General features: G+C 65.7%; 50 protein-coding genes and 1 pseudogene (1 of these 51 running past the window's edge). 16 read left to right on the top strand and 35 right to left on the bottom strand.

The window, feature by feature from the left end:
* The 3 genes in view from F2P44_RS25710 to F2P44_RS25700 are tightly spaced (at most 9 nt apart) and all read right to left on the bottom strand, a layout consistent with a single transcriptional unit that may run on beyond the window.
* Positions 1-2,206: the 5' portion of an ATP-binding protein gene (locus tag F2P44_RS25710; protein ID WP_167090723.1), read on the bottom strand. The gene continues 620 nt to the left of window position 1, outside the view; 2,206 of the gene's 2,826 nt are visible here — the first part of the coding sequence; it begins with the start codon at positions 2,204-2,206; its stop codon lies off the left edge, out of view.
* 9 nt (positions 2,207-2,215) lie between these two features.
* Positions 2,216-2,998, bottom strand: coding sequence for a hypothetical protein (locus F2P44_RS25705; protein ID WP_370662750.1), 783 nt, complete (start codon positions 2,996-2,998; stop codon positions 2,216-2,218).
* A complete protein-coding gene (locus tag F2P44_RS25700; protein ID WP_167090720.1) occupies positions 2,991-4,358 on the bottom strand; it encodes a hypothetical protein in 1,368 nt (455 codons plus the stop codon). Before F2P44_RS25700 ends, F2P44_RS25705 begins: the two co-directional genes overlap by 8 nt.
* A gap of 176 nt (positions 4,359-4,534) precedes the next feature.
* Between F2P44_RS25700 and F2P44_RS25695 the strand changes: the two genes are divergently transcribed.
* The gene (locus tag F2P44_RS25695) at positions 4,535-4,975 is read left to right on the top strand and encodes a hypothetical protein (RefSeq protein WP_167090717.1); all 441 of its coding nucleotides are present in this window, start codon (positions 4,535-4,537) and stop codon (positions 4,973-4,975) included.
* A gap of 35 nt (positions 4,976-5,010) precedes the next feature.
* Here the strand turns inward: F2P44_RS25695 and F2P44_RS25690 are convergent, their stop codons facing one another.
* Both F2P44_RS25690 and F2P44_RS25685 read right to left on the bottom strand, forming a co-directional pair.
* On the bottom strand, positions 5,011-5,766 hold the full coding sequence (locus tag F2P44_RS25690; protein ID WP_167090712.1) for a DUF3108 domain-containing protein: 756 nt from the start codon (positions 5,764-5,766) through the stop codon (positions 5,011-5,013).
* 9 nt (positions 5,767-5,775) lie between these two features.
* A complete protein-coding gene (locus F2P44_RS25685; protein WP_167090709.1) occupies positions 5,776-6,885 on the bottom strand; it encodes a DUF3108 domain-containing protein in 1,110 nt (369 codons plus the stop codon).
* A 131-nt stretch (positions 6,886-7,016) separates the two neighbouring features.
* Between F2P44_RS25685 and F2P44_RS25680 the strand changes: the two genes are divergently transcribed.
* Positions 7,017-7,682 (top strand): PhaM family polyhydroxyalkanoate granule multifunctional regulatory protein, encoded by a 666-nt coding sequence (locus F2P44_RS25680; RefSeq protein WP_229423755.1) that lies wholly within the window; start codon positions 7,017-7,019, stop codon positions 7,680-7,682.
* 52 nt (positions 7,683-7,734) lie between these two features.
* Here the strand turns inward: F2P44_RS25680 and F2P44_RS25675 are convergent, their stop codons facing one another.
* The 6 genes from F2P44_RS25675 to pdxR form a co-directional block, all read right to left on the bottom strand.
* Positions 7,735-7,950 carry a hypothetical protein gene (locus F2P44_RS25675; protein ID WP_099874024.1) on the bottom strand — a complete coding sequence of 72 codons (216 nt, stop codon included), beginning with the start codon at positions 7,948-7,950 and terminating at the stop codon, positions 7,735-7,737.
* 92 nt (positions 7,951-8,042) lie between these two features.
* The gene (locus tag F2P44_RS25670) at positions 8,043-9,728 is read right to left on the bottom strand and encodes a response regulator (RefSeq protein ID WP_167090707.1); all 1,686 of its coding nucleotides are present in this window, start codon (positions 9,726-9,728) and stop codon (positions 8,043-8,045) included.
* On the bottom strand, positions 9,725-10,372 hold the full coding sequence (locus F2P44_RS25665; protein WP_229423754.1) for a sensor histidine kinase: 648 nt from the start codon (positions 10,370-10,372) through the stop codon (positions 9,725-9,727). The genes F2P44_RS25670 and F2P44_RS25665 overlap by 4 nt, the downstream gene beginning before the upstream one ends.
* Before the next feature lie 152 nt (positions 10,373-10,524).
* Positions 10,525-12,165, bottom strand: a complete 1,641-nt coding sequence (gene mnmC1 / locus F2P44_RS25660; RefSeq protein ID WP_370662749.1) for an FAD-dependent 5-carboxymethylaminomethyl-2-thiouridine(34) oxidoreductase MnmC1 — start codon at positions 12,163-12,165, stop codon at positions 10,525-10,527.
* 4 nt (positions 12,166-12,169) lie between these two features.
* Positions 12,170-12,736: a DNA-3-methyladenine glycosylase I gene (locus F2P44_RS25655; protein ID WP_167090698.1), complete on the bottom strand. Its 567-nt coding sequence runs from the start codon at positions 12,734-12,736 to the stop codon at positions 12,170-12,172.
* A 14-nt stretch (positions 12,737-12,750) separates the two neighbouring features.
* Entirely contained in the window at positions 12,751-14,226 is a 1,476-nt protein-coding gene (pdxR, locus tag F2P44_RS25650; RefSeq protein ID WP_167090695.1) for a MocR-like pyridoxine biosynthesis transcription factor PdxR, read from the bottom strand.
* Positions 14,227-14,335: 109 nt separating this feature from the next.
* Between pdxR and F2P44_RS25645 the strand changes: the two genes are divergently transcribed.
* Together F2P44_RS25645 and F2P44_RS25640 are read left to right on the top strand one after the other, a co-directional pair.
* Positions 14,336-14,800, top strand: a complete 465-nt coding sequence (locus F2P44_RS25645) for an OsmC family protein (protein WP_167090692.1) — start codon at positions 14,336-14,338, stop codon at positions 14,798-14,800.
* A 1-nt stretch (position 14,801) separates the two neighbouring features.
* Entirely contained in the window at positions 14,802-15,413 is a 612-nt protein-coding gene (locus F2P44_RS25640) for an FMN-binding negative transcriptional regulator (protein ID WP_167090689.1), read from the top strand.
* Here the strand turns inward: F2P44_RS25640 and F2P44_RS25635 are convergent.
* The 15 genes and pseudogenes from F2P44_RS25635 to F2P44_RS25570 all read right to left on the bottom strand — a co-directional run bounded on the left by F2P44_RS25635 (position 15,410) and on the right by F2P44_RS25570 (position 34,143).
* Positions 15,410-18,256, bottom strand: a complete 2,847-nt coding sequence (locus F2P44_RS25635; RefSeq protein WP_167090772.1) for a sensor domain-containing diguanylate cyclase — start codon at positions 18,254-18,256, stop codon at positions 15,410-15,412. The two genes, F2P44_RS25640 and F2P44_RS25635, sit on opposite strands and share 4 nt — an antisense overlap.
* Positions 18,257-18,351: 95 nt before the next feature.
* Positions 18,352-19,302, bottom strand: a complete 951-nt coding sequence (locus F2P44_RS25630) for an AEC family transporter (RefSeq protein ID WP_167090686.1) — start codon at positions 19,300-19,302, stop codon at positions 18,352-18,354.
* Between the two features lie 96 nt (positions 19,303-19,398).
* Positions 19,399-20,103: a DUF4142 domain-containing protein gene (locus tag F2P44_RS25625; RefSeq protein ID WP_167090683.1), complete on the bottom strand. Its 705-nt coding sequence runs from the start codon at positions 20,101-20,103 to the stop codon at positions 19,399-19,401.
* Between the two features lie 134 nt (positions 20,104-20,237).
* Positions 20,238-20,363 (bottom strand): hypothetical protein, encoded by a 126-nt coding sequence (locus tag F2P44_RS36225; protein WP_267877631.1) that lies wholly within the window; start codon positions 20,361-20,363, stop codon positions 20,238-20,240.
* Positions 20,360-22,846 (bottom strand): glycoside hydrolase family 3 protein, encoded by a 2,487-nt coding sequence (locus F2P44_RS25620; protein ID WP_167090680.1) that lies wholly within the window; start codon positions 22,844-22,846, stop codon positions 20,360-20,362. Before F2P44_RS25620 ends, F2P44_RS36225 begins: the two co-directional genes overlap by 4 nt.
* Before the next feature lie 170 nt (positions 22,847-23,016).
* Positions 23,017-24,039: a LacI family DNA-binding transcriptional regulator gene (locus tag F2P44_RS25615; RefSeq protein WP_167090677.1), complete on the bottom strand. Its 1,023-nt coding sequence runs from the start codon at positions 24,037-24,039 to the stop codon at positions 23,017-23,019.
* A 93-nt stretch (positions 24,040-24,132) separates the two neighbouring features.
* Complete coding sequence (locus F2P44_RS25610; RefSeq protein ID WP_167090674.1) at positions 24,133-25,185, bottom strand: ABC transporter ATP-binding protein; 1,053 nt, start codon at positions 25,183-25,185, stop codon at positions 24,133-24,135.
* A gap of 3 nt (positions 25,186-25,188) precedes the next feature.
* Positions 25,189-26,052, bottom strand: a complete 864-nt coding sequence (locus F2P44_RS25605; protein WP_167090671.1) for a carbohydrate ABC transporter permease — start codon at positions 26,050-26,052, stop codon at positions 25,189-25,191.
* The gene (locus F2P44_RS25600) at positions 26,049-26,927 is read right to left on the bottom strand and encodes a carbohydrate ABC transporter permease (protein WP_167090668.1); all 879 of its coding nucleotides are present in this window, start codon (positions 26,925-26,927) and stop codon (positions 26,049-26,051) included. The genes F2P44_RS25605 and F2P44_RS25600 overlap by 4 nt, the downstream gene beginning before the upstream one ends.
* 3 nt (positions 26,928-26,930) lie before the next feature.
* Entirely contained in the window at positions 26,931-28,181 is a 1,251-nt protein-coding gene (locus tag F2P44_RS25595; RefSeq protein WP_167090665.1) for an ABC transporter substrate-binding protein, read from the bottom strand.
* 277 nt (positions 28,182-28,458) lie between these two features.
* Positions 28,459-28,902: a hypothetical protein gene (locus F2P44_RS34940; protein WP_187363425.1), complete on the bottom strand. Its 444-nt coding sequence runs from the start codon at positions 28,900-28,902 to the stop codon at positions 28,459-28,461.
* A 111-nt stretch (positions 28,903-29,013) separates the two neighbouring features.
* Positions 29,014-29,649 (bottom strand): glutathione transferase, encoded by a 636-nt coding sequence (gene yfcF, locus F2P44_RS25585; protein WP_167090662.1) that lies wholly within the window; start codon positions 29,647-29,649, stop codon positions 29,014-29,016.
* 76 nt (positions 29,650-29,725) lie between these two features.
* Positions 29,726-30,598, bottom strand: a pseudogene (locus tag F2P44_RS25580) (outer envelope protein).
* Between the two features lie 41 nt (positions 30,599-30,639).
* Positions 30,640-32,694 (bottom strand): methyl-accepting chemotaxis protein, encoded by a 2,055-nt coding sequence (locus F2P44_RS25575; protein ID WP_167090659.1) that lies wholly within the window; start codon positions 32,692-32,694, stop codon positions 30,640-30,642.
* A 147-nt stretch (positions 32,695-32,841) separates the two neighbouring features.
* Positions 32,842-34,143, bottom strand: a complete 1,302-nt coding sequence (locus tag F2P44_RS25570; protein ID WP_167090656.1) for an NCS2 family permease — start codon at positions 34,141-34,143, stop codon at positions 32,842-32,844.
* Positions 34,144-34,406: 263 nt separating this feature from the next.
* Here F2P44_RS25570 and F2P44_RS25565 point away from each other — a divergent pair, with 263 nt between their 5' ends.
* A complete protein-coding gene (locus F2P44_RS25565) occupies positions 34,407-35,555 on the top strand; it encodes an ABC transporter substrate-binding protein (protein ID WP_167090653.1) in 1,149 nt (382 codons plus the stop codon).
* Between the two features lie 81 nt (positions 35,556-35,636).
* Here F2P44_RS25565 and F2P44_RS25560 read toward each other — a convergent pair whose 3' ends face one another.
* The 9 genes from F2P44_RS25560 to F2P44_RS25520 all read right to left on the bottom strand — a co-directional run bounded on the left by F2P44_RS25560 (position 35,637) and on the right by F2P44_RS25520 (position 46,487).
* Entirely contained in the window at positions 35,637-36,263 is a 627-nt protein-coding gene (locus F2P44_RS25560; protein WP_167090650.1) for a glycoside hydrolase family 25 protein, read from the bottom strand.
* Positions 36,264-36,338: 75 nt separating this feature from the next.
* Positions 36,339-36,866: a hypothetical protein gene (locus F2P44_RS25555; RefSeq protein ID WP_167090647.1), complete on the bottom strand. Its 528-nt coding sequence runs from the start codon at positions 36,864-36,866 to the stop codon at positions 36,339-36,341.
* Complete coding sequence (locus F2P44_RS25550) at positions 36,863-38,191, bottom strand: peptidylprolyl isomerase (RefSeq protein WP_167090644.1); 1,329 nt, start codon at positions 38,189-38,191, stop codon at positions 36,863-36,865. Before F2P44_RS25550 ends, F2P44_RS25555 begins: the two co-directional genes overlap by 4 nt.
* Positions 38,188-39,216 (bottom strand): phospholipase C/P1 nuclease family protein, encoded by a 1,029-nt coding sequence (locus F2P44_RS25545; protein ID WP_167090641.1) that lies wholly within the window; start codon positions 39,214-39,216, stop codon positions 38,188-38,190. The genes F2P44_RS25550 and F2P44_RS25545 overlap by 4 nt, the downstream gene beginning before the upstream one ends.
* Before the next feature lie 305 nt (positions 39,217-39,521).
* Positions 39,522-40,508 (bottom strand): Rpn family recombination-promoting nuclease/putative transposase, encoded by a 987-nt coding sequence (locus tag F2P44_RS25540; RefSeq protein WP_167090639.1) that lies wholly within the window; start codon positions 40,506-40,508, stop codon positions 39,522-39,524.
* Positions 40,442-41,017 (bottom strand): hypothetical protein, encoded by a 576-nt coding sequence (locus F2P44_RS25535; RefSeq protein ID WP_167090637.1) that lies wholly within the window; start codon positions 41,015-41,017, stop codon positions 40,442-40,444. The genes F2P44_RS25540 and F2P44_RS25535 overlap by 67 nt, the downstream gene beginning before the upstream one ends.
* Before the next feature lie 169 nt (positions 41,018-41,186).
* On the bottom strand, positions 41,187-41,504 hold the full coding sequence (locus F2P44_RS25530; RefSeq protein ID WP_167090635.1) for a hypothetical protein: 318 nt from the start codon (positions 41,502-41,504) through the stop codon (positions 41,187-41,189).
* A gap of 52 nt (positions 41,505-41,556) precedes the next feature.
* Positions 41,557-41,970: a VOC family protein gene (locus F2P44_RS25525; protein WP_167090633.1), complete on the bottom strand. Its 414-nt coding sequence runs from the start codon at positions 41,968-41,970 to the stop codon at positions 41,557-41,559.
* 20 nt (positions 41,971-41,990) lie between these two features.
* On the bottom strand, positions 41,991-46,487 hold the full coding sequence (locus F2P44_RS25520; RefSeq protein WP_167090631.1) for a DUF6861 domain-containing protein: 4,497 nt from the start codon (positions 46,485-46,487) through the stop codon (positions 41,991-41,993).
* A gap of 249 nt (positions 46,488-46,736) precedes the next feature.
* Between F2P44_RS25520 and tssI the strand changes: the two genes are divergently transcribed.
* From tssI to F2P44_RS25465, 11 genes are all read left to right on the top strand, one after another.
* A complete protein-coding gene (gene tssI, locus F2P44_RS25515; protein WP_167090629.1) occupies positions 46,737-49,244 on the top strand; it encodes a type VI secretion system tip protein TssI/VgrG in 2,508 nt (835 codons plus the stop codon).
* A gap of 81 nt (positions 49,245-49,325) precedes the next feature.
* Positions 49,326-49,499, top strand: coding sequence for a hypothetical protein (locus F2P44_RS25510; RefSeq protein WP_167090627.1), 174 nt, complete (start codon positions 49,326-49,328; stop codon positions 49,497-49,499).
* A gap of 266 nt (positions 49,500-49,765) precedes the next feature.
* Positions 49,766-50,227, top strand: a complete 462-nt coding sequence (locus tag F2P44_RS25505) for a cache domain-containing protein (RefSeq protein WP_167090625.1) — start codon at positions 49,766-49,768, stop codon at positions 50,225-50,227.
* 264 nt (positions 50,228-50,491) lie between these two features.
* Positions 50,492-52,831: a TonB-dependent receptor gene (locus F2P44_RS25500; protein WP_229423753.1), complete on the top strand. Its 2,340-nt coding sequence runs from the start codon at positions 50,492-50,494 to the stop codon at positions 52,829-52,831.
* A gap of 92 nt (positions 52,832-52,923) precedes the next feature.
* The gene (locus tag F2P44_RS25495; protein ID WP_167090623.1) at positions 52,924-54,057 is read left to right on the top strand and encodes an alpha-hydroxy acid oxidase; all 1,134 of its coding nucleotides are present in this window, start codon (positions 52,924-52,926) and stop codon (positions 54,055-54,057) included.
* Positions 54,051-54,734, top strand: coding sequence for a Fe2+-dependent dioxygenase (locus tag F2P44_RS25490; RefSeq protein WP_167090621.1), 684 nt, complete (start codon positions 54,051-54,053; stop codon positions 54,732-54,734). Before F2P44_RS25495 ends, F2P44_RS25490 begins: the two co-directional genes overlap by 7 nt.
* A gap of 24 nt (positions 54,735-54,758) precedes the next feature.
* The gene (locus tag F2P44_RS25485) at positions 54,759-55,031 is read left to right on the top strand and encodes a PepSY domain-containing protein (protein WP_167090619.1); all 273 of its coding nucleotides are present in this window, start codon (positions 54,759-54,761) and stop codon (positions 55,029-55,031) included.
* Complete coding sequence (locus F2P44_RS25480) at positions 55,018-55,560, top strand: cytochrome b/b6 domain-containing protein (RefSeq protein WP_229423752.1); 543 nt, start codon at positions 55,018-55,020, stop codon at positions 55,558-55,560. The genes F2P44_RS25485 and F2P44_RS25480 overlap by 14 nt, the downstream gene beginning before the upstream one ends.
* A gap of 56 nt (positions 55,561-55,616) precedes the next feature.
* Complete coding sequence (locus F2P44_RS25475; protein WP_167090617.1) at positions 55,617-56,084, top strand: hypothetical protein; 468 nt, start codon at positions 55,617-55,619, stop codon at positions 56,082-56,084.
* 9 nt (positions 56,085-56,093) lie between these two features.
* Complete coding sequence (locus F2P44_RS25470) at positions 56,094-56,462, top strand: J517_1871 family lipoprotein (protein ID WP_167090615.1); 369 nt, start codon at positions 56,094-56,096, stop codon at positions 56,460-56,462.
* A gap of 164 nt (positions 56,463-56,626) precedes the next feature.
* On the top strand, positions 56,627-57,550 hold the full coding sequence (locus F2P44_RS25465) for a hypothetical protein (protein WP_167090613.1): 924 nt from the start codon (positions 56,627-56,629) through the stop codon (positions 57,548-57,550).
* Positions 57,551-57,671: the final 121 nt, after the last annotated feature.

Here is a 57,671-nt window from a genome sequence, read left to right as displayed (position 1 = left end):
TGACGGTGGCGTCGAGCTCCCAGTCGTCGCGCGCGAGACTATGTTCCAGCGACGCGACGCGCAGGTCGACCTGATGCGCGTTCTGGTGTTCGGCCACCAGCGAGGCACGCCGCGCCGGACGGCGCCAGCCTTGCGGCAGATGGCGCCACGCGCGGCGCAGTTCGAGCAAGGCGCGCGCATGGTCGGCGCGCTGCTCGATCTGGCGCTTGTGGCCGAGCCGCAGCCCGGCTTCGGCTTCCGACAGGGCCATGCGCGCGTTCTGCCACGTGGTGTCGGCACGCGTGCGCGTCACCGTGGCCGCTTTGGTCAGTGCCTGCAAGTCGCCCAGGCGCGCGCCGACTTCCAGGCGCTCGGCCTTGAGCGGCACCGTGCCGCGCAAGGCTTCGTCGAATTCGGCCTGGCGCGCGGCCAGCTCCTTGGCCGCGTCGACACCGGCGATGCGGGCCTTGAGCGCGCCGACTTCATAGGCCAGCTTGCTGATGGCGAGCGTGAGCGCGTCTTCCTGCGCTTCCAGCGCCGGCAATGACTTTTGCAGCGCTTCCATGCGCTGGGTGCGGCCGGCAGTGCCGAAGCGGTAGCGCGACACTTCGACGAACAGCGAGCGCCCACCGCGCCGTTCGCGGTGATACGCGTCCGGCGTGATCCACTCGGCATCCTTGTGCAGCTTGAAGCCCTTCTCCACCGAGTCGACCCGCTCGATGCGCGCCAGCTGGTCGATCAGCCATGGCGGCGCGGCGGCCGAAAAACGCACCACCGACAGCAGACTGTCATCCTTCACCGCGGGGGCCTTGACGCATTCGGGGACGATGAAGTGGCGATAGCGCTCCTTCTCGGCCAGCCGGTACGCGGCCGCGGCATCCTTGGCGCGTTCGAGCAGCACCACCGAGGCGTACCCGCCCAACACACCTTCCACCGCACCCTGCCACTTCGGATCGGTCACTTCGACGATATCGGACAGCATCGCGTGCGGGATGCCGTCGTCGCGCAGCGCGCGGCGCATGCCGCGCACGGCGTCCGGCTCGGGCATGGCGCTCTTGCCCTGCAAGGCCGAGATGGTCGACTTTTCGGTCAGGATGCGGCTGGCCAGCGCGTCGCGCAACTGGCGCTGGCGTGCCAGTTCGGCTTCTTTCTGGTCCAGCTGGGCCGCCACTTCGGCGATATCCGCGCCCGAATCGGCGGCCAGCTTTTGCAGGCGCTGCTTCTGTTCGAGCAGGCTGTCGAGCGGTTTCAATTTGGCGTTGACCTGGTTCAAACGGCTGCCCAGCACCGTCGCTTCCTGCTCCAGCAGCGTTTCCTGCTGCTGCGCGTCCGACAGCGCCTTGGCCTGCGCCGCCAGCGCGTTGCGCTTTTCGGTCAGCTGCGTGTCGGCCTGCGCCATCGGTTTACGGGCGTCGCGCAGCGCGCGGCTGCCCGCCGCCGCCTTTTCGCGCGCCTCGTGGTATTCCAGGCTCGGAAGCACCTCTTCCAGCAGGTTGCGCCGTTCCTTGTGCAAGTCTTCCCACTGGTGATAATTGACCACGCGCAGGCGCAAGCCTTCCAGGTTGGTGCGCGAGGCTTCCAGTTCGCTCTCGAAGCGCTTCAGTTCCGTCTCGGTGTCGCGCTGGTGGCGCTTGGCTTCGTCGTAGGCGTCCAGCACTTCCTTGTCGCCGAACACCTGGAACACCAGGTCGAGCAACTGGCGCGGCGCGTATTCGCACAGCTTGTCGGTTTCGCCCTGCTCCAGCGCCAGCACCTTGGCCATGGCCGGCGACAGGCCGGCATTGTGCAGGCGCTTGCGGTAATTTTCGACGCCGAGCCAGTCGGTGGCGTCGTCGACTTCCTCGATCTGGATATTCCCCGGACGCATAAGGTACTGGCGCTTCCAGTCGCCGCCATTCTTTTCGATCTTGCAGAACAGCGTGACTTCATCGTCGCTGAAAAAGCCCGAGCTGCGGAACGGCCGGTTCGACAGCTGGCGTCCCACCGCCTTGTTGTCGACCACGGAGCGGATCCACGCGGTCTGCTGCCCCGAGTGGCGCGCATAGTGCTTGTAGGTACGGCCCATCGAGCAATCGAGCCCGAACAGGGTGCGCAGCGCGTCGAGCAAGGTGGTCTTGCCGGAGCCGTTCTGGCCGGCGATGGTGATGATCTTGGCGTCGAGCGGGATGTTCTTGATCCGTTGCCAGTAATCCCAGTGGACCAGTTCGAGCGATTTAATGTGGAACATGGGCTAGCCTCAGGTTGGGGTATCGGCGTCGGCGGCGCCAGGATCGGGCTCGATGGCGGCCAGCGCAATGGCGTCCGCCTCGGCGTCGCGGATGGCGCTGGCGTCGCGCATGGCGGTGGCGTCGTTGGCCGCCTCGCTGGCGGCCGGCCTGGGCACCACCACCGCCACCGGCGCTCGCTTGAAGACGTCGGCCAGGGCGCCGTTGATGATGCGTTCCTTGAGCACGTCGGTATCCATCAGCAGGTCGAGCAGCGGGCCTTCGAGGATCACGTCGCCGCGCCGCTCGATGAAGCCCATGCGCGAGAGCGCGCCCAGGTTCATGTCCATGCGCGTCTTTTTCCCGAGCTTGTCGCCGAAGTCCGACAGCAGCGCGGTGTACGAGATGCCGATCGAGGTGTCTTCGGCGCGCGGCATCGGCTTGTCCTTGTCGAACAGGTCGTTCTGGTCGTCGGAGGCGTTCTGGTGGGTCTCCTGGCGTTCGCGCTTGGGCAGGATGATCTGCGCCCACAGCACCACCAGCAGCGCCACGCCGTCGCGCGTGAGGCCGAAGTTATTGTTTTGCCAGATATCCTTGGCCCCGAAAATCTTCGGCTCCACGGCGCGGTGCAGCGCCAGCGTGACGTGGTCGGCGTAGACGTTGTCGAGCAGCTTCAGCCCCGATTCGAGCAGGCGCTTGTCGACTTCGGCGCGGAACAGTTCATCGGACAGCACGCGCTTGACCAGCTTGTCGTCGCGGCGCAGGGTCTGGTGCGTCAGCAGGCGCGCAATCAGGATTTGGGAGTCGTCATTTATCATCGGCCGGGCCGCTTTCCAGATCAAGTGAGAGGGTGGCGATCGACATCGCGAACACGTGCGGGTCGTTCAGCTGCACCATCTCGTCGGTGGGCGTGAAGGTGATCGGCAGGCGCGCCAGTTGCGCCGTGGCGCCTTGCAGGCTGGCCTCGGCGGCGTCGCCCAAGAGCGGCAGCATCGAGGCGCGGTAGGAGGCCACCGCAAAGCTGGCCGGCAGCAGCGAATCCTGGATCGGCACCGTTTTCGGGCCGTGCTCCGAGAAGCTGGGGAAGTTGCCGAGGTTGGCAAAATCGGCCAGGCGCGCCAGCCAGTCATCGAGTTCGGCCTGGATGGCGGGACCGTCGTTGATGGTCAGCGGGGCGTCCTCGCCCTGCGGCAGGCCGCTCGGGCCCATGCTGGCGCTGCGTTCGGCCAGCAGTTCGGTTTCGGCCACGTCGATCATTTCGGCCGGGGTGACGAACAGCGGCATCACCGGGCGGTCGATGGCGCCCTGCGCCAGGCTCGATAAATCGTCGTGCGCCAGCAGCCAGCGCTTGACATCGGTGGTCGACAGGCCGGACTGGCCGAGGTGCACGCGCTGGCGCTCGATCTGGTTTAACGCGCGCGAGAACATGCCCTGCATGTTCAGCAGCGCGCTCTGGGCGCGGCCGATGGCTTGCGCGGCCTTGTGGGTGGCCGAATCGGCCCGCTCGTCGCTGGTGATCGCGCGCAGGATCTCGGATCCCTTCTCGACCCAGTCGCAGGCCATGTGCCACTTCGCTTGCGAGGTGCGCAGGCGGAATTCGGAACCGGAGGCGATCGCGTCGCGGAATTCCTCGGTCAGTTCGACCAGGCGTCCCAGCAAGTGCTTGAGCTGTTCCACGGTGACCCCGCCCACGGCCTGGGCGCCGGCCACTTGCGAGAGCAGGAAGCCCATTTCGGCGTCGTCGTCGGCCTGGCCCATCGAGAGCAGGGTGTCGAGCGAAGACAGCACATTGCGCGCCATCGGCGTGACGCGGTACACGGCGGCCTGGGCATCCCAGGCCAGCAGGCTGTGCGAGCGCAGGCGGGTGAGCACCGTTTCCAGGCTTTCGGGAATCAGGTAAGCCAGTTTCTGGTTGATGTCGGCGCGCGAAAACGCGGTGGTGCTGGTATCGGCCGCCAGTTCGCGCAGCACCAGCAGGCGGATCAGCACGCCGTCGGCGCCGCCGTGGAACAGCGCGGTAAAGGCTTGCAGGGTCGGTTGCGCCCGCTTCAAATGGAAGACTTGCTCGATCTCGTCAGCCGAAATGCCGGCGTGAAAATGCGCCTGCAAGGAATCGTGGTCGTCTTGCCCTAAAGTCAGTGGTTCTGCAGCCACGCCTGCCGTTGTTTCCATCATCGTGTTCCGGTACCAGTTTCTTGCTCTGGGCAAAAGGTCTTGCCCTTGGGGGCGTCAGTATATCAGTTAAGCCAAGGCAATCCGACCAAATGGTCCCACCTTGCTTGCAATCTTGTTTCATTATTGCAAGAACTATTGAATCTAAAGTAATATCACATCATTAAGAGGAGAGATGCGTGGATCAAGACGAGTTGCAAAGGATTACAGCCTTGCCCGATTATTTGCCATCTCCGCAGGTGGAGAAGGAACTCGCCTCCCTGCTGCGCTCGTTCCGGAATGGGGTACCGACCGCGGCGGAAAAGTGGATGATGATGCAAGCGCTGTCGCAATTGGCCGACAGGCAATGGCAAACCTATGAAATCCTGCCGCACGCGGCCAGGAAGCGCCTGAGCGCGTTTGCAATCGGCGTGTGGGACCGGTGCGACCTCGATTCGACGGCCCTGATGCTGGCCACCATCCGCACGCTGGGGCTGGCCGATGCCCTGGCCTACGCCACCTCGGTCGATCCGGCCACCCTGGAGACCATTATCGCCGCACGCATCCGGCACGCCCACGCCTCGTTCGGAGATACCGTGGGCAATCCGTATGCGCTGATCAAACAACGCCAGCAACGCTAACGCCGTCCGCTCCCGGGCGCGGCACGCAGGCGCGCTTACTTCTTGCTGATCTTGTCGACCGTCTGTTCGATGAACTCGCCTTCTTCATCGCTATAGCGCAATTGCACCGGATACCAGTCGTGCGCCGGCGCCAGCCACAAGTCGATCACCTGGTCCTTGTCGCCCGGCGGCGGCGCCTTGACCAGGTGCAGCGCCTCGACCTCGCCCAATCCGGTCGTGATCTTTTCGCGGTTGACGACCTTGAACGACCACGGCTGCGCACTGCTGCGCCCGGCGACGAACAGGCGCCACTCCGAGCCCGGGGTGAATTTGTCGGGCTGGGCGCGCGCCAGCGCCGCCAGTTGCCATTGCGCGCTGCTGCGGTCCTGCTCGCCGCCAAGCAAGGGATAGGTGTCCTTGCCCGCGTTGAAACTCAAGGTCTTGGCGGCGCGGTCGAAGGTGGCCGTGGTGGCTTCCTTGCGCATGCGTTTCTCCACGAACAGATCCGGCGCGATGCCATAGTTGTCAATCTTGCCTTCGCTGCGGCTGTCGAGGATCTTGCCGAACAGCTGGGCCTTGGTTTCGGCAACCAGGCTGTACTTGCCCTCGCCCACGCGCCAGCTGACCAGGGCTTCGCCGCTCAGGGACAAGCCTTTCTGGCGCGCCTTGAGCGTGTAGTGCAAGTCGGCCGAAGGCGGCATGTTGACCGGACGCAGCTGCGCCTCGTGTTCGCCGGCAAACGCGCTGGCGCCGGAAACAGCGCCGCACAGGACGGTCGCGCCCAACAGATGGGTCAAAAGTAATGGTCGCATAGCGGTTCCTTAATCAGTGATGAGAATCTTGCGGATGGTCTGGGTCGTGACCGAGCCGTTCGACTCGGTATTGCGGATCTGTACCGGATACCAGTTGTGAGCCGGCGCCAGCCAGATGTCCAGGCGCGAGTTGTACGCCCCCGGGCGCGGCGGGCGCGCGACGTGCCAGGTCGCCATGCGCCCCATGCGGGTATCGATGTCTTCCTTCGCGACCAGCACGAAGCCGAAGGGATTGGCATCTTTTTCCTCCCCCACGAACAGTTCCACGCCACTGGCCAGCTGGGCGCTGTCGGCGCGCCCGATGGCGGCCAGCTGGATCAAAAAGCTGGCCTTGTCCTGGGTTCCGGCCAGCATCGGATAGCTGCGCTCGGACGCGGAAAAGGTAATCTTGCCATCCGGCCCGCCGAAGTGGGTGGCGGTCTGGGTCTTGCCGCGCCGCTTTTCGGTGGACAGGCGCGGCACGATGCCGTCCGCACCGACCGTGCCTTCGCTGTTGAGCAGCACCAGGTTCACGCGCGCCACCAGCAGGCTCACGCTCGCCTCCATCGACAGCTTGTAGGCGCCGCCGGCTTGCTTCCAGGCGATGGTCGACAGCCCGGACCAGGTGCCGCCATCGCGGTCGGTGCGCGCCACGTCGAAGTTCAGCTCGGCCGATGGCGGCAGGCTGACCTTGAGCGCCGGCTTGACCGGTTCCGCCGGGGCCGCTTCCGGCGGCGGCTCGGGCGCCGGCTCCACGGCGGGCGCCACCTCGGCCACGCTCGCTTGTACGGGCGCCGCTGCCGCATCGCTGGCCACGGCCGGGCTGGCCTCGGCCGGGGCCTCGGGCTGCTCCTGGGCCGCGGCGACCGGTGCAGCCGCTGCCGGCGCGCTCCTGGCAGGCGCACGCGGCCGCGCGGCGGCCGGCTTCGGCGTGGGCTTCGGTGGCGGCACGGGCGCGGCCGGCGGCGCCGGCGCGTGCAGCGCGGCGATGATGGTGACCGGTTCCGGGTCCGGGGCAGTGAGCGGCGCCAGCCCGATGCGCGCGCCGACGAAGCTGATCGCGAGATAATGCAGCAGGACGGTCGCCGTGCCGATCACCAGGGCGCGGCGCCGTCGGGAAAGAAAGGAAGCGATCGTCATGGCCACAGTTTAACGTGTCTGGCGCTTTTCCCGCTGATGCTGCTCAGCGTACGGTTTGCTGCTCGCACATCATACTTTGATAGGATGATAATTATCTGCTACGCTCAGGCTTCTACTTTACGGAGACTTCCATGCTGAAACCACCCATGCCCAACATCCCCGGTGTCGGCGCCGTGACCGACACGCTGGACTTCGTCAAGAACTTGTGGGGGAGCATGGCCGTGCCGGGGATGTCCTTCCCCAACCTGGCCATGCCGCCCGTCTCGCTCGATGAGCTGGACAAGAAAATCGCCGACCTGAAAGCCGTCGAAGCCTGGCTCAACATCAATGTGTCCATGTTGCGCGGCACCATCCAAACCATGGAAGTACAGCGCGGCACGATCGCCACCCTGAAATCGATGGGCGCGACCCTGGCGGCGGCAGTCAAGCAACCTGGTGCGGATGAGAAATCGGTGCTGGCGGCGGCGCCGTTCGCGTCGGCGTTTTTCAGCCAGCCAGCCCCCGCGCCCGCCAAGGCGCCAGCGCCCGAGCCGGCCAAGGAACACAAGGAACCGCCGCCGGCGAACGCGATGAACAATCCCGTGGCGTGGTGGAATATGCTGCAAGAACAATTTAACCAGGCGGTGACCACCGCGATGACGCCCGAAGCGGGCACGGACAAGACAGACGCTGCCGCGAAAACAGCGCCACCGGCGCCGCAGGCATCGACAGCGGAACCGGCCGATGCCAGCCCGGGCGAGCCGGACAGTGCAGCCAAGGCCGCATCCCGGCGCGCCAAGCCGAAAACCGGCGCCTGACAAGGCATGCCGCCCGAGGGGGCGGCAGCGCTTGCCCTGTTACGGGAATGACCTACGCCAGCCGCTGGATCCGGATCGCGTCGATCAAGCCGTCTTCCTGGCGTTTGATGGTCGAGATGGTAATCAAACCATCTTCCGCCATCTGTTTGACTTGCTCATGCACAGCCTGGAACGAGGGCACGGTATCGCCCTTGGCGGCCACTGGCCGTATCCATGCACTGCTGCCTACACGCATTTTTTCATAGACTTCATTTGCGATGTCGCGCATGTACGTCCCTTTCCTGTTGAATGCGGAATCTTCCGCGCAGTGATCAGTTTATCACCAGCAAGCGTTGGGACAAGGGCAAACGTGCAAACGGCTCAGCCTGGGGCATCGCCATCGGTCCCTTCGCCCGCTCCCGGCGCCAGTGCGGCCAGCTGTTCCATGAGCTGGGCGAAGCGCTGTTGCCCGGGCAGGATTTTGTCCACGTGCAGCAACACCTCGGTCGCTTCGGCCGCCAGCGCGGGGTCATGGCCGAGCTGCTGCATGTGCGAAATGTTGATTTGCGCCGAGTTGAACAGGATGCGCAAGTTGTTAGGCAAGCTCATGCGCGCGCTGCGCATCCAGGCCACCGCCTCGGGCAGCTTGCCGGTTTTCCATAGCGACACGCCCTGGTTCATCAGGTCGCTCGCTTCCTTGCGCGAGGAGCGGATCAGCGCCAGGCCCTCATCGCTCATGTGGGCGCGGTCGAAGATGGTTTGCACGTCGTCGAGCAGTTGCAGGTTGTCGTGATTGTTCTTGATCACGTAGCACAGCAGCTCGACCGGCGAATCGCGGTGCCCGACCGAAAACAGCAAGGTCGCCAATTCCAGGCAGGTGGGCGTATCCGGGCGCTCCGGATTGCCGAACAGCAGCTCGTCAAGCTCGTCGCCCGCCTTGCGCGCGCGCTGGAAGTCGCCGCTCTCGTGGTAGACCATGCCCTCGGTAATCTTGCTGCGCAGTTGAACTTGTTCGCCGCTGAACTCGCGCTGGGCCAGCACCAGCAATTGCATCGCTTCCTTGGTTTCGTGCTTGAGCCCGCAAACGCGCGCCAGGCCAAAGTAGGCATCGACCGTTTTCATCACCGAATATTCACCGATCGAAATGCATTTGCGGAAGGCTTTTTCAGCCATGCCGACATTGCCGAGCTTGAGCGATACCTGCCCCAGCGAGCGCTGCCGCATCACCGAATTGGGCGACAGCTTGGCGGCGCGCTCCAGCACGGCGCAGGCTTCCTCGTTCTGCCCCATGCTCTGGTAAGTCAGCGCCAGCTGGTCGTAGGCATCGATGTAATAGCGGTTCTCGGAAATCACGCCCTGGAACATCTGGCGAGCCTGCTCATATTCGCCATTGGCCATGCGGATCCTGGCCAGGCCCGCCTTGGCCCATTGATAGTCGCGCTCTTGCAGCACGCGCTCGTAGGTTTCGCGCGCCTTTTCCGGTTCGCCGCTTTTCAGCATCAGGCGCGCCTTCATGCGCAGCAATTCCATTTCGTGCAGCTTGTTGGTCAGGATCTGGCTGTCGCACATCTTGGCCGCGCGCAGGTAATCCTTTTCGGCAAAGGCCTGGTCGATCTGCTTGAACACCTGCTTCTTTTGCCACACGCGGTTCAGGCGGGTCAGCAGCACGCCCTCGGTGATCGGCTTGATCAGGTAAGCGTCGGGCTGGTGCTCGGCCGCGCCCATCACCGACTCGACGCTTTTTTCGGCCGACACCATCAGCCAGACGCTGCTCGGCAGCAGCAAATTGCGCACGCGCGCCTCTTCCAGCACTTGCTGGCCATTCTTGCCCTCGCCCAGGTTGTAGTCGCACAGCACCACGTCGTAGCGGATGCGCGCCAGCATGGCGATGGCTTCGCCGCCGCTCGATGCCTGGTCGATATTCTTGGCGCCCAGGTTGCGCAAGCTTTCGCGCAGCAACTGGCGGATGCCGATGAAATCATCCACCACCAGGTAATTCTTGGCGGCCCAGTCGACCAGGGCGATGCTGGCGGCCGGCTTGGCGCCTGGCTTGGGATCGACGATCATGGCAGGCTCAGCACGAAGCAAGCGCCGCCGTATGCGCCACCGTTTTCCAGGCGCAGGCGGCCCGCGCGCTGGCGGTGCTTGTGCATCTTGGCTACTTCGCTGGAGAAATACAAGCCCAGGCCGGTGCTATTCGTCAGAAAATTCACGCCCGCGCTGGCGCCGTGCATGGCCGATATCCCGGCCTCCAGCATGGCGTCCGAATAGCCGGCGCCATTGTCTTCGATCCGGATTTCCAGGTCGCCGTCGACCACGGCGATGGCCAGGCGGATCGTGTCCTTGGTGTAATGGATGGCATTGTTGATCGCATGCCCGAGCACGCCGGCGATCAAGTCTTCGTCCAGATGCCAGACCAGCTCCGGATCGGCATGCGTTTCCAGCTTGATATGGCGCGAGTCGAGCAGGATGCGGCTGGCACCGGCCACCTGCGCCACCAGGTCGCCCATCGCCAGCGGCTGCATGTCGAAGGGATAGGCGGGTTTGCCGACCTGCTTGTACAGGGCCAGCAGCTGGATCAGGTTATCGTTCAGGCGCTTGGTCTGGTACAGCATGTGCGCCATCTGCGGATAGGCCGTTCCGGTGCCGGGCGCGGCGTTCGCGAGCAAGGTTTCCAGCGTGCCGCTCAGCACGCTGACAGAGTTTTTCATATCGTGCGCGGTGGACGCAAGAAACAAAAACAGCTCGTTCGACTCGGGCGCATCGTCCATCGTGATCGGCTCCCGCCACGCTGGGCGCGGCGATCGGTTGCAAGGATGTTGCTACAAACCAATTATAACCGGATGACACGCGGCCCGGTTCGCTATCCTACCTCGCCACGGCGCCGTTCGCGCAGCAAAAAGCGGGCCGGATCGAGCGCCGCGACCAGCTCGGCTTCCAGCGGCAGCGGCTCGCCGTTCAACTGTGCGGCCAGCAGTTCGGCCGCCAGCGGCGCCCAGGTCAGGCCGCGCGAAGCGTAGCCCAGCAGCCCGTACACGCCGGCATGGCGCGGCACGTCGCGCAGGCGCTCGATGCGGCCCGCCGCGTCCGGGTCCGGCAAGGCGCCCACCAGCGGCATGCGGTCCGGCGCCACGCAGCGAAAGCCGACCCGTCCCTGCAGCGGCGCAGCGCGCCCGAGGGCCGCGTCGCCCAGCATGGCGCCGATCTTGGCCAGGTTCTCGTCCTGGCTGCCCTGGCGCAGGGCCGGATCGGCATCCTCGTCGTAGCTCGCGCCCAGGCTGTGCCAGCCGCCCACGGCCGGGGTCAGATAGGCTTCGCGGCACAGCACGAAGGGCAGCGCCGGCGCGGCGCCCTGGGCCAGATGGGTGACCTGGCCGCGCACCGCGGACAGCGGCAGGCCGGCAGCGAGCGGCACGGCGCAAGCGCCAGTGCCGTTGGCCAGCACCACCACCGGCGCTTGCGCCAGCAGCACGCCGGCCGCGTCGATGGCGCACCAGTCGGCGCCGCGCTGCTCCAGCGTCACGGTGCCGGTCCCGAAGCGGCGCACCAGCGCCTCGCCGCAGGCGGTGAGCATGGCGCCGCAGGCGCTGGCGGGCCGTATCCAGCCGCCCTGGCGGAACAGCCAGGCGCCATCCGGCGCGGGTGCGCCCAGCAGTTCGGTCGCCGCCGGTGCTTCCAGCCATTCGGCGAAATCGGCGGGGTAGGCGCGGCTTGCCGCGATGGCGCGCTGCACGTCGGCGTGGGCCGCGTCGCGCGCCAGTTGCAGCACGCCGCAACGGGCACTGTCGATGGCATTCTCGCCGATGCGCTCCCAGTAGGCTTGCGCATACAGAAAGGCCGCGCGCGACAGGCGCGTCATGAGGTTGTCGTCTTTCGAGAGCAGCGGCATGGTGATGCCGGCCAGGTTGCCGGATGCTTCGCGCGCCGGCTGCGCATGGCGTTCGATCAGCGTGACCTTCCAGCCGCGCGCGCACAGGCGCTCGCAGGCGGCGGCGCCGGCCAGGCCGGCACCGATCACGATGGCGTGGCGCGCGCGCGGCGCCGCCGGCGCGGCTTGCGGACGGCGGCTGGCAAAAACAGCGCGCTGCACCCCGGGCTCCCAGGCAAAGCCGGCGCGCGCCAGGGTCGCCATCTGCGCGTGCGTGAGGCCGTCGGCATCGAGCAGCGCGCCGGGTTCGGCCAGCTTGCCCAGCGCGTGCGCGAAGCGGGTACCGGCGTCACCGGCGCCGCGCAGCCAGATCGCGTCCAGGCGCGCACTCAGTTGTTCGAGCGCGCTGTCGAGCGGTGCGCTGAGCAGGTCGAGCGTGACCGCGTCGTCCGCTTGCGGAACACGCCGATAGCCAGGCAGCGCGTCATTGGCCAGCGCAATGTAATGCAGGCGCGCGGGCCGCTGCGGATCGTGGCGCCAGGCGTCGACCGTCGCGCGGAACGCCGCGCCGTCGCCGTAGGCGGCATCGAATATGACGAAATGGGTGCGTCCGCCCCAGATGGCTTGCCAGTTCACGGCATCAGCGCTGCTTGTTGCGGAAGCATTGCGCGCCATGGTCGTCGATCATGCCGATGCCCTGCATGTAGGCGTACACGATGGTCGAGCCGACAAATTTGAAGCCGCGCTTGAGCAGGTCTTTCGACAGCTGGTCCGACAGCGCAGTCTTGGCCGGCAAACTTTCGCCAAGCTGGTAGTGGTTGACGATCGGCTTGCCGTCCACGTACGCCCACAGGTAGTCGTCGAGCGAGCTGCCCTCGGCCCGCAGGCGCAGGTAGGCCTGGGCATTGGTGATGGCGGCGGCCACCTTGAGCTTGTTGCGCACGATGCCGGGATCGGCCAGCAGCTCGGCCACCTTGGCGGCGTCGTAGCGCGCGATTTTTTCGGCGTCCCAGTTGTCAAAAGCGAGCCGGTAGGTAGCGCGCTTGTTCAAGATGGTTTCCCAGCTCAGGCCCGCCTGCGCGCCTTCGAGGTTGAGCATTTCAAACAGCGTGTTCTCGTCGTGGCAAGGCACGCCCCACTCGTGATCGTGGTAGTCGAGGTAGCGTTGATTGGCCGATCTGGCCCAGGAGCAGCGTTCAATGGTCATGCAGCCAGTATAGTTCAATGCGCCGCTTTCAGCACCTTCGCCAGCACATCGACGCCATCGACGATCTGCGCCGGCGTCAGCGACGAAAAACCCAGCAACAGGCCCGGTGCGAACGCGCACGCCGGCGTGGCCATGCGGTTGGCATAGTAGGCCAGCGCGCGCGTTTCGATGCCCTGTTCGAGCGCCCTGGCCACCACGGCGGCTTCCTGGTGGCCGCGCCGGAAATGCACGGCCAGATCGAGGCCGGCGTCGGACGGCCCGACCGTCAGCTGCTCGCCCAGGCGCGCCCCGAGCGCGGCCAGCAGCGCGGCGCGCCGTTCGGCGTAGGCGTCGCGGGTGCGCCGGATATGGCGGCCGAAATGACCGTCCGCCATGAAGTCGGCCAGCACCATCTGCGGCACGATGGCGGTATGGCGGTCCATCACCGCCTTGGCGCGCACCACCGGTTCGACCAGCGCCGGCGGCGCCACGATGTACCCGAGGCGCAGGCCGGGAAACAGCACCTTGGACAGGGTGCCGACGTACAGCACGCAGCCGGCGCGGTCCAGGCTTTGCAGGGACGCCAGCGGCGGGCCGGTGTAGCGGTACTCGCTGTCGTAGTCGTCCTCGATGATCCAGGCGCGCCTGGCGCTGGCCCAGCGCAGCAGCTCCAGGCGGCGCTGCAAGCTCATGGTCACGCCCAGCGGCAACTGGTGCGAGGGCGTGGCCAGCACCATTTTCGCGTCCGGATAGTGCGCGATGCCGTAGGCGATGTCCATGCCGTCGGCGCTCACCGGTACCGTGCACACGTCGGCGCCGGCGGCGAACAGCGGTGCGCTGGCGCCCTGGTAGCCGGGCGACTCCACCCACACCTGGTCGCCCGGCGCGAGCAGCAGTTGCGACAGCAAAAACAAGCCCTGTTGCGAGCCGGAGGTGATGATCACCTGTTCCGGCGTGCAGCTCACGCCGCGCGAGGCACGCAGGTAGACGCACAGCAGCTCGCGCAGCGGCGCGTAGCCGGCCGGGTCGCTGTAGCCCATGTGGTGGTCGGGATGGCGCCAGCGCCGCCCCTCCAGCCGGCTCCAGACATCGAACGGGAACAGGTCGAGCGACGGCATGCTGACGCGGAAAGGGCGCAGCTTCCCTCGATGGAAGCCGACGCTTTCCATGGCCGAGGCGTAGGCCTCGCCGCGCGCGGACAGGGGGCGCATCGGCGCGTGCGTGGCGTCCGCCGCGGGCGCGGGCTGCGCCAGGTGGTCGCTGATGAAGGTGCCCTTGCCGACCGCGCCATGGAGGTAGCCTTCGGCACTGAGCTGGTCGTAGGCGTTGAGCACCGTCTGGCGCGAGACCGCGAGCAGGCGCGCCAGGTCGCGCGTGGGCGGCAGCTGCATGCCGGCGCTGAGCGTGCCGCGCAGGATGGCATCCTTGATCTGCGCGTAGAGCTGGCGGAACAAAGGGTCGGGCGTGCCGCGCGCAAGAGGCAAGGCGGCCAGGATATCGGTAACGAGCATGGGAGTCCGGTGATTGGTCTTCACATAATCGCGTGAATTGGATATTTGAGCAAGCCAAAGCGGCGCATAAGATAAACGCATCGCCAATCACCATCGGGAACCAAGCAAGATGCAGCAATTCGAAGCAGAATTATCCTGGCAGCGCGGCGCGCAGCCTTTCCTGGACAACCGCTACAGCCGCGCGCATGCCTGGTCGTTCGACGGCGGCCTGCGCGTGCCGGCTTCCTCGTCGCCGCTGTCGGTGCCGCTGCCGATGTCCGACCCGGCCGCCCTCGACCCCGAGGAAGCGCTGGTCGCGTCGGTATCGAGCTGCCACATGCTGTTCTTCCTCTCGCTGGCGGCGCGCGCCGGGCATGTGGTGGACGACTACCGTGACCGCGCCGTCGGCACCCTGGACAAGAACGCCGACGGCAAGATGGCGATGACCAGCATCGTGCTGCGTCCCGCGATCAGCTTCGCCGACGGCACCCGCCCCGACGCCGCCCAGCTCGACGCCCTGCACCACGCCGCCCACGCGCAGTGCTACATCGCCAACTCGATCAAGGCCGATGTGGTCATCGAAAGGAGTGCATGACATGTATCGGCCTTCCTGCTTCGACGAGATCCGTCCATCGCTGCTGCTCGGCCTGATCGACGCGCACCCGCTGGGCACCGTCATCACGCACGGCGACGGCGGTCTGGACGCCACGCACATTCCGTTCGAGATCGATGGCGGCGATGAGAGCGCGCCGTACGGCATCCTGCGCGCCCACGTCGCGCGCGCCAATCCGCTCTGGCGCCACGACGGCGACACGCTGGTGGTGTTCCAGGGGCCATCGGCCTACATCACGCCTGCGCTGTACGAAGACAAGAAGATCAACGGCAAAGTGGTCCCGACCTATAACTATGCGGTGGTGCACGCGCACGGCAAGCTGCGCGCCATCGAAGAGCCGGCCTGGATCCTCGCGCTGCTCGGCCGCCTCACGGCGCGCCACGAAGCGGCGCAGGCGGCGCCATGGGCGGTGGACGATGCGCCGCCCGGGTTCATCGACCGGCTGCTGACGATGATCGTCGGGATCGAGATCCCGATCGAGCGCATGCAGGGCACGTGGAAGGTGAGCCAGAACCGCTCGCAGAACGACCAGCGCACGATCATGGCGGCCATGGATGCGCCGATGGCGCAGGAAATGGCGCGGCGCTCGGCCTAGCGCGGCGTCACCTTGTCGGCGGCCAGCACCAGGCGCCGCGTCTTGGCGCCGGCGGCGACCTGCACCTCGTCGATATTGGTCACCAACCGGGCCTCGCCGTCGGCCAGCGCCTGCTCGAGATAATGAATCAGGCGCGCGAAAACAGCGTCGTGGCGCGTCTCGGGCGTGCTATAGATGCCGGCCCAGGCATTGCGCCCCGAGCGCTTGACCAGGTACAGGCCCTGGTCGGCCAGTTCCACCACTTCGGACCACGACAACAAACGCGGTTCTTCCTGCACGAACGGAAAGCAGGCAAACCCGATCGAGCAAGTCTTGCGCAGCGCCGTCCCGTCGGGCAGCACGAAGTCGCGGTCGGCGACAGCCTGGCGGATACGCTCCGCCACCACTTTGGCGTCGTCGCGGTGGGTGGCGCGCGCCAGCACCAGGAATTCCTCGCCGCCCCAGCGGATCAGGTAATCGGACTCGCGGAACACTTCGCGCAGGCGCTCCTGCATCTGCACCAGGACCGCGTCGCCGGCGGCGTGGCCATGCGCGTCGTTGACTTCCTTGAAGTGATCCAGGTCGACCATGAAGAACACCAGGTCCTTGCCCGGCGCATTCTCGCGTTCCGGCGCGACGTGGCGCAAGGGGTCGTCGTAGCCGCGCAGGCTCATGACCACGTCGGCGTCGACATGCTGCAGGAAGAAGCGGCGGTTGCGCAGGCCGGTCAGCTGGTCGGTCAGGCTGACCTCTTCCAGCGCCTTGTAGGCCTGTTCCAGTTCGACGTTCTTGTCCAGCAGCTGGGCCTGGGTCGCGCTCAGGGCCTTGAGCGTGGCCGCCACCTGCAAATAGGCGCCGGCGTTATCGAGGGCGATGGCGCCGTACGCGCACAGGGTGCGGAAAATCAGCCGCTCCCGTTCGTGATAGGCGCTGGGCTGGAGCGACTGCACCGTCATCACGCCCAGCACCCGCTCGCCGATCAGCAGCGGCGCAAACAGCAGGCTCAGTGTCGGCAGGGTACCCGGGATCAGGTTCGGCATGTCGTCGCCGGCATTGAGGTGGAGCAGGATTTCGCGCCGCTCGCGCACGCAGCGCGCCGAATTGGCATGCTCGTCGGTGAGGCAATAGCGCGTGGCCGGCAGCGGCTTGCCCGCTTCCACCCCGAACGCGCAGCGCAGCGAACTGCCGTCCGGATCGATCAGGAAGATGGAAAAGTGGGTGGCGTCGAGCAGCCCGTGCACGTGGCGGTCGAGCGCGCGGAACACGGCGGCGGCGTCGAGATGGGTGGTGATCTCCTGCCCGATGGCCGACAGGTGTTCGAGCGTGGCGCTGGTCTGCTGCAGCACCTCGGCGCGCTTGGCTTCGGCCGCGGCCAGCTGGCGGTGATGCTCGCCTTCGGTCTTGGCGCGCTCGGTCTGGTACTGCACCTGCATGGCGACGGCGCGGTTGGTCGCTTCCTGGCTGTGGGTCTTGTCGCGCGCGGCGCCGGCGCGCAGTGCGATGTTGTAGGCTTGCGGGTAGTCGCCGACGCTGGCGTACTCGCGCGCCACCGCGTCGTACAGGTCGCCCGGCACCGTGTAGCCGTCGATGGTGGCCGCCACCGCCATGGCCTGCTGAAGGTAATGCAGTGCGGGACTGGGCGCATCCGGCGTCGTGGGACCGGGCAGGCTGTGGCGCGCGTGGATCTCGGCCAGCACCTTGAGCGCGGCGATCTGGTTGTAGGCGTCGCCGTGTTCGCGCGCCAGCGCCAGCGCCGCCGCGGCCTTGTCGAGCGCATCGTGCGGGCGGTTCATGTGCGAGAGCGCATGCGCCTGGCCGCGCCGCGCGCCGCTCCGGAAATCAGCCTGGTGCAGCGCTTCGCCGCGCGCTTCCAGGCGCGCGAAGCTGGCCAGGGCCGCCGCATAGTCGCCGCCGTCGAGCGCCAGGTCGCCCTCGTATTCGAGCGCGATGGCATAGGCGCGCGATCCGGACATGGGCGCCAGCGTCGCCAGCGCTTCGTGCAGCAGTTCGACCGCCGCCTCGCGCTGGCCCAGCTGGCGCAAGGTTTCGGCGGTCTGCATCAGCGCCAGGCCAATGCTCATCGGCCAGCCGGTCGGACGCGCCAGGTCCAGCCCGCGCTGCATCCATTCGAGCGCGGCGTGGTGCGCATTGAGGCTGGTGAAGGCGTTGCCGATATTGGTGGCGACGTTGATCGCGCGCCGCACCTGGCCGGTGGCCAGCGCCGCCTCGAAGGTGTTCATCAACAGGCCGATGGCGCGCCCGAAGTCGCTGGCCTGGAAGGCCGAGGTGCCGAGGTAATCGTTGATCCAGCCGGCGGCGGCCGGGTGCAAGCCTTTTTCGGCGGGATCGAAGCGCTTGCCCCAGCGTTCATTGGCCGAGTGCAGGTTGCGGAACACCGCGAACAGGGCGGCGGCGGCGTCGATCACGTCGGCGCGCAGGCGGTCGCCGGCGCGCCAGACATCGTGCGCGGCCGCCAGCAGTTCGGCGTCGCTGGCGGCGGCATTGCCGCGGTCGACCTCGATCCAGGCGCGCAGCCAGCGCGCGTCGGCGCTGCCGATGGAATCGTCCTGGCTGTGAAATTCGGCCCAGGCAGCGTCGGCCAGGACGCGCGCGGCGTCCAGCTGGCCGGCCAGCCAGGCCGCTTCGCCATCGATCAACTGGCAGCGCGCCTGCTCCAGGCGGCGCTCGGGCTCGGAAAGCAGCATCAACAGCGGCGCCGCATCGACCGACAGGGAACGCGCACGCGCCGGATCGCGCTGGCGCAGATGCCAGGCCAGCGCCAGCATCGGCTTCAGGCGCGCCACGCCGTACTGGGAAGAAAGCTCCTCTTCCAGCTGCGTCAGATCCTGCTCCACTGCAAACATTTCTAGCAATCGACACTCCCGCATTCGCCGCCACACCGTCGATGGGACATGCTCCTTATTATTTCACAAACAGGCGGGCAAAAGTCGGAAATGTTTCATGTCAGCAATGATACAGCCGCCGAAAAGCTCAGGAACGACAACGCTGTCGATACCAGGATGATGCGCGCCACACGGCCGGTGTCGGCGCCGAAGCGTTCGGTCAGCAGCGCCACGTTGCTGGCACTGGGCAGGAAGGCGACCAGCACCAGCACCGTCAGGGCGGCGCGATCGATGGGAATGCCCAGGCCAATGGCGGCGTGGCCGATGGCGAGCAGCAATAGCGGGTGGATCAGCAGCTTGATCAGGGCGATCGGGACGACATCGGCCAGCGCGGTGGCGCCGCTGGCGTTCATCTGCGAGCGCGCCAGCACCGCGCCGATGGTAAACAGCGCCACCGGCGAGGCGGCATCGGCCAGCAGGCTGACGGTTTTCATCAGCGGCGCGGGCAGCACCAGTCCCACGCCGGACGCCAGCGCGCCGAGCAGGATAGCCCACGGCATGGGGTTGCGCAGCATGCCGGACAGGGCATTGCGCAGGGCGGCCGCGCTACTCTGCCCGCCTGCCGGCCCGAGGCGCGAGAGGGCGATGCACAGCGAGGTCGTGATCACCAGGTCGACCACCAGCGCCACGATGACCGGACCCGACGAGCGCGGCCCGAGCAGGGCCAGCAGCAGTGGCACACCCATGAAGCCGGTGTTGGGAAAGGCGGCCACCAGCGCCCCGAAGGCGCCATCGTTCCAGCCGGCGCGGCGCAGCGTGACCAGCATGGCCAGGCCCACCGTCGCCAGCGCGCACAGCAGGTAGACGCCGAACAGGCCGGCGTCGAGCAGCTGGGTCAGCGGCGTGGTCGAACCGAAGCGGTACAGCAGGCACGGCAAGGCAAAGTACAGGACGAAGCTGTTCAGGCCCGGAATGGCCAGTTGCGGCAGCAAGTGGCGCCGCACGGCAAAGTAGCCGCACAGGACCAGGGCGAAAAACGGAAAGGTAATGGCGAGGATGGCGAGCATGAATGGTCATTGTAGCGTGACCGCTCAGCTCGCGCTCGCGCCCCCCTCCCGCCGCCAGCATCGACAGCGTTGGCGCGCAGGACTTGCCTGCCTTGCTTACTGCCCGGACTTCTCGGTGGCCATACCCGAGTTGCCCTTGGCGCTGTTCTGGTTGCCGTGTAAATCCTGCGCCGCATGCAGATGCTGGTCCACGGTCGGCGTCATGCGCGTCACCAGCGCCTTGATGTCGGCATCCTTGGCGCGCCCCTGCGCCCTGGCCAGCATGCTGTGGGTTTTCTTGTGCTCGGCCACGCCCGCCTGCGCAATGTAGGCGCGGTCGAATGCCGCGCCCGACAGCGCGGCCAGCTTGTCGGCCCTGGCCTTGTGCGCGCGGTCCAGCGTGGCGGGCAAGGTGATGCCCTTGGCCTGCGCCAGTTGCTGCACCTCGTTCAGCGCCTTGGTATGGTCGTCGATCATTTGCTGCGCGTATTTCTTGACCTGATCGTCCTGGCTCTTGCCCTGCGCGGTGCGCGCCACCTCGATCTCGGCCATGTTCGCCATGGCCAGGTCGGTGACTATCTTGCGGTCCGCGCTGCTGATGGCCGCGCTGCCGGCGCCACCGGCGGTGCCGCTGCCGGCCTGTCCGCTGCTGGTCTGTCCGCTGCCGGCCTGTCCGCTGCTGGTCTGTCCGCTGCTGCTCTGTCCGCCGCCCTGGCTGCCGGACTGCGTCCCGCTGGTCTGGGCCTGGACGGCCAGGGTGGCGCACAGCGCAGCCGCGGCGCAAATGCCGGTCAGTCCTTTTACTGGTTTCTTGTTGAGCATGTCGATCTCCTGATGAGGTTGGGATTGAAGCCCGCGCGCGAGCACTTGCCACTTTTGGACAGTGCGCCGGCCGCGCAAGTTCACCTCATCGTCATCCCCACATGAAAACACCGCCGGACTGCGGCAAACCGGGATCAGCGCTGGCACACGGCAGCGTCCTTGAGGCCGGAATGGATAACGGACAGGTCGCCGGCGGGCGGCACCAGGAACGACCGCTGCACGCCGAACGCATCGGCCAGAAGGCGCGCCCAGCCGCTCATTTCAGGTCCTCGCACTTGAGCGCATCCTTGTCGAGCGCCGCCCCGCCGGCCACCTCGATATTGGCAAAGGCCGCGCTGAAAGCGGCATCGCTGGCTACCGCGAACGGCGTTTCCACCCTGGCCAGGTCGGCGCCCCTGGCCGTGAAGCAGGCCAGTGGAATCTTCACGGTTTGCCTGGCCTTGCCCACCAGGCCCTTGAACACCGCCGTCAGGTCGAGCGCGGCGCCGTCCATCGACACCAATACCTTGCCGGCCGGCGCGCTGCTGACGATGGTATCGAACTGCAGCGCGCCATCCCTGGTGGCGAACGCCGGCAAGGCGACCGCCTTGGCGCCGTGCGCTTCAAGGCGCGCAGGGCCGCTCCAGGTGACGCTCTTGGCATCCTGCTGGGTGTTCACCTGCGAGGTTTCGATCTTGACGCCGGGCTGGGTGAACGCGTTGTTCAAATCGGCGCCGAGCGCGCTGCGCTTGTCGCCCACCACCGCGTACAGCGGCCAGGTGGCGCGGTCCGACTGGTTGAACACCGGGTACAGATTGGTCACGCCGCAGCCACCATCGGCGTAAGTGGCGTCGAGCTGGCCAACCTTGTGCTTGCTGGCGTAGGTCAGGCCGTAGCCGGTCTTGAACAGCGGCGCGTAGCCGGCATCGCCCACGTTCACGGTCGCCTGGCAGATCGACCTGGGCCACGAGAACGACAGCTTGCCCGTGAAGCCATGGGCGCCCTTGAACAGCACATCGGCCACGCCCTTGCCTTCCGACCCAGGCAACCAGGCGGCGACAAAACTGTCGGACAGGTTCATGAGGTCATTTGTATACAGCGCGCGGCCCGACACCAGCACCGTCACCACCGGCTTGCCCTTGCCGGCGACGGCCTTGAGCACGGCCAGGTCTTCCGGATGGCGTCCGCTGTGGCGCAGGGTGCCGGACGGGCCGATATCGCCGCCGAATTCAGCGTACGGCGTTTCGCCGATCACCGCCACCACCGTGTCGAAAGCTGCCACGTCCACGCCTTCAGCGGTGGCGCTGTAGGTCACGTTGGCGGCGCCGGCGGCGTCCCGGATGCCGGCCAGGATGGTTTCGCCGTTCGGGAAGTCGCTGTTCTTGTTATCGGTGCCCTGCCATGTCAGCGACCAGCCGCCGGTCTGCAACGACAGGTTATCGGCGCTTTTGCCGACCACCAGGATCTTTTTGCCGCGTTGAAGCGGCAGGGTGGCGCGGTCGTTCTTGAGCAGCACCAGCGACTCGCGCACCATCTGGCGCGCCAGCGCGCGCGCCTGCAGCGCATCCGGCTTGCCGGCGTACTTGCCGGCCGACGGCTTTTGTCCGAACAGGCCCGCGCGCATCTTCACGCGCACGATGCGGGTCACGGCGTCGTCGATGCGCGCCATCGGAATCTCGCCCGCTTCCACCTGCTTGATGGTGTTGGCGATGAAGGCTTTCCAGTCATTCGGCACCATCACCATGTCGATGCCGGCGTTGATGGCCTGGGCACAGCTGTCGTTGCGGCAGCCCTTGACCTGGCCGATGCCGTCCCAGTCGCTGACCACCATGCCGTCGAAGCCCATCTTGTCCTTGAGGATATCGGTCAGCAGCTCGCGGCTGCCGTGGACCTTGCCGTAATCCTTGCCGGACGAGACATCGTTCCAGCTGTTAAACGAGGCCATGACCGTCTGCGCGCCGGCTTCCAGGGCGCTGTAGTAGCCGGCGCCGTGGATGTTCATCATTTGCGCGGGCGTGGCCTTGGTGATGCCCTGGTCCTTGCCCTGGTCGGTGCCGCCGTCACCCATGAAGTGCTTGGCGGTGGCGACCACGTTGGCGTCGTCGCGGAACTTGCCCTGCATGCCGCGCACGTATTCGGCGGCGTAGCTGTTCACCAGCGCCGGATCTTCCGAAAAGCTCTCGTAGGTGCGGCCCCAGCGATCGTCGCGCGTCACCGCCAGGGTGGGCGCGAACACCCAGTTGATGCCGGTCGCGCGCACCGCCTTGCCGACCGCCTCGCCCATCCGCAGCGCGAGCTTCTTGTTGTGGGCCGCGCCCAGGCCGATATTGTGCGGGAACAGGGTGGCGCCGTACACATTGCTGTTGCCGTGCATGGCGTCGATGCCCCAGATGACCGGGACCTTGATTTTCAGGTCGGTGCTCATCGAGGCGTCGTAGAACTTGTCGGCCAGCGCCACCCAGTCGGCCGCGGTGGCGTACTTGTTCCCGTTCGGCCAGCTGCCGCCGCCATTGAGGACGGAGCCGATGTAAAACTCGCGCACCTGCTCGGGCGTGATGGCCTTGATTTCGGGCTGCGTCATCTGGCCGACCTTCTGCGCCAGCGTCATGCCGGCCACGATGGCCGCGGCCTTCGCTTCGAGCGCGGCGTCGGGGGCGATGGCGCTGCGCACGCGCGGCCACTCGCTCAGGGTACGGGGAGCGGCGCCGGCGTGGCTGGCGTGCAGCAGCGCGACGGCTGCGATAAGACAGGATTGCTTGATCATGGTATCGGTGCGAAAAGGTGGAAATGCCTGCCGGTGAACACCGGTGCCAGGGTCCGATCTGCTGCTGCCACGAGTTGGAAACGCTCCCAACCCAAGATCAATAGTGCGACGGTGAAGAAATTTTGTCAATCATAAGATTGCGTAAATCCCCCATCGATAGAGGTGGGGAGCTACTCCGCGCGGCGCTTGGCCGGCTTGCCCAGCGAGGCGCGCACGGTCACGCTGATCGGAAAATCGCGCTCCACCGGATGCGCGCTGCCATAGCAGCGGTTGAGCAGCGCATTGAGCCCGCTCAGGGTCACGTCGCGCCACGGAATGTGCACGGAGGTCAGGCGCGGCGCCGAGAACTGCGCACTCGGCGTATCGTCGTAACCGAGCACCGACACATCGCCCGGCACCGACAGCCCCACATCCTGGAAGTACGACAGCGCCCCGACCGCCATTTCGTCATTGGCGCAAAACAGCGCCGTGAACTTGTGGCCCGAGGCCACCAGTTCGGCCGCCGCGGCCCATCCGCCTTCGGGCGAAAAATCGCTCTCGGCCACCCACATTTTTTCGGTGTTGATGCCGTTGCGCTCAAGCTCGCCCATGAAGCCGGCGATGCGGTCGACATTGTCGGGCGAGGTGGATGGCCCCGCGATCACGGCGATCTTGCGGTGCCGGTGCTCCAGCAGCGCGCGCGCCGCCGCGATGCCGCCCTGCGTATGGTCGGCCGAGAAGCACTGCTCGGCGATGCTGGCAAAGCAGTGGTTCAGCACCACCACGCGCGATTGCTTGGGTCCGAGCGCGGCGATGTCGTCGTCCGACAGGTGATTGGTCAGCAAAATCAGGCCATCGCAGCCGCGCTCCATCAGGAAGTCGATGCCTTCGATAGCCTGGCGCCGCGCGTCGCCCGAGCCGACCCCGAACGCCACCACCATGTGCAGGCCGGCGGCGCGCAGCGCGGTGTCGATCGACTGCAGGATCGGGGTGTAGAAGGTGCCCTTGAGGACGGGAATGTACACGCCGATCATCTGCGACGTCCCGGACAGCAGCGAACGCGCCGCGTGCGACGGGCGGAAATCGAGTTCCGCGATGGCCTTCTTGACCCGTTCGAGCGTCGCGGGCGAGACCGAGCCCTTGCCGCTGACCACGCGCGACGCGGTTCCCAGGCCTACGCCGGCAAGGCGTGCTACGTCTTTGATATTGGCCACGACTTCCTTTGATCGGTCAGATTAGTAAATACGGCGAAAGCATACCGCAAACCGTGGATTATGCATGCCCGGCGCGTCCCGCTCCAGGCAAACTCACAGGCGCTGCCCGCTGGCCTTGTCGAATAGCGACACGCGCGCCGCGTCGACCGCGAAGCGCACCGTCTCGCCCAGGGCGAACACGCGCGTGTCGTTGACGATGGCCGAGAGCTGCTGGCCGGCGCTGGCGATCCATATGATCTGGTGGTTGCCCATCGGTTCGACCAGCGCCACCGTGCCTTCGAGGCCGCCGTCGCCCGCGATGCGAATATGCTCGGGACGGATGCCGAGCACCAGCGCCTGGCCGGCCGCCGCGCCCACGGCGCCGCCTTCCAGGCGAAAGCCCTTGCCGGCAAAGCAGCCGGCGGCGTCGATCGCGCCGTCGATGAAGTTCATCGATGGCGAACCAAGAAAGCCGGCCACGAACAGGTTCGCGGGGCGCCCGTACACCTCCGCCGGCGCGCCGATCTGCTGGATTTTGCCGGCCCGCATGACCACGATGCGGGTAGCCAGGGTCATCGCCTCGACCTGGTCGTGGGTCACGTAGATCATGGTCGAGCGCAGCGTCTGGTGCAGCAATTTCAGTTCGCGCCGCAGTTCGGCGCGCAGCTTGGCGTCCAGGTTCGAGAGCGGTTCATCGAACAGGAACACGCCCGCTTCGCGCACCAGCGCGCGCCCGATCGCCACGCGCTGGCGCTGCCCGCCCGACAGCTGCGCCGGCTTGCGCGACAGCAGCGGTTCGAGTTGCAGCATGCCGGCGGCGCGCGCGATGCGGCGCGCAATCTCGGCCTTGGGCGTGCCGTTGATACGCAGGCCGAACGACATGTTCTTTTCCACCGTCATGGTCGGATACAGCGCGTACGACTGGAATACCATGCCGATATGACGCTCGCTCGGGTCGGCGAAGGTCATGTCCTCGGCGCCGATTTCCACCGTGCCGGCGTTGACCTCGATCAGCCCGGCGATGCTATGCAGCAGGGTCGATTTGCCGCAGCCGGAAGGCCCCAGCAGCACCAGGAATTCGCCCTCTTCCACGGCCAGGTCGAGATCCTTGATGATCTCGTTGCCACCCAGGGTGATGCACAGCTTGCGGACACAGACATTCGACATGGATTACCCTTTTACCGCGCCGGCGGCGATTCCGCGCATGAACCAGCGCCCTGAGATGAAATAGATCGCCAGCGGCACCAGCGATGTGAGGATGGTGGCGGCCATGTTGACGTTGTACAGGCGCGTTCCGGTGGTGGTGTTGATGACGTTATTGAGCTGCACCGTCATCGGCGCATTGTCGCGCCCCGCGAACACCAGTCCCAGGATGTAGTCGTTCCACACGCCGGTCACCTGCATGATGGCGGCCACCACGATGATCGGCAGCGACATCGGCAGCATCACGTGGAGGAAGATGCGAAAGAAGCCGCCGCCGTCGATGCGCGCGGCCTGGAACAGTTCGTGCGGGATGGCCGCATAGTAGTTCCGGAACAGCAGCGTCATGACCGGCATGGCGAAGATCATGTGCACCACCACGATGCCCGGCAGGGACCCGAACAGGCCGAAGGTGGCCAGCACCCGTACCAGCGGATAGATCATCACCTGCAGCGGAATGAAGGCGCCCACCATCAGGATCGCGAACAGCGTCGATGCGCCGCGCGGCTTCCAGAACGACAGCGCGTAGCCGTTCACGGCGCCGATCAGGATCGGCAGGATGGTGCTCGGCACCGTGATCGCCACCGAATTCCAGAAGCCGCCGCGGATGCCTTCGCAGGAGGCGCCGGTGCAGGCGCCGCTCCAGGCGTCACTCCAGGGTTGGAGCGTGATTTGCAGCGGCAGCGCGAAGATGTTCCCGAGCCGGATTTCTTCCATCGGCTTGACCGAGGTAACCAGCATCACGTACAGCGGCAGCAGGAAGAACAGCGCGGCGGTGAGCAAAAACGCGTAGATGCCAATGCGCGCCGGGTTGAAGTGCGAGCGGCGCTTCATGCGCGCCCCTTGCGGCTGCGCGCATACGCGTACGGCGCCAGCATGGCCAGCACCGGCACCAGCAGCACCACCGCGCCGGCCGAGGCCAGGGCGATGTTGGCGCGCCCGAACAGGTGGTCCATGATGAACTTGGCCGGCACTTCGCTGGCCGTGCCGGGACCGCCCTGGGTCATGGCCACCACCGCGTCGAACAGCTTGACCACGGCGGTCGCGAGCAGCAGCAGCACGGTGGCAATCGTCGGCCACATCATCGGCAGCACGATCGACAGGTACACGCGCCAGGTGGGAATGCCGTCGAGCCGCGCGGCCTTCCAGATTTCGCCGTCGATGCCGCGCAGGCCGGCCAGCATCATCGCCATCACCAGCCCGGACGCCTGCCACACGGTGGCGATGACCACCGTGTACATGACCATGTCCTGGTCGACGATCCAGTCGAACGAAAACCCCGCGAACCCGAACTGGTGCGCCGCCTGCTCGATGCCGTTGCCGGGCGTGAGCATCCACTGCCAGACCAGGCCCGTGGCGACGAACGACATCGCATACGGATACAGGAAAATCGTGCGCAGCACGCCTTCGCCGGTGACGTTCTGGTCGATGAACACGGCCAGCAGGAAGCCGATCACCAGGCAGGCGCCGATGAACAGCACGCCGTACAGCGCCAGGTTATGCAGCGACAGCAGCCAGCGTTCGTTCTCGAACAGGCGCGTGTACTGCGCCATGCCGACCAGGGTATCGGACGGGAAGCTGCGCGAGTTGGTCAGCGAAATGCGCAGCGACCAGAGCACCGTGCCGAGGTAGCCGACGATCACCGTCAGCGCCATCGGCAGCAGCGCGGCGAAGGGAATGACCCGGTGCAGCGGGTGGCGGTTGCGCATCGGTCAGCCTTTCAACGCGGCGGCGATATTCTTCTGCGCCTTTTCGACCGGCATGGCGCTGTTCCAGTACGCGGTCAGCACGTCGACCAGCGCGCCGTTCTGGTCGGGCGTCAGATACACCTCGCCGTTGCCAACGTGGCGCGTGCGGTCTTTCATCACCGCCAGCGCGGCCTGCGCGCAGGCGTCGAGTGCGGAGGCATCGAGGTCGGCGCGCACCGGCAGCGAACCCTTGACCCGGTTGAAGGCGGCCACCGTGGCCGGTGCCACCATCACGCCGGCCAGCAGCTTCTGGGCCTTGATGGTGCCGCCGTTGGCGCTCTTGGGGAAGATGAAGGCGTCGCCCTGGATCAGGAAGGGCGCCCTGGGGCCGAAACCGGTGATGCAGCCGTATTGATTGCCGGCGGTGAGCCTGGCGGCATTCAATTCGCCCTTGACCCAGTCGCCCATGATCTGCACGCCGGCCTTGCCGTTCACCAGCAGCGCGGTGGCGTCGTTCCAGTTGCGGCCGGGCGAGCCGGGATCGACGTAGGATTTGAGGCGCTTGAACGCCAGCAGCACCTGCTTGAACGGTTCGGACGCGATCGCGCGCGGGTCGCGCTCGCGCAACACGCTCAGGTACAGGTCCTTGCCGCCCACATTGGCCAGCACCGCCATGAAGACGATATTCTCCTGCCACGACTGGCCGCCGTGCGCCAGCGCAATCAACCCGGCCGCTTTCAGCTTGTCGAGCGCGGCGAACAGTTCGTCCATGGAAGCCGGCTCCCTGGCGATGCCGGCTTGCTTGAAGGCGGCCTTGGAATACCAGATCCAGGTCGGCATGTGGACGTTCAGCGGCACCGCGTAGTAGTGCCCCTTGACCTTGATGACGTCGCGGATCGGGGCCGGCAGGGTCGTGTCCCAGCGCTCCTTGGCGGCGATCTCGTCGACCTGGTTGAGCATGCCCTGTTCGACCAGGTCGAGGAATTGCATGGAGGCGTTGAACTGGGCGGCGGCCGGCGGATTGCCGCCGACGATGCGGTTGTCCGCCACCGCGCGCGCCTGCTCGTTGCCGGCGACGGCGGTATCGACCCAGACCCCGCCGGCGGCGCGGTAGGCGTCGGCGATGGTCTTGACGGCGGCCGATTCGCCGCCCGAGGTCCACCAGTGAATGACTTCCGCCGTGGGCCGTTCGGCTTGCGGTCCGGCCGCGTGCGCCGTGGCGCAGGCGGCCAGCGCCAGCGCTGCCGCCAGCGCCAGCTTGTGTGCTCTGTGCATCCTGTCTCCTTGTGTGCGGATCTGTGTCCGCTCGCCGGGATAACGCCAGATTGGAAACGTTACCATCGCAAGCACACGAATATAACACCCATCGATTTTAGGTGTCAACGAGTTAACAGTGCGCCATGGCGTGGCCCGGGACGCGGCATGGACTAGCTGAAAAAGATGGCCGGAGCAGCCGCCGTCGGCGGTGCCGGATGAGCTGATGCGGCGATGAAAATCAGCGCTATTTTGTTAACGTTTCACAACAGCCGGCCGGGAAAACCCGGCCGCGGCACTAGCGGAAGGTGGGTCCGGCGGAATGAATGATGTCGCGCCAGGACGAACGGGAAGCCGGCGGGGTGCCGGGCACCATCTGCGGCACCGTGACCGTCTCTTGTGCAGCCTCGGCGTCGCGCAGGGGCTGCGGCAGCGCGGGAGCGGCCGATTGCACGAGCGCTGGCGGAACAGGAGCAGGCGCGGGTGCGGCCAGCGGTGCGGGAGCAGCGGCAGGCGCGGGCGCGGCCACGGGAACGGCGGCAGGCACGCGTACGGGCGGCGCCGGCGGTGTCTGCGGCAGCGTGGTGTACGCCTCGTCGCTGACCCCGGAGCGCACCATGCCGCGCCGGTATGGGGTCGTGAGGACGCGTCCCGTCACATCGAGCGGCACGCCGCCTGAGGCCAGGTAAATTGCGGCTTGGTGTACCGAAACGGTGTCCTTGAGAAGGATTGCCTTCTCCACCGTCGCGGCCATTGCATGATTCTTGCGTCGCTCTTCCATTGCTGCTCCCTTTCGGCAACAATATACAGCCCGATGGATTCCAACGCAATCCTTGGCGCCGAGTTCCCCGGATTAGGCCCCTGCCCGGGCGCGCGGCTTGGCCACCCACTGGCGCACGCTGTCGCGTTGCCACTGCGCCGCAGCGTAGGCCTTGAGGCGTTCCGGCACCGGATCGCCGTTCAAGATCAAGCGGTTCAGCACCAGCGCCAGCTCGCTGTCGGCGATGCACCATTCGCCGAACAGGTGCTCGCCCGTCACCAGGCGTTCGGCGATACCGATCAGGCGTTCCGCCGCCGCCTGCCCGGCCGCCGTCAGCGGCGTCGCCGTCGGCGCGCAAAACACCACTTCGGTCGAGCGCTCGGCGCGCAGGGCCATCAGGTCGCTGCGCAGCCAGGCCTGCACCTGGCGCGCGCAGGCGCGCTGGGCCAGACCGGCTGGCAGCACGGCTTGCCAGGCCGGCGGCGGAAAGGCTTCTTCCAGATACTCGACGATGGCGCTCGACTCGGCCAGCGCCAGATCGCCATGCACCAACAGAGGAACGCGTCCGGTCAGGCCCAGGTGGCGAAACGGTGCCTGATGCTGCTCGCCCTTCTCCAGGTCGACCGTGTTCAGGATGAACGGCAACTGCTTCTCGGTCAGCGTCTGGAACACCGATAGCGCCCACGGACTGGTGAAACGGCTATCGACGTACAGGATCAACTCTTGCATGATGGGCTCCGGTGGGGAAAAATAAGACACGAGCCAACCATGGTATAGCAAAGATTGCAAGATTGCTGCCGCCCCCTCAGAAGTGGTAGGCCACCCGTACCATCGGCGTCCTGGCGCGGTAGCCCTGCCCGCCCGTGGTGGCCGAGGTGTTGCCGAATTTATTGTTCCAGTACTGGTATTCGAGACCCACGCGGAAGGTGCGCTTCTTGTAGCCCATCGCCGCGCCGGCATCGAACATGATTTGCATGTCGATGTTGGTTTCGGCGCCCGTCTCACGCCCGGTTTCGCTCTTGCCCTTTGAAGCGATGAAGTTGGCGTAGCCCTCCAAGGCCCACAGTGCGCCGAGCGGGATGCCCCAGCTGGCAGTGAGCATGGGATGCAGGTCGTAGGTGTAGCGTCCGCGCACGTTCGAGACCGGCGGAAAGGCGCCGCTCGGCGCATTGCTCTCGCGTAGCAGCAGCAGGCTGGTCGACAGGAAGCCCGGCACATCCCACATCAGGGTCGGACCGGCCACCAGCATCTGCTTGCGCGAGTTGTAGCCGACATCGTTCTTGGCATTCCAGTCGAAGCCCAGGGTCACGCCGGCCCCCTTCACCGGGCCGAATGCGATGGGGGTGCCGCGCAGCTTGCCGATGTCGAGCGTGTGGCGGTACACCACGTAGGCTTACTGGGCGCCGTCGGTCTGGTTCAGCGACCCCGGGTCCTTGCTGTCGGAAATGAGCAGGTCGACGTTGAAGAAATTGCTGCCGTACTGGTAGCCGCTGGCGTGTGTCAGCGCGAAAATGTGCTTGCCGACATTCTCGCGGTTGAACGGTTCGCGATAGCGCTCGCCGGTGCGCCAGCTGATCGCCGTGTCGCTCCAGTCGGCCGCCTGGACGGCGCCGCCGGCCAGGCTGGCGGTGGCCAGGATGCAGGCCGCAGGCAGGCGGCGCAGGATGGTTGCGGTCATGATGTTCCCGTGGTTGAAAGTCGAAGACAAATGGACGGCGTTCAGAATTCTTCCCAGTCGTCGGCGGCGGCCGGCGCGGCGGCTTTGCCAGTCGCCTTGGCGGCCGCCTTGCCGGCGGGCCTGGCGGCGGGCTTGGCGGGCGGCCGTGGCGCCGGCGCGCGCGCCATGGCGCGGGTGGCGGGCACGTGGCGCGCCACTGCGGCAGGCGCGGCCAGCGGCGTGGCGCTCTCGTCGAGCTTGAACACGCTGACCACGCTGGCCAGATGGGCGGCCTGGTCCTGCAGCGATTTGGCTGCCGCGGCCGCTTCTTCCACCAGCGCCGCGTTCTGCTGGGTAGCGTCATCCATGGCGCTGATCGACTGGTTGATCTGGCCGATGCCCTGGCTCTGCTCGAAACTGGCGGCGGCGATCTCGCTCATCAGGTCGGCCACCTGCTGTACCGAGGTGACGATCAGGTGCATGGTCGCGCCGGCTTCGTCCACCAGGCGGCTGCCGGCATCGACCTTTTGCACAGAGTCGTCGATCAGGGTCTTGATTTCGCGCGCCGCGCTGGCCGAGCGCTGCGCCAGGTTGCGCACTTCGGAGGCGACCACGGCAAAGCCGCGTCCCTGCTCGCCGGCACGCGCCGCTTCCACGGCCGCGTTCAGGGCCAGGATATTGGTCTGGAAGGCGATGCCATCGATGACGCCGATAATGTCGGCGATTTTGCGCGAACTGTCGGTAATCGATCCCATCGTGCTGACCACCTGCCCCACCACGTCGCCGCCCTTGACGGCATGGGTGGAGGCGGACACGACCAGCTGATTGGCCTGGCTGGCGTTCTCGGCATTCTGCTTCACGGTCGAGGTCATCTGTTCCATGGCGGCCGCGGTTTGTTCCAGGCTGGAGGCTTGCGCTTCGGTGCGCCCCGACAAGTCCATATTGCCGGCCGCGATTTCGCTCGATGCGGCGGCGATGGTTTCGGTGCTGCCGCGCACCTGGCTGATGGTCAGGTTGAGCGAAGAGACGAAGCGGTTGAAGGCTTGCGCCAGTTCGCCCACTTCGTCGCCGCTCTCGACCGGCATGCGGCGGCTCAGGTCGCCATTGCCGCCGGCGATGTCGCTCAGCATGTGGGCGGCGCGCGCCACCGGGCCGGCGATCGCGCGGCTGATCAGGTAGATGACGAACAGGCCGATGCCGCCGCCGACCAGTGCCGCCACCAGGGCCGAGATGCTGGCGTCGCGCGCCACATTGCCCAGCACTTCGGCTTCCGGCACTTCGGCCACCACATACATGTTCAGTTCCGGCACAAAAGAGGACACCAGCATGCGCCGCGCCGCGCCGAGGTCGGTTTCGGCATGGGTAAATTTGGCACTGACCAGCAAGGTCTTGCTCAGCGCCTCATCGTAACCCGGCAAATCCTTCAGATAGTGCTTGCCGTCGGCCAGGGCGGCATCGCGGTGCACCAGCACCAGGCCATTGGCGCGCACCAGCGACACGAAGCCGGACTGGCCGATGCGGTAGGCGCGGATGGTGTCGGCCAGGGCGGTCACCGACAGGCCCACCCCAGCCACGCCGAGCTTGCCGCCAGCGGCCTCGGCGCGGGTGTTGATGAACAGCATGAATTCATTCGACCCGACTTCCTTGTCCAGGTCCAGGGTGTAGGGCTTGCCGCTGGCCAGGAAGCCGTAAAACCATTGATCGGTGCCGGCGGCCTTGTCCAGGGTGCGGCTCAGGCCTTGTTCAGTCATGTACTTGCCGCTCGTATCGGAAATCCAGAACACGGTGGCGGCCTTGTTCTTGGCCTTGATCCGGCCGGCATAGGTTTTCCAGGCTTCCAGGCCGCTGTCGGGCAAGCCCTCCGCTTCCCATGCCTGCACATACGTGTTGTTGGCCAGCGCCAGCGAGGTGGCCAGCGGCACGGCAATCTGGCGCAGCACGTCGTTGCGGATCTCGCCCACGACCGACGGCAATTCCTGCTTGACGACCCGCTCGCGGATGCCGCGTCCGGTCATGGTGATGCTCAGGGTGGAGGAAATGACGACAAACAGGAGCAGACAGGCTGCCATGCTCAACATCAATTTCTTTTGAATCGAGAGGTGGCGTAACAGCGTCAAGGCGATGTCCTTTCGGTGACACGGTGTCACAACGTAAGAACATATTCCTGTCTGGCTTGCGTCAGGTCAAGACCAAACGCAATTGCGTGTGCTATGGCCCCGGGAAGTGTTGCGTGTCTGTCGCAAGCTGGACAAACACGCAACTTCTCAGCCGGCGCCGAGGTAGATGAATTTGAACAGGAACACGCCCGCGATCACCCACACCGCCGGCTTGACCTCGCGCGCGCGTCCGGTCATCAGCTTGAGCACGGCGTAGGAAATGAAACCGAAGGCCACGCCCATCGCGATCGAGTAGGTGAACGGCATCGTCAGCGCGGTAATCGCGGCCGGGATGCTCTCGGTGGTGTCGTTCCAGTCGATCTCGCCCAGTTCGCGCAGCATCAAACAGGCCACGTACAGCAGCGCCGGGGCGGTGGCGTAGGCCGGCACCACCGACGCCAGCGGCGACAGGAACAGGCAGCCGAGGAACAGGATCGCCACCGCCACCGCGGTCAGGCCGGTGCGCCCGCCGGCCTGGACCCCGGCCGCGCTTTCGATGTAGGCCGTGGTGCTCGACGTGCCCAGGGTGGCGCCGGCCACGATGGCGCAGCTGTCGGCCATCAGGGCCTTGTTCAGGCGCGCCATCTTGCCGTTCACCAGGAAGCCCGCGCGGCTGGCCACGCCCATCAGGGTGCCGGTGGCATCGAACAGTTCCACCAGGAAGAATACCAGCACCACGTTCAGGATGCCGACCGAGAGCGCGCCCATGATGTCGAGCTTGAACAAGGTCGGCGCCAGCGACGGCGGGGCCGACACCACGCCCATGAATTTATTCCCCGCGAAGAAAAAGCTGAGCACGGTGACCAGCAGGATGCCGATCAGGATCGCCCCTCTGACCTTGAGCTTGTCGAGCGCCACGATGACGAAAAAGCCGGTGATCGCCAGCAGGGCGGGCGCGGCGTGCAGGTCGCCCACGCCGAGCAGGGTCGCCGGATTGTCCACCACGATGCCGGCATTGCGCAGCGCGATCAGGCCGAGGAACAGGCCGATCCCCACCGAGATGGCGACCCGGACCGAGGGCGGAATGCCGTTGACGATGATTTCGCGCAGGCGAAACAGGCTCACCAGCAAAAACAGGCAGCCGGAAATGAACACCGCGCCCAGCGCCACCTCCCACGACAGCCCCATCTGCTTGACCACGACGTAGGCGAAATACGCATTCAAGCCCATCCCGGGCGCCAGCGCGATCGGATAATTGGCGTACAAACCCATGATCAGGCTGCCCAGCGCGGCCGCCAGGCAAGTGGCGACGAACACCGCATCCTTGGGCATGCCGGCGTCGCCGAGGATGGAAGGGTTGACGAAGATGATGTAGGCCATCGTCAGGAAGGTGGTCAGCCCGGCCAGCAGCTCGGTGCGGACGTCGGTTCCATTTTCCTTGAGTTTGAAATGGTTTTCAAGTAACGACAAGATGGTCTCTCCTGGTGAATATGCGTGGTGAATGAAAACAGCCGGGGTGCCCTCTGCGACCGTATCCTACCTGCTCGCGGCTGAACCGTATGACTTGCGCATAAGCGCTATCCGTTCCGGCATATGGCTGGCGCAAATACAACAGTTAACTGTTGCAGTACCGCAAATTTGCCTTAAACTAAAGCGCCCTTGCCATAAACGCTATCAGTTTGCTCAACATCAGCAGTTTGCCTCTCACCCGACCAGAAGGAAAAGGACTACGCATGAAACCAAGCCATATCGCATTCGCAGCGGTCACGCTGTGCCTCGGCAGCGCCACGTTTGCCGCCGAGACCATCAAGATCGGCGCCCTGCTGCCGCTGACGGGCGGATCGTCTCCGCTCGGCCTGGCGGTGCGGGACGGCCAGCGTCTGGCGGTCGCGCACATCAATGCCCGTGGCGGTGTGCTGGGACGCAATCTGGAACTGGTCGAGCTGAACGACGAAAGCAAGCCGGAAAACGCGGCGCAAAACATGAAAGCCCTGCTGGCCAAGGGCGTGGTGGCTTGTTCCTGCGGCGTGAACACGGGCGTGGTGCTGGCTTACCAGCCGGTGATGCAAGCGGCCAAGCTGCCCAATATCGTACCCGCCTCGGCCGGCACCAAGCTGACCAAGGCCTTCCAGAACGCGCCTGAAGGCAACTACACCTTCCGCGTACAGGCGTCCGATACGCTGCAGGCGCAGATGATGGTCGACTACGCGGTCAAGAAGGGCTACAAGAAAATCGCGCTGCTGCACGACACCACGCCGTACGGCATGGGCGGGCACAACGACATGGTCAAGCAGTTGCTGACCCACGACGTCAAGGCCGTTGCGGAGGCCAGCTTCAAGGTCGGCGACACCGACATGTCGGCGCAGTTGGCCAAGGCCAAGGAAGCCGGGGCGCAAGTGCTGCTGGTGTACGGCATCGGCACCGAGCAGGGCCATATCGCCATGACCGGCGCCAAGCTGGGACTGAATCTGCCGATCATCGGCTCGTGGGCGAATGCCACCGATTCCTTCATCAATGTGGCCGGAGCGCATGCCGAAGGGGCGATTTCGCCGCAAACGTTCGTGGAAGGCGCCAACTCGGCGTCGGGACGCGAATTCGAAGCGGCCTACCGCGCCGAATACAAGCGCGCGCGCATGACCAATCCGACCGCCGCAGCCGGCGGGCACGATTCGATCCTGCTGCTGGCCGCCGCCATCCGCCAGGCCAACAGCACCGAGGGCCCCAAGATCAAGGCCGCGCTGGAAAAGCTGAGCACCCCGGTGCCGGGCGCGATCGCGACCTACAAGACGCCGTTTTCGGACGACGACCACGAAGGCGTCAACCTGAGCAGCGCCCTGATGGCGATCTGGAAAAAAGGCGCGATCGTGCGCGCGCCGCTGTAACAGCGTCGCCTGGCGCGTCGCCTGGCGCGTCGCCTGGCGCGTCGCCTGGCGCGTCGCCTGGCGCGTCGCCTGGCGCGCCGCTCAGCGCGCGGGCCTGGCCAGTTGCGCCAGCGCCTGCGCGCTGCCATTGAACAGGTCGAGGTCGACCGCGCCGGCAATGCCGTCGAGCTTGCCGGTTTGCGAATGCTGCCAGATCGTATAGCTGCTCACGCCCTGCGGCAGGACCGGCGCCGCGGCGCTGGTGTATTCGGCGATCCACAGCGGAAAATCGGTGAGCGCCGCGCAGCCAGCCAGGTTGCTGTTCCAGAAGGCGCGCGAGGAATAGATCAGCGGAGTGCACGACAACGCGTCGCGCACCTGCTTCAGCCAGGCCAGCGCACAACTGTCGATGGCCGCGCATTGCGTGCCGCACGCCTTTTCCACATCGAGCATGGGTGGCAGGTCGCCCGCTTGCGGGGTGCCCAGCAAGCCCAGGAAATGACGGGCTTGTTCGGCGCCGTCCACGTCCGCATGCAGAAAATGATAGGCCCCGCGCGCGACGCCGGCCGCGCGCATGGCCGCGTAGTTGGCACTGAAACAGGGATCGGTGACGCTGTTGCCTTCGCTCGCTTTGGCGTAGGCAAAATCGACTTGCTTTGCGACAGTTTGCCAGTCGATGCTGCCCTGGAAATGCGAAACGTCAATGCCCTTCAAGAACGTGGTGCTCATCGCGGCCTCCTGGCAAGTACCTGGACGGTCAGATTAGCATCTTTCGACGCCGACACAAGCTGCACACCTGCACAGCTAGCGTTGCACCGCCGGCCCGGCGATCTCGCGCCGCAACTGTTCCAGGCGCCTGATTTTGGCTTCCACCCTGGCGATCTGCGCCGCCGGAATGCCAGCCGCGCGGGCCCGCTCGACATCAGCCTGCAAGCGCGGCCCTTCAAGCGCGGCGGCGCTGGCGAAGGCGGCCAGCACGCGGGCATCCTGGCGCGCTTCGTACGCCCGGTAAGCCTGCGGATCGGCCAGCTGGGCGGCGCTCGGCCCGCTGCCAGCCCTGGTTGACGGGGCCAGCGGCGGCATGCGCGCGTCGCCGTGCCGGCGCGCATCGGCCATGCTGTCCCAGGCGGGGACAGGCGCGCTGCGCGGCAGCTCGCCCAGCCATCCCGCGCCTGCCGTCTCGACCGCACGGGCGGGCGGCGCCGGGGCCGCGCCGGGCGCCACGGCGGGCGTGGCCGCTCGCGGCGCGGCCGCTACCCCGGCTTGCGGGCGCGCCAGCCACGCTGCGGCAGCGGCCAGCGCCAGCGCGGCGATCAGTGCGCCGGCCTTCACGCCGGCCCCTGGGCGACTGTGGCGATCTCGATGCGCGCCTTGCGCAGCAGGTCCGCGCGCAGCGCCATCAATTGCTCCGCCGCCATCGCGCGCGCCAGCGCCCGGCTGGCCACGTAGCGCACCGATTCGGAACCGGCCTCCTGGTAGCCCAGCACGCGCTGCTCGACCAGCACGATTTCCCATGGCGCCTGCGCGGCCGGCCCGGCCGGGGTGCGCACCGGGGCCGAGACCTGGCCTTCGGCCTGGGCAAACACCAGTTGCGCCAGCCAGCCCGGGCGGCCCTCGTGGCGCACCCAGCCCAGCGCGCCGCCGCTGGCCGCGCTAGGTGCGACCGAATGGCGCCGCGCCAGGGTGGCGAAATCGGCGCCGCCGGCCAGCGCCGCCGCCACTGCGCGCGCGCTCGCTTCGTCGGGCAGGCGGATGTGGCGCGCCCGCACCCGTTCGATGCGCACGAAATCCTCCCGGTGGCGCTGGTACCAGTCGCGCACTTGCGCCGGGCTGACCTGGCTGGCAAGCTGGTCGAGCAGGCGGCTGCCGCCATGCTGGTCGTCGCCCAAGCCATGCAGGCGCAGCATGGCTTGCGCATCGCCCTGGTCGGCCAGCACCCGGCGCAGGTCGGCCACGGCGTCGGCCCCGAAGCGGCGCCGGCTCCAGTCCAGCACATAGCGCGCCGCCACCTGTACCCTGGCTTGTTGCAGCATGAAGCCGCGCTCGCGCGCGAACAGGGCCACCCTGCCCTGCACGTTCTGGCGCCGGTACACGTCGCCCAGGGTGATGCTGCCGTCGCCACCGTGCGGCAGCGCGAAACGCAACAGCACCAGCGTGTCCGCCTGCGCCAGTTGCGCGCTATCGAGATCCAGATCGAGCCGCAACGCGCCGGACTTGCCGAACACCGCGTCGAGGGCGGCGCCGCTCACCGCTTGCGGGTGCAGCAGGCTGTCCAGGCCCGCGCCGGGCAGCTGGCGCAGCTCTTGCTCCATCTCGCTGCCGTACAGGGTGCGCAGGGTGCTCGCCAGCTGGTCGTCGATGCTCACATCGCGCGCGAAGCCGACCCGCTGGCCGGCCGACAGGACCGCCTCGCCGAAGCGCTTGCGCGCCGCCGTGGCCAGCAGGCGGTCGGCGATCAGCGCGTCGAGCGTGGCATCGCGCCGGGCGGCCGGGTCGGCGGCGCGCGCCATGCGCCAGCTGGTCTCGACGCTGAACGCGAGCAGCGGCGCGCCGTCGATGCGGGCGGCGGGCGCGCCCTGGGCCGATACCGCCGCTGGCCAGGCGCAGGCCAGCCAGACGGCGCCGGCCAGCGCGCGCAGGGCAGGCGCCGGGTTCAAATCGCCAGGCGCTCGGCGGCGCGGTTGAGCACGTGCACGACCATCGCGATCGCATGCGGCACCATGGCGCGCGCCACCGTGCGGCGGTCGGCATGGTCGGTCGAGGACAGCACGATGCCGCCGTTGGCGTAGGAATAGCTGCCGCCCTGGGTCAGCAGCGCGCGGATATCGGTGGCGCCGGGTGCCAGCGGGGTGAAGCTGGCCAGGGCGCTACGCACCAGCGCGGCATCGTTCAGTTGCTCGCGGTCGTAGTAGTCGCCGACCCACTGTTCCCAGCCAGAATGGCCATTGCCCGAGGTGCCCCAGCTGTGGTGCGGCTGGACCAGGTCGGTCGTGTGCAGCACGAAACCGAGCGACTGTGCGGTCGGGCGCGCCAGGAATTGCTGCCACCAGTATTGGCCGAGGTTGTCGATCGGCTGGAACGGCATGGTTTCGAAATCGGCGTACTGCTTGCTGGTGGAGCTGCCGCTGCCGCCCATGCGGTAATTGGCCTCGGTCACGCCGAAGCTGTTGTACTTGCTGCTGTCGCCGAACCAGCCTTTCAGGCCGCCAGCACCGTCGTCGAGATAGTCGCCCACCAGCCAGCCGGCGGCCAGCTTGTCGATATCGCCGCGATTGCCCAGCTTGGCGTAGTTGTAGCCGCCGAAGGCGTTGCCATGCACGTCGGGGCCGGCGCTGTGGTTCTGGAAGTGCCAGTACGAGGTGTAGTTGGCCAGCGAGGAACCCAGGCCCCAGACCGGCGCCATCTGGCAACTGCCGGTGGTGGCGCCGCACAGGTAGGTGTCGGCGAAGTCATCGACGTCGTAGGCGCCCTGGCCCACCGCCTGGGCGAACTGGTCCATCGTGTAGCCGGCCTTGGCGACGCCGGCGGCCAGCCTGGCGTAGTTGGTGGCCGATGGATTGTTCTTCATGAAGGCGATCGCGTCGAGCACGATGCGGCGATGCGTTTCTTGTTGCCATGCTTTGGCGGGTGCACTGGCAAACAGAGCCAGCGCGAGGCTGGTGGCAAGCAGTCCGGGTTTCATCATTACTCCAGTTGAGTCCACGGGTGCGGCGACCGCGTGGACGATTTACGAAGGAAGAAATGTAAAAATGTAACGATGAAATGTGACCTTGCAATGACTGTGGCGCAGCGGGCTCAGTCGCGTTTTTTAGTTGACAGGCGGATGAAAGGCAGCTTGTTGACGAACGCCGGCATGCACGCTCCGCAACAAGGGGATACTCGCGCCTGCGCCTCGGTCACGGAGAGACCGGAGCGGATCCTGCGCCAGACGACGGCGGACGAGCGGCACGAAGCCGGACGGTACGCCGGCAACAATGAGCGATGTGTCTAGGTGGACGCCGCGCCAGCGTCAAACACCGCCTGCAAGCTGGGCGCGTTCAGGCTGCGCTCGAACCACTGTTCAAGCTCAGCCTGGTTGGCCTGATCGATGCGCCGCGTTGCCGACACCGGCAATTCGCCGAAGCGGCTGCGCAACAGGCTGCCCAGCACCCCGCGTAGTGCAATGACCTGCCCTTCCGCCTTGCCTTCGGCGCTTCCCTTTTGAAAGCCGATATCCTCGAATTCTTCGGCCCAGGTTTCAAATTTACGTCCCATGTCAGCGGCCTCCTTGACACTGTTACATGTGAATGGCCCCGATTTGCCGGGTCTGCTCGCGAGCAGGTGGTTCACCCATACCTCGACCGAACGCCGCAGGGTGGCTTGGGGCGCTTGGTGGAACCAGGCCGTCAACGCAGGGGCAACCTTCTTTAGGACATCGGGAGCGCTCGAAAGTTCCAGCCGAAACAGCAGCGCCAGCAAGGTCTCGTTCGTTTCCAGCGCGCTGGCGTCCAGGCGCTGCTGGTCGACCAGCACGTAGCGCTGGGCTGGCTGAAGAGCAGCGAGCTCGGCGGGCGCTTGCATGAGGAGGCCGGCCAGGTCCATGCTGGCGCTCCAATGCGGCGAGCCGTTGTAGAACACCAGCGGCAGCACCGGCGGCAACAGCAAGCCAGAGGACAATGCGTGGCCCTTGACCAGGTCCTGGTACAGCAAGCCGATGGAGGTCTGCATGCGCAGCGCCATCCAGCGGTCCACGCGGGACTGGCATTCCAGGAGGATGTACACGTAAAGAAACTCGTCGCCCAGCCGCACGCGCCAGACGAGATCGTCCTGGCGTGCCGACAGGTGCTCGCTCACATACGCCGGATTGACCCGCTTGAAGGCCAACAGCGGAATTTCGTCGAGCAGCTTGATGGAAGTAAAGTCCGTGATCAGTTCGCGCACCAGTTCCGGGTGGGCGAACAGCGAACGGTATCCGAGGTCGTGAAGGGCGGGCATGGCGCATTGTAGCGAGCGCCCATGCCCTGAATTTGCGCTAGCTCAGGCGTGTGCGGGGGGCGGCTCAGCGGCTTCCTTGCATCTGTTTCTGCAGTAAACCACTCTTCCTGCCGTGCCCGCATACCGGCCATGATGGCTTTTCCAGGCCAGACCTGCGCGGACAGAACGGGAAGATTCAATACAAAGACCAGCAGTACAAACAGCGACATGGTCAGCAAGCATGCGGCGGCAGACAGTATCGCGGAACGCCTCGCCGCGCCAGCGACATACCAGAAGACGAGTTCCGCCACGGCCAGCAACCAGAATCCATGGCGCTTGCGGAAAATCCATGCAGTCCATGGATGGAGCGTTACCCCAAAATCGCTGAACGTTTTTTCATAGGCGGGGATGGCGACACTGCCGAACAAACCGATGGATAGCGCCATGAACAAGGCCAGGGACGAGAAAACATCAAGCCAGACCGGCATTTTTTTGGCCGTCGCAGGAAGTCCAGGAACGATTTCCGACATGCGTCGCAGTCTCCGATATGTTCAGCGTCATGCCGGCTTGAGCGAGACCGCCACTTCCAGCGCGACCTTGGAATTTCAGGCCGAATACCCGTTTCATCGGCATTCCGGCCTCGTCCGATGGTAATAGCATGCGGATAGTCCCTGTGGCGCCGCGTGTGGCTTGGGCATGTCATGCAGGACCTGCATCCTGGCCGGGGAACGCGTCACTCATCAATCGTTCCCATACATCCTCGCCTTCCTTGCGCCACCAATATGGCAGATCCGCCGAAGGCTGAACATGGTCATGGATGCCCACCAGTCCGAGCAGCTCGATGGGATTATCCGCCATCAAGCGAAACCCATCCTTCTCAGCGATCCACAGCACGTCGGTGGGATAGCTACCCGCGCTATTCCTCTCTCCTTGCACATGCATCTTGAAACCGCGATCCCGCAGAATCAACAAGCAGGTGTTATACACGTTTGCATGACTGCCCAAAGCCATCGCCATCCCCCTCTTTCAGCCTGGCCATCGTCGCATCCGGCCCCGCGCCCGCATCAAGCTACGGGGCGATGCGATCTTCAAACAACATGAACTGGTTCTGCGCAGGATCTTCAAGCAGAAAGCTTTTCCCACCGGGCCACTCGAATACGGCAAGCTTGCCGTCACCATCCGGCACCAGGCGCGCGCCGCTGCTGAAAACGGTCTGTTTCAGGCGTTGAAACGCGGTGTCGCAGTTGTCCACGCTCATGCCGAAGATCGGCGAACCCGAGGTTTTCCCGCCGCGCTCGCTGATCTGCAGGCAGACATCGGGATTGCCGATCGCGCGCAGCAGAAAGTCATTCATGCCATAGTCCGCCGCAATCTCGAACATGCCAAGTTCATCCACATAAAACCGGATGGCGAGCGCCGCCGACGCCACTTTCAGGAAAATATCCGTTCTCATCTTATCCTTCACAACGATCATCTTCGCCACGACGTCCCGGCACCGCTATCTCAGCACCGGCATACGCGGGCACGCATCTCGGCAACGGTTTCGCCATTGCCGAATTTTTTCAAGGTGGTTTTCGAGGCCATCGCTTCCGCCAGGGCTTCCTGCTCGGCCTGATAGAACCGGCTTGGCGTGGCCCGCCCGTCCGGTCCGATGTCGACCACTTTATACCCTTGCCGGATTTTCTCCGCCAGCCACTCCTTATTCCATTGCACCGTCTTCTCGAAGTCGCTCGCGGCCATGCCCGGCGTCAGTCTACCGCCGCGCCATTGATTTCGCGGGAACATCATGCTTTCCGCCGAGTAGCCCTGCTGTTTCAGCAGGCGCGCAGCCTCGTCGACAGCGCCCTGGCCTTCGCCGATGACAACGATCGGCGTGCCCGACAAGCCCGCCGGATCGATCCAGGTCACCGGATTGGGCGCATATTGGTAAGTGTTGAAACCACCGGCCAGACCGATCGGGTCTTGCGAGACGAAACGGCCGATGTCCGGATCGTAATAGCGGAAGCGGTTGTAGTGGAGACCCGTTTCCGCTTCAAAATACTGCCCCTGGAAGCGGATCGGCTGCACTTGCTCCAGCGCGCCGGGCAGCGCGGCGGCGGCCGGCGCGGGCATGTCCACGGCCAGCACATTGCCCCATGCCCGGTAACTGCCCGCCCAGGCTAGGGTGCCGTCGGCATCGGTCAATTCGCGCGGCGTGCCGAGATGGTCGGTGTGCAGGTAATGGAGGCGGCCGCGCGAGGATGGCGCTTGCGGCGCTTGCGCGTCGACGCTGTCGTACTGCGCCAGCGGAACAAAGGAGGCCGCTTCGTAAAGGTAGGTCCGCGTATGGCTGGCGCGCCGCTCGCACAGCAGGCGGTTGCCGTCCCACGCAAAGCGGGTGACCCCAAAGCTGTCGCGCTTGGCGATCCTGCGGCCGAACGGATCGTAAACATACTTCACCGTCTGCACCGTCGGCGCCGCGTCGCCGGCGTTGCGCGTGACCACCGCCTTGACCAGCTGATGCGCCGCATTCCACTCGAAGCGCATGCGCGTATGGCGCCCCACCAGCTTCTCGCTCAGGTTGCCGTGCGCGTCGTACTCGTAGCGTTTATCCTCGAACACGCGCACCCGGTTGCCCTCGATCCGGCCCACGCCGGCGATGCTGTCATCGAGCAGATTGTGCGCCGGGTCGAACGCGAAGCGCTCATCCGACTGCGGCTGCAGCGCCGATAAAATGCGCCCGAGCACGTCGTAGCTGTAGGTGGTGCGTCCGTTGCGGCGGTCGTCGATGGCCAGCAGATTGCCGCTCGCGTCGTAGTCGTAGCTGCGCGCGATCAGCGGCGCGGCCCCTTCGCCCACGCCGCCCGCCGCGGCCACCTGCGACAGCATCCGTCCCATCGGATCGTAGCGGAACTGGCTGGTCAGCGCACCCTGGGTGCGGCTGAGCGGCCGATGCAGCCGGTCGCGTTCGATGTCGGTGATCACCTCGCCATCGATATTGATCTGGTGCAGGTGGCCGCTGCCATAAAACAGCTGGTTGAGCACGCGTCCGTCCGGCAGCACCGTCTCGATCCGGTTGCCCAGTTCATCGTAGGCGTGGCGCAGCAAGGTCGATTCGCCGCCGCTGTCGGTCTGCTCGGCCACCAGCTGGCCCAGGGCGTCGTAGCGCATCGTCACCTCGGCGTCGGCGTTGATCGCGCGCGTCATCCGGCCGGCGTCGTCGTAGGCAAAGCGCAGGCGCAGTTGTTCCGCCTGCGCCTCGCCGGTGGTGCGCGAGATGATCTGGTCGACCAGTTGCCCGGCGCGGTCGCGCAGATAGCTGGTGTCGATGCGCGTGTATTCGGTGCGCGCGCCGCTGCCATGCTCTTCCTTCGCCACCAGCAGGCCGCTGGCGTCGTAGCGGTAGCGCGTCAGGCGCGCATCGACGCCGCTCTCCTCGGCCAGGCGGTCGAGCGCGTCGTAGACGAAATGGTGCGCATCGCCATTTTCATTGATCAATGCCGCCATCCGGCGCACCGCGTCATAGCGGTATTCCAGCACGCCGCCGCGCGCATCGATGCGCTTGAGCGGCTTGCCGTCGCTGTCGAGCACGTAACTGGTGCGATGTCCGGCCGCATCGATCCGCGCCACCAGCCGGCCCAGCGCATCGTATTCGTAGCGCTCGGTGGAACCGTCCGCCTGCGTCACCATTTCAAGGCGGCCCAGCGCGTCGCAGGAATAGGCGGTCACATTGCCCTGGGCGTCGGTGGTGCGCGCCAGCTTGCCATTGGCGTCATAGCTCAGGCGCGTGGTATTGCCCGAACAATCGGTGTAGGCGGTCAATTGCGCGGCGCGATTGTAGGCCAGCCGCTTGATTCCGCCGGCCGCATCGAGCACCCTGACCGGCAGGCCGTGCTCGTCGTACTGGTACGAGGTGCGCTGGCCGAGCGCATTGGTCACGCTCAGCAGGTTGCCGCGTTCGTCGTAGCGCAGCGCCGTGCTGGCGCCGAGCGCATTGGTGATCAGGGCCGGCTTGTCGACCCGCGCATCGTAGACGATGCCGGTTCCCTTGCCGTCGCGTTCCACCCGCACCACACGCCCGCGCTCGTCGTAGCGGTAGCCGATGCTGCGCCCACCCGGGTCAAGGATGGCGAGCAGCCTGCCATTGGGGTCGAGGCGGCGCTCGGTGACGCCGCCGGCCGCGTCGACGTGGCCGATGAACTCGCCGTTGGCATCGAAACGGTAGCGCTGCTCGCGTCCGAGGTTGTCGGTCACCACCGTTTCCCGCGCCAGGTAGCGGAAGTCCCACGACAGGCCGTTATTGGTCCAGTTGCGCACCACCCTGGCCTGCGCGCCCTCGTGCTCGTATTCGTAGCGCGACACCAGGCCGCCCGGCTGGGCATGCTCGACCATCAGGTGCTTGCGGTAGGCGAAGCGGCGCGTGACTTGGTCCAGGCGGTTGCGTACCTCGGCCAGGTTGCCGTCGGCATCGTAGGCGTAGCTCGCCAGCACCTCGCCCTGCTCGCCAGCCTCGGGCAGCAGGATGATGGCGGACAGGCGCGACGCGCCGCGATGCTCGCCGAACTCCAGCATGAAGACGCGGCCGGCGCTGTCTTCGATGCGCTCAGGCAGCTGGCGGCCGTTGTAGCCGATCCCGAGCTTGTTGCCGTTGGCATCGAGCAGGCCGACCAGGCGCGCGATGCCGCTGGCCGTCGGCGCCGTGGCGAACTGGCGGCGCAGCCCCTCTTCGTCGATCAGCTCGAAACTGCTGTCCCCGCTGCGCGACAAGGTGATTTTTTCGGAGGGCGAGTAAATCGATTCGCCCGGCCGCGGCAGCGAAAACGTCACCTCGCGCTGCCAGCCATCGAGCAGCACGACCTGGCCGCCGCCCACTTGCAGGGCATCGGAAATCGGCGTGCTCCAGCCCGCGCCCAGCCATCCCGCCTGGCCCTGGGCCGAGCTGTAGTTGCGCTGCCATACCAGCCCGAGCGCCGCAGGCAGCGCAAAGTCCAGGTCGAGCTCGCCCGCGAGGATTTTGCTGCCGGATAGCGGATTGACGGGCTGGGCCACCAGCAGGCAAGCCGGACAAGGCCGGCGTGCCTTGCCTTCGGTGTTGGGTGCTTCGTTGGCCGGCTTGGCCGGTTCGGCCGCTTTCACCGGCTCGGCTGGCGGCTTGGCCTTGGCGGCGCCCGCCTTGGCCGCCGATGCCGCTTCGCCCTCGGCCGCCGCAATGCGCGGCTGCAAGGCCGGATGGCGCATCAGCTTGGCCTGGTTGGCCGCCACCCAGTCGGCAAAGGCCGGACCGAGCTTGCTGTTGCCCAATTCCTTCATCAGCAGCGACTTGCTGGCCTGCCCGCGCGACAGGTACAGCACGATCGCGGCCAGGATCGCTTTCACCAGCAGCAGCTTGCCCTGCGCGAACGATTCGCTGGCCTGGCGCAGCTCGGCCGCGTACTGGCCCCTGGCGCTGTCCGGCAAGGCGCCCGCATGCCAGGCGGTGGCGAAGCCTTCGGCCATCTTGCCGCACATGGTGGGAATGGTTTCGCCGATATACAGCACCAGGCTGCCCAGGCCCATCCAGACCAGGATTTCGCCGCCGATCTGGGCGCCCAGGGCTGCGCCGCCGATCGCGCCGGGCACCGCGCCGGCGCCGCCGACGAAAGCCCCGGCCACCCCGCCCACCGTGCCGCCCAGGGCCGCGCCGCCGCCCACGTACAGCACCACTTCCTTGACCACGGTCCACAGCACGCCCCAGATCTGCGAAAAATCCAGGCCTTCGAGCTGGGTCTTGAGCAACTCGTGGAAACGGTGCTCGGCGCCTTCGATGGCCAGTCCCACCGCCACCGTGCTGCGCACCGCCTCGATCCGCATGGCGGCGCGCCCCAGCGAGTCGACCGAATCGCCCACCCGGTGCGACCAGCGTTGCAGGCGCTGGTCGATATCGTGGCGGACTTGTTCGCCGGCACTGTCGTAGGCGCGCCCAAGATCCTTGAGGGCGCGCTGGAAGTCGAACAGGTGTTTGGGGGAATCAGGAGATGACATACGCGGTGAACTCTCTGGCGTTGTAGCAACGCGGTAGTTTAGTGCGAATCAATAACTCGAAATAGTCGAGCCTGCTTATGATAGTATATACACAATCTTTTGGGTATTCCTGGTTTCCGATGTTTTGCAAGCCCCGGGAAGGCGCATCGCGAAGGCGCGCCAGCCCATGAAGTCCATTCGTGGCCATAGCGCCGTTCGCGGCGGTTGTGGTGCTGTTCAACGTGATAATCTTGTTCGCGCGAGCTCCCGATGACATTCCAACCTGTAGACAAATCCCCCGCCCTGGCCGGTGTGCCCGGCGCCAGCCCCTCCGGCGTGGAGACCCCGCTGGCGGCCGCCAAGCTGGCCACCGGCGTGGCCGGCATGGCCGGGGCAGACCCCGCCGCGCTGGCGCTCGGCAATACCGCACTCGATACGGCCGCGGCCGTGCAAGCGGGAGGTGGCGTGCAAGCGCTGGCGGGCGGCGGGATGGCCATGGCCGCCCAGGCCAGTCCGGAAGTAGCCAAGGCAATGGCCGTGGCCGGCCAGGCGCAAGCGATCGCCGGCCAGGCGCAAGCGCTGGCCGGCAAGGCGCAAGCGATGGGCGGGCAGGCGCAAGCGATGGCCGATGTCGCGAGCAGCAAGCTGGCGTCCGCGCCGGGCGCGCTGGCGCAGGCGGTGCCGGCCAACGTGGCCGCTCCCGCGCAACTGATCATCGCCGAGCATCCGCTGGCCGGCCAGGCGGTCAACGATTTCGCCACCCCGGAATCGTTGTTCATGCCGGCCCCGATCGACCCCTCGCGCGCGCCGGCGCCTGTCGCCGAGCCGGGCGCCGCTGCCAGTGCCGGCGCGGCCGGTGGTGGCGGCGCCGCCAACTTCGTCGATGGCACCCGCCTGCTGCGTTTCTATTCGCCGCTGCAAGGCGACAAAGCCCTGCTGATCGAATCGATGAGCGGCGTCACTTCGCTGTCGGAACAATACGTGTTCCAGCTCAATCTGCTGTCGAAGAATGCCTCGATCGATCTCAAGGATCTGATGGGCAAGAACGTCAGCGTCGGCGTCCAGCAAGCCGATGGCAGCGAGCATTTCATCAACGGCTACGTGAATTCCTTCGGTTTCACGCACTCGGATGGCGGCTTTGCCTTTTATCACGCCGAAATCGTGCCCTGGTTCACCTACCTCAAGCGGCGCGTGAACTCGCGCATCTTCCAGGATGAAACGGTCCTGGGCGTGCTCGACAAGATCTTCAAGGGCGATTACAGCGGCCTGGCCACCTACGAAGTCCGCACCAGCCAGACCTACAAGCCGGAAAACTACATCGTCCAGTACGACGAGACGGACGAGCATTTCACCAGCCGCCTGATGGAAAAGTACGGCTTGTTCTACTACTTCGAGCACAGCGCCTCGGGCCACATCATGGTCATCAGCGACGACTCGCGCAACAGCAGCTTCTGCCCGCCGCAAAAGGCGCATGCCGAAGTCACCTTCAATGGCGGCAACCGCACCCAGGACAAGGATAGCGTGACGGCGTTGACGGCCGAGCGCATCCTGCAGTCGACCAAGCTGGCCCTGAACACCTTCGACTTCAAGGCCCCCAACAGCATGCAGTACGTCGAGCAGCCGACCGTGTCGGTGCAGGGCGACGTGCCGTCGATGGAAATCTACGACGGCAATCCGGCCTTTTCGTACAAGAACAAGGACGATGGCAAGCGCGAGGCGCGCCAGCGCATGGAAGTGCTGGAATGGCAGGCCAAGATTTTCCACGGCGCCTCGGACTGCCGCGGCCTGGTCGCAGGCCACACCCTGAAACTGCTGGAACACCACTGGTTCGACGCGGCCGATGGCACCGACAACGATTTCCTGGTGCTGTCGGTGCAGTACAACGCACGCAATAACTACTTCCAGCGCGGCATGAGCGATGTGTACCGGAATACCTTCAGCGCGATCCGGCGCAAGATTCCATACCGCCCGCGCCAGGCCCACCGCCGCCCGCAAATGCCGGGACCGCAGACGGCCACCGTGGTCGGCCCGAAAGGCACCGAGATCCACACCGACGAATTCGGCCGCATCAAGGTGCAGTTCCACTGGGACCGCTACGGGCGCCGCGACGAGCGCAGCTCGTGCTGGATCCGCGTGTCGCAGCCGTGGGCCGGCCAGGGCTGGGGCACGATTTCGATTCCGCGCATCGGCCAGGAAGTGATCATCGATTACCTCGAAGGCGACCCCGACCGTCCAGTGTGCACCGGCCGCCTGTTCAATGCCGACCAGCCGGTGCCGTACGCGCTGCCGGACGCGGCCCACATGATGGGTTTCAAGAGCCGCTCGACCCCGGGCGGCGGCGGCTTTTCCGAAATGGTGATCCACGATTCCAAGGGCAAGGAATTGATCAATATCCATTCGCAAAAGGATATGGTCACCACGGTCCAGAACAAGCAGGACACGATCGTCCATGGTCCGTCCCAGACCAATACGGTGAGCAAGGGTTTCCACGTCACCACGGTCAAGCAGCATATCGAGACGACCTCGGAAACGGCGCACATCCACCAGACCGCCAACAAGAACATCGAACTGACGGCCGAAACCGAGCACATTTTCCAGACCGCCAAGACCGACATCGAAGCCAAGGCGCAGACCGGGCACGTGCTGGTGACGGCCAGTACCGACATCACCTTCCAGGTGGGCGCGAGCAAGATCGTGATGAAGGCCGACGGCACCATTCTGATCCAGGGCGTGCATGTGGATATCGTGGGCAGCAGCCGGATCGACCTGAACAAATAAGCGATGGGCGCCTGAAAAACCACGCTCTGCCACGCGAACGACCTGAGCTTTGAGCTGCCGGCCCGGCTCAAGGACCAGACCATGCACATGTTCACGCTCGGCGGCCAGGGCGCGAGCGAGTTCAGCCTGGTCCCGGAAATGGGGCGCCTCCTGCCCAGGCTCCAGCTCAGGCACAGCAAGGAAACGCTGCTCGACGGCGGGCCGGCGACCGGCCGCGCCCTTCATCTCATGGACGCCGAAAGAGTGAAGCAATGAGCGCAGAGCGTGTTTTTTTGTCCGACAAAGTGAGCGGCCACGATGCGGCGCTGGTGCGCACGCCTACGACGTAGCGTCCGCCTGCAGCACGGCCGGCATGATTTCGCGCGCTGGCCACGCAGCGGCTGGCCACCGGCCGTGCGGCGTAGCGGCCTGGCGCGCCGCGCAGGCGAGGCAGCCTGTTCCGGTTGACTTTTGCCATTGCCCGGTACACCATCGGCAAGCATGCCAGACGCATATTCCCCATCACTTCAAGGAGTAAGGTGATGACAATGTTTACCAAGGGCGCCCTTGCCATCGCCGCTACATTGGCGTTCGCAACACATGCCCTGGCGGCCGAACCGGCAACGGCGGAGGAAGCCTCGGCACTGGTGAAACGCGGTGTCGCTTTCGTGAAGGCGAACGGGAAGGACAAGCTGATGGCCGAAGTGGGCAACAGCAAGGGCCAATTCGTGAACGGGGAACTGTACCTGAGCGTCTGGGATGCCAAGGCCACCGTGCTGGCGCACGGCGCCAATCCCAAGATGGTCGGCAAGAACATCATCGAATTGAAGGATGCGGACGATAAGTACTTCATGAAGGAAATTGTCTCCAAGGCAGCCAGTCCGGGCACCGGCTGGGTCGACTATAAATGGGTCAATCCCGTCACCAAGCAGATACAGGCCAAGTCGGCCTATGTTGAAAAAGTCGACGACATCATTATTTCCGCAGGCTATTACAAGAAATAACAGCCAGGCGCACCCTCCGGCGCATCGTCGATGCGCCCTCCCCGTTTGATCCCCCGATTGCCAGCAGCGGCGCGCGGCCAGCCGCGACACCATGCCTCCCGCATACCTTGCGCCTCAGCAATAGCAATGCCGTAAATGCAAATGAGATTGATTAACGTTTACGCATATGGGAGATGTCGCTATAATCTGCCCCATCTATATGGGGAGTTAATCTTGAAGCAACAACAATCGCAACAGCCAAAGAGTCTTCGTAGCAAGAGCGACATGACGTTCAATACGATGAAGAAAACCAGTATTGCCATGGGCATTTCCAGTGCCTTGTTGATGATGCCGTTCGCCGCCAGCGCCCAGGCCACCGCGCCCGCAGCCGCAGCATCGGAAAAGGAGAGCAAAGTCCTGCCCGACGTGATCGTCTACGGCAAGTACCTCGACCCGAATCCGAACGCCGAAGTCGGCGCGCCGTACAAGGCCAAGACCTCGGGCGATGCGCGCCACACCCGTCCGCTGGCCGAAACGCCGCAGACCATCATGGTGATCACCAAGGCCGCGATCGACGATTCCGGCATGACCGAACTGAAACAAATTCTCAGCGCCCAGCCAGGCATCACCCTCGGCACCGGCGAAAACGGCAATGCCTTCGGCGACCGCTACATCATCCGCGGCCAGGAAGCGCGCAGCGACGTGTTCGTCGACGGCTTGCGCGATCCGGGCATGACCACCCGCGAAAGCTTCGCCATCGAGCAGCTGGAAATCTCGAAAGGCCCGAATTCGAGCTTCGCCGGCCGCGGCACCGCCGGCGGCGCCGTCAACGCGATCACCAAGCAAGCGACCCTGGACAAGGACTTCCAGCGCGTCACCGTGGGCGTGGGCACCGACAGCCACAAACGCGTCACCGCCGACTTCAACAAAGGCTTCGGCGACAACTTCGCCCTGCGCGCCAACGTGCTGTACGGCGATGAAGACGTGCCTGACCGCGCACCGTCGAGCCGCACCCGCAAGGGCGTGGCCGTGTCCGGCCTGCTGGAAGTGAGCAAGGACCTGTCCGTCACGCTCGACTACTACGGCCTGCGCACCGACGACAAGCTGCCCGACCTGGGCCACTTCCTGGTCGGCGCCGTGCCGAACCGCGTGCCGGCCACCAACGTGCCCGTGTACGCCCAGTCGAACGACTTCCTCAGCTCGGACGTCGACACCGTGACCGCGCGCATCAACTGGAGACTCGCCCCCGACCTGAGCCTGACCAGCCTGACCCGTTACGGCCAGTCCGGCAATGCCTACGTCACCACCGGCGCATCGAGCGGCACCCGCTACGTCGGCGATAGCGCCGCCACCCAGAAGTCCTTCGTCAGCGCCGCGCTCGACGGCGGCCACACCGGCTGGCAGGACGTGGATTATTTTGCCCACCAGAGTAATCTGCGCTGGGACAAGCAACTCATGGGCATGAAGCACGAATTCATCTTCGGCGTCGAATACACCGACCACCAGGTCGTATCGGGCAACTTCACGGTCGCCAACAGCGGCGCCTTCAATTGCCGCAGCACGGATAAAGTCGGCCCGAACAACGCCCGCTGCTTCAACGACGTCAATGGCGTCGCGGTCGCCGACCTGACCAACTTCGCCGGCCGCAGCAGCCGCCGCAACAGCTGGAACCAGGACTGGCAAGTCAAGTCCTTCTCGCTGACGGCGATGGACACGGTCGACCTGACCGAGCGCCTGACCGCCTTTGCCGGCATCCGCGCCGACCGCTTCGACCTGTCGCTGGTACGCCGCACCCCGGCCACCAACCTGATCACGGGCGACTACAGCTACACCGACACCCTGGTCAACGGCCACGCCGGCGTCAGCTTCAAGGTCATGCCGAAACTGATCGTCTACGGCAGCGCGGCCAGCTCGCAGGACATCAACGGCGGCGAAGCCGATTCGGGCACTAACAGCGGCTACGGCGGCGCGGTGCTGTACCAGAACAAGATTGCCGGCGCCAAGCCGGAAACCTCGATCAACCTGGAACTCGGTACCAAGTGGAACCTGCTGGGCGACAAGCTGCTGGCCACCGCCGCCGTGTTCCAGACCAAGAAGAAGGATGTGATGGAAGGTGCCAACTACGACACCGTCGGCACCTTCAACACGGGCAAGAACAAGGTACAAGGCGTGGAATTCGGCCTGACCGGCAACATCACCGACGACTTGTCGGCCCAGATCGGCGCTGCCGTGATGAGCTCGAAAGTCACCGGTTCGTCGGCGCCGGCCGGCATCGGCCGCGAACTGGCCAACTTTGCCAGGAAATCGTTCTCGGCCCAGGCCAAGTACCAGCTGACCGATGCCTTCTCGTTCGGCGCCGTGGCACGGTACGAAAGCGACCGTTGCGGCGGCCAGCCCGACACCGCCGCCGGCTACACCGCCGACAACCAGTGCGCGCAGCCGGTCCCGTCGTTCACCGTGTATGACGCGTTCGCGTCCTACCGCTTCTCGAAGAAGCTGGACCTGCGCCTGAACGTGCTCAACGTCGGCAACAAGGATTACTTCACGGCCGTGTACCGCTCGGGCGCCTTCCTGTACAAGGGTGATGCGCGCGCGGTCCGCCTGGCCCTGAACTACGAACTGTAAGCGCGGGCCGCGTCAAGTCTCGCGTCTAGTCTCTTAAGCAGTCAGCAAGTTCGCTACAATGCCGGGTAACCCCCGGCATTTTTCATTTTATGATGACCACACCTCTCCCTGGCGCCCAGCCGCCTCTTGGCAAGATCCCTGCGGAAATCGGCTGCGCCGCCGATTATGAAACCCTGGCCCAGCGCTTCATGGCGCCGCCCAGCTACGACTATGTGGCCGGCGGCAGCGGCCACGACCTGACGGTGGCCGCCAACCTGGCCGCGTTCGCGCGCTGGGATATCTATCCGCGCCTGCTGCGCGATGTCAGCGCCGGGCATACCCGGGTGACCCTGGCGGGCCAGCAATTCGCCCATCCGGTATTCCTGGCGCCGGTCGCCTTCCAGAACCTGGCGCACGCCGCCGGCGAGCTGCAAAGCGCGCGTGCGGCGCATGCGGTCGACAGTTGCCTGGTCAGCAGCACGCTCGCGTCCTGCAGCCTGGAAGACGTGGCGCGCGGCGCCGGGCCGCAGCGCTGGTTCCAGCTGTATTTCCAGCTGCGCCGCGAGGACACGCACGACTTGCTGGCGCGCGCCGTCAAGGCCGGCTACAGCGCCATCGTGGTCACGCTCGACGCCCCGATCCAGGTGCCCAGCAAGCGCGCCCTGCGCGCCGGCTTTCGCATGCCGGCCGACTGCGTGGCGGCCAACCTGCGCGGCTACGCCCCGGCCGAGACGGCGCCGGCCGCGCCCCAGCACAGCCGCATCTTCCAGGGCATCATGGGCAGCGCCCCGAGCTGGGACGACCTGCGCTGGCTGCTCGCCCAGACCACCTTGCCGGTGCTGGTCAAGGGCGTGCTGCATCCCGACGACGCCGTGGCCCTGCGCGCCATCGGCGTGGCCGGGGTGGTGGTGTCGAACCACGGCGGGCGCACCCTGGACGGCGCGCCGGCCAGCCTGGACGTGCTGCCGGCCATCCGCGCCGCCACCGGTCCCGGTTTCCCGCTGCTGCTCGACGGCGGCATCCGCTCCGGCACCGATATCTTCAAGGCGCTCGCGCTGGGGGCCGACGCGGTGCTGGTCGGGCGCCTGCAAATGTACGCGCTCAGCGTGGCCGGCGCGCTCGGCGTGGCGCACATGGTCAAGCTGCTGCGCGAGGAACTCGAAGTGTGCATGGCGCTGGCCGGCTGCGCCACCGTGGACGAAATCGGCAGCGGCGCCGTGCTGCGGCGGCCGGGCTCGCCATGCTGACCATCCTCGACGCGGTCTTGAGCAAGGATGAAGTGCGGCAATTTCGCGTCTACCTGGACCAGGCCGAGTGGCGCGATGGCGCGGCCACCGCCGGCACCCTGGCGCGCTCGGCCAAGAACAATGCCCAGATCGACGACGGTGCGGACGTGGCCGTCAGCTTGGGCAATCACATCCTGCGCACGCTCGGCAACACGCCGCTGTTCATCGCCGCCGCCCTGCCGCGCAAGATTTATCCGCCAAAATTTAATCGCTACGCTGTCGGCGCAACCTACGGCACGCACGTTGATAGCGCAGTGATGCAGATTCCCAACACGCACCTGAGCCTGCGCAGCGACTTGGCCGCCACCCTGTTCCTGTCCGAGCCGGACGAGTACGACGGCGGCGAGCTGGAAATCGACACCGAATTCGGCGTGCAGACCGTCAAGCTGGGTGCGGGCGACATGGTGCTGTATCCGGCCTCGAGCCTGCACCGGGTCACGCCGGTCACGCGCGGCGCGCGGGTCGCCTCGTTTTTTTGGATCGAAAGCCTGGTCGGCGACGACGCCGAGCGCACCTTGCTGTTCGACCTGGACCAGACCATCCAGAACCTGACACAAGGCCTGGCGGCCGACGACCGCAAGCTGCTCAAGCTGACCGGGATTTACCATAACCTGCTGCGCCGCTGGGCAGCGACCTGATTTTCATATTGATAAGGAAATACAATGACCTCGACCATCGTCAAACTGGCCCCGCTCGTCCTCGCCTTCGCCGTCAACGGTGCCTGGGCCCATGGCGACGTGAAATGCACCACGCGGCCGAAAGCGGAATGGAAGCCGCACACCGAACTGCACGAAAAGCTGACCAAGGAAGGCTGGGTGGTGCGCCGCATGGAAGCGACCGCGAGCTGCTACGAAGTGTATGCCAAGGACCCGCAGGGCAAGCGCATCGAAGCGTTCTTCGACCCGGTGACCTTCGCCCGCGTTGAAGAGAAATAAGCTGAAAGTCTGGGATGCGCCGGTGCGCCTGCTGCACTGGTCGCTGGTGGCGAGCATCGTTGCGGCATGGTGGAGCAGCGACCGGACCGGCGCCGCGCACGAGTACATCGGCTATGCGGCCGTGGCGATCGTGCTGGCGCGCCTGCTGTGGGGCTTTGCGGGCAACCGCTACGCGCGCTTCGCGCAGTTCGTGCGCGCCCCGGAGCCGACCGTGCAGTACCTGCGCGCCGTGGCCACGGGCCGCTCCGCGCGCCACCTGGGCCACAATCCGCTGGGCGGCTGGATGGTGCTCGCCTTGCTGGCCTGCGTGAGCCTGCTGGCACTGAGCGGCTGGGCCGCCACCACCGACCTGCTATGGGGCTACGCCTGGCCGGTGCGGCTGCACGTGGGCGTCGCCTGGACGCTGGTGGGGCTGGTGGTGCTGCATGTGTCCGGCGTGGTGTTTACCAGCTGGCAGCATCGCGAAAACCTGGTCATTGCCATGATCACCGGCCAGAAGAAGCCGCCTGCGGACGGCGACCAGGATTAATGTGGCGGGCGCCTCACGTCCGTATCCCCAGAAGCACAATCAACCCCGAGGATGCCATGTTTCGCGTCAGAAAATCAGCGCTTGCCCCGCTGTGCCTGGCATTGGCGGCGCTCGCGCCATCAGCCGGCGCGCAATGCCAAAATCAAGCCCAGGCCATTAAAAACACTGCGCGCGCCATCGGCGACATGGGCGCGGCGGCGCCGGCACAGGCCGAAAAATTGGCGAAAGTGAAGGCCATTTTTGATGAGCTGGCGAGAAAAATGGGATGGGACGAGACGCGCACGCTGGAATTTCAACGCGGCCTGGCGCAAAACGAGGACTACAGGGCGGTCGAGCTGCAACGCAAGCGATTGGAGCCGGCAAGGGAAGCACTGCGCACCAGGCTGTACGCCCTGGAAGGTACACCAAAGCACATCGAGGCCTGCAAGGTGAGCGCCGAACTGGCTGCGGTCACGGCGGAATTGGGGCGGCTCGACGACGTGCTGTTCGATTACTTGCTAGCAGGCGCAGCCGCCGTCCAGTAGCATACCGCCATGAAAAAATTCCCCGCCCTTGCCTTGCTGTCCCTGATCCTCGGTGGTTGCGCCACCAGCCCGACCACGCCCCGCCATGCGCCCACGCCAACGCCGGACCTGGCCGGTTTATGGGTGGGCAAGGCAAGCGCACAGACGCACACCTTGCTGGTGCGTCCCGACGGCACCGGCACGGTATGCTGGGAGTCGATGGGCAAGTACAGCGCGATGCCGTTGACGATCAGCGGCGACAAGATGATCGGCCTGACTGACGCCACCCTCAAGCGCAACGCCGACGGCAGCTTTGCCCAGTGTTCATGGGGCGTGTGCATGGAAATGAAGCGCACCATGGACGTGCCCGCCGCCTGCCGCGCGTGGCTCAAGCGGTAGGCGGCCGCAGCGCCGGCCGCTGAGACACGGGGGGATAACTGCAGTAACATCGGGATGGGTCACTTCGCACCAGGCTGCACCGCGTCGTACGCTCGTCCAGCCTCCTGTACCGTCAATACGACAGCATGAAATTTCGTTTTAGCAATAAAAACTAAAAGGGAACCATGAAGACGCACGCTGATAAAAGTGGCAGCCATACCAGTCAGGCGGGCTCGGCGACAGGGGGCCAGGAAACTGCTGAGCGCCCGTCGCTTTCTGCATTCAGTAATCAGCGTCCCGACGCTGCTATCCAAAAAAGACTGATGGAGACGGCCGATAACAGCCCGAAGTTAACCCAACTGAGAAGGATTGCGGCGCTGACGGCCAGCAGCAAAGCGGCGCGGCAAACCGATACCGCCGTCATACAAAGAAAAATAAACGCGACTACCCTGCCTGGCTTGTTGACTGAACAGCAGCGACTGCAAGAAGATGCCTTGAAATCGCCCCGGGAATATGCCGGAAAGCTGGTCACGGTAGGATTTGAGCATGAATTTGGCGCGTTTACCGATGAAACCTTGCATGGCGTTTCACATTTGAGAATTGGCGAGTCAACTGCAAGGTTGCCCTACAAAAACCTGCCATTCTATCTGGAGACCGATGCCGACAATGAAATTGAACTCGTTGATCCACCCTTCCTCATTGAAACCGTCGAACCCGGCAAGCCTGTTCCGCATCCGGCCGATATCGATATCGCCAACCAGATCATCGAAGGATTCCTCTATCAGCAGATTTTGAATTTCCCCACGCTCAATCAATTGGTTCAAGCATTCAGGGCAAGTGCCGCTATCGATTTCCGGGTTCCTCCAGTCAAGGTGCAGGCTGAAAACCTGTCCGGCCATACCAAAAAAAACTATACCGAATCCAGCAAAAAACTCAGCTCTGTCGACTTGCTTCGGCAGCGGCTGAAACCCAGTCAAAAATACGGAGGCGGGAAAATTGCTACGCAAGTCAATTTCGCCACGAATGCACAAACTTATTCCGACATACAAGAGCGGAATGCAAAGCCTCTGGAGTCGCCGTTCGCGCCGCTAGTGTTTGCGGAATCGTAACTATTCAGCCGCTACGCAGTTGGCCTGATCGGATCGCCAGCAAATGCACGGCGCAGCACTTCCAGCATGCTGTGCCCTTGTTTGCGTAGGGTGTCGAGGCAGGAGCGGATGGTGCAGAAGT

It is taken from the genome of Massilia frigida (assembly GCF_011682175.1).
GTDB classification, from domain to species: Bacteria; Pseudomonadota; Gammaproteobacteria; order Burkholderiales; family Burkholderiaceae_D; genus Telluria_A; species Telluria_A frigida.
Note: the sequence above shows the minus strand (reverse complement) of the source record. Positions and strands in the feature narration are given on the sequence as shown.

Bases quoted from the DNA above. Each gene is read 5' to 3' on its own strand.
- F2P44_RS25700 (WP_167090720.1), bottom strand. From the start codon at position 4,358: ATGATGGAAACAACGGCAGGCGTGGCTGCAGAACCACTGACTTTAGGG.
- F2P44_RS25690 (WP_167090712.1), bottom strand. From the start codon at position 5,766: ATGCGACCATTACTTTTGACCCATCTGTTGGGCGCGACCGTCCTGTGC.
- F2P44_RS25685 (WP_167090709.1), bottom strand. From the start codon at position 6,885: ATGACGATCGCTTCCTTTCTTTCCCGACGGCGCCGCGCCCTGGTGATC.
- F2P44_RS25680 (WP_229423755.1), top strand. From the start codon at position 7,017: ATGCTGAAACCACCCATGCCCAACATCCCCGGTGTCGGCGCCGTGACC.
- F2P44_RS25675 (WP_099874024.1), bottom strand. From the start codon at position 7,950: ATGCGCGACATCGCAAATGAAGTCTATGAAAAAATGCGTGTAGGCAGC.
- F2P44_RS25670 (WP_167090707.1), bottom strand. From the start codon at position 9,728: ATGATCGTCGATCCCAAGCCAGGCGCCAAGCCGGCCGCCAGCATCGCC.
- F2P44_RS25665 (WP_229423754.1), bottom strand. From the start codon at position 10,372: ATGAAAAACTCTGTCAGCGTGCTGAGCGGCACGCTGGAAACCTTGCTC.
- F2P44_RS25655 (WP_167090698.1), bottom strand. From the start codon at position 12,736: ATGACCATTGAACGCTGCTCCTGGGCCAGATCGGCCAATCAACGCTAC.
- pdxR (WP_167090695.1), bottom strand. From the start codon at position 14,226: ATGCTCGTTACCGATATCCTGGCCGCCTTGCCTCTTGCGCGCGGCACG.
- F2P44_RS25645 (WP_167090692.1), top strand. From the start codon at position 14,336: ATGCAGCAATTCGAAGCAGAATTATCCTGGCAGCGCGGCGCGCAGCCT.
- F2P44_RS25640 (WP_167090689.1), top strand. From the start codon at position 14,802: ATGTATCGGCCTTCCTGCTTCGACGAGATCCGTCCATCGCTGCTGCTC.
- F2P44_RS25635 (WP_167090772.1), bottom strand. From the start codon at position 18,256: ATGTTTGCAGTGGAGCAGGATCTGACGCAGCTGGAAGAGGAGCTTTCT.
- F2P44_RS25630 (WP_167090686.1), bottom strand. From the start codon at position 19,302: ATGCTCGCCATCCTCGCCATTACCTTTCCGTTTTTCGCCCTGGTCCTG.
- F2P44_RS25625 (WP_167090683.1), bottom strand. From the start codon at position 20,103: ATGCTCAACAAGAAACCAGTAAAAGGACTGACCGGCATTTGCGCCGCG.
- F2P44_RS36225 (WP_267877631.1), bottom strand. From the start codon at position 20,363: ATGAGCGGCTGGGCGCGCCTTCTGGCCGATGCGTTCGGCGTGCAGCGG.
- F2P44_RS25620 (WP_167090680.1), bottom strand. From the start codon at position 22,846: ATGATCAAGCAATCCTGTCTTATCGCAGCCGTCGCGCTGCTGCACGCC.
- F2P44_RS25610 (WP_167090674.1), bottom strand. From the start codon at position 25,185: ATGTCGAATGTCTGTGTCCGCAAGCTGTGCATCACCCTGGGTGGCAAC.
- F2P44_RS25605 (WP_167090671.1), bottom strand. From the start codon at position 26,052: ATGAAGCGCCGCTCGCACTTCAACCCGGCGCGCATTGGCATCTACGCG.
- F2P44_RS25600 (WP_167090668.1), bottom strand. From the start codon at position 26,927: ATGCGCAACCGCCACCCGCTGCACCGGGTCATTCCCTTCGCCGCGCTG.
- F2P44_RS25595 (WP_167090665.1), bottom strand. From the start codon at position 28,181: ATGCACAGAGCACACAAGCTGGCGCTGGCGGCAGCGCTGGCGCTGGCC.
- yfcF (WP_167090662.1), bottom strand. From the start codon at position 29,649: ATGCAAGAGTTGATCCTGTACGTCGATAGCCGTTTCACCAGTCCGTGG.
- F2P44_RS25565 (WP_167090653.1), top strand. From the start codon at position 34,407: ATGAAACCAAGCCATATCGCATTCGCAGCGGTCACGCTGTGCCTCGGC.
- F2P44_RS25560 (WP_167090650.1), bottom strand. From the start codon at position 36,263: ATGAGCACCACGTTCTTGAAGGGCATTGACGTTTCGCATTTCCAGGGC.
- F2P44_RS25545 (WP_167090641.1), bottom strand. From the start codon at position 39,216: ATGAAACCCGGACTGCTTGCCACCAGCCTCGCGCTGGCTCTGTTTGCC.
- F2P44_RS25540 (WP_167090639.1), bottom strand. From the start codon at position 40,508: ATGCCCGCCCTTCACGACCTCGGATACCGTTCGCTGTTCGCCCACCCG.
- F2P44_RS25535 (WP_167090637.1), bottom strand. From the start codon at position 41,017: ATGTCGGAAATCGTTCCTGGACTTCCTGCGACGGCCAAAAAAATGCCG.
- F2P44_RS25530 (WP_167090635.1), bottom strand. From the start codon at position 41,504: ATGGCGATGGCTTTGGGCAGTCATGCAAACGTGTATAACACCTGCTTG.
- F2P44_RS25520 (WP_167090631.1), bottom strand. From the start codon at position 46,487: ATGTCATCTCCTGATTCCCCCAAACACCTGTTCGACTTCCAGCGCGCC.
- tssI (WP_167090629.1), top strand. From the start codon at position 46,737: ATGACATTCCAACCTGTAGACAAATCCCCCGCCCTGGCCGGTGTGCCC.
- F2P44_RS25510 (WP_167090627.1), top strand. From the start codon at position 49,326: ATGCACATGTTCACGCTCGGCGGCCAGGGCGCGAGCGAGTTCAGCCTG.
- F2P44_RS25505 (WP_167090625.1), top strand. From the start codon at position 49,766: ATGACAATGTTTACCAAGGGCGCCCTTGCCATCGCCGCTACATTGGCG.
- F2P44_RS25500 (WP_229423753.1), top strand. From the start codon at position 50,492: ATGACGTTCAATACGATGAAGAAAACCAGTATTGCCATGGGCATTTCC.
- F2P44_RS25495 (WP_167090623.1), top strand. From the start codon at position 52,924: ATGACCACACCTCTCCCTGGCGCCCAGCCGCCTCTTGGCAAGATCCCT.
- F2P44_RS25490 (WP_167090621.1), top strand. From the start codon at position 54,051: ATGCTGACCATCCTCGACGCGGTCTTGAGCAAGGATGAAGTGCGGCAA.
- F2P44_RS25485 (WP_167090619.1), top strand. From the start codon at position 54,759: ATGACCTCGACCATCGTCAAACTGGCCCCGCTCGTCCTCGCCTTCGCC.
- F2P44_RS25475 (WP_167090617.1), top strand. From the start codon at position 55,617: ATGTTTCGCGTCAGAAAATCAGCGCTTGCCCCGCTGTGCCTGGCATTG.
- F2P44_RS25470 (WP_167090615.1), top strand. From the start codon at position 56,094: ATGAAAAAATTCCCCGCCCTTGCCTTGCTGTCCCTGATCCTCGGTGGT.
- F2P44_RS25465 (WP_167090613.1), top strand. From the start codon at position 56,627: ATGAAGACGCACGCTGATAAAAGTGGCAGCCATACCAGTCAGGCGGGC.